The organism is Streptomyces sp. NPDC085937, from assembly GCF_044540535.1.
GTDB lineage: Bacteria > Actinomycetota > Actinomycetes > Streptomycetales > Streptomycetaceae > Streptomyces.
The window spans coordinates 57,672-103,215 of sequence record NZ_JBITSH010000021.1 but is presented as its reverse complement, the minus strand read 5'-3'; the positions used below and the strand labels follow the sequence as shown (position 1 = coordinate 103,215).

Genomic DNA, 45,544 nt, shown 5'->3' with positions numbered 1-45,544 from the left:
CCTGACGACGCCTCCGGTCGGGGCGGCGTCCTGACCGGCGGCCGTCGCGCCCACCACCGGAGCACGCGGGGCCGTGGCCCCCCCCCCCCCGCGGGGGGGGGGGGGGCGGGCGGGGGGGGGGGGGCGCCCGCGGGGGGGGGGGGGGGGGGGGGCGGCCCCGGCGGGGGGGGGGGGGGGGGGGGGCGGGGGGCGCCGGCCCCCCCCCCCCCCGGCCCCCGGGGGGCCCCCCCCCCCCGGGGGGGGGGGGGGGGCACGGCCCTGACGGATGTGTGAGCCCTACGGCTGGTCGGGACGGTCGCGGTCCATGCCGAGCCGGCGCTCTGCCTGCTGCTGCCCGGTGTCGATGTGCTGCTCGTGCTTGCCGCCGGTCCTCTCGTTCATCTTCTTCTCCGCGGCGTCCGACGCCTGGTGCGCCTTCTCACGCGCCGCCTTGTTGCCCTTGAACTTGTCGAGGATGCCCATCCAGAGCTCCTTCCGAGGTGACTCAAATCCGACAATACGCGCGAATCATCCATGGCGTCCAAGTGGGGCGCCCTGTGGTCTGGACCAGTCGCTCGTTACGGTGAGGTTCCGGATCGAACGCTCCTGGCGGGGCAGGGTTACAGCAGAACAAGGGAGGGGCGCGGTGACGCGACGCATGGGGTGGGGCAGCAGGGTCCGGCGTACGGGAGGGGTGGCGGCCGTCGCCGTGGTCCTCCTCGCGGGATGCGAGTCGATACCGGAGGTCGAGGTTCCGGCCGCCGGCGGCAGCGGAGGGGCGGCCCCCGACGGACACGCCGTCAGCCCCCTGGACAACCCCGACGGCACCCGGCCCGGTCTCGCCCCCTTGAGCGACGCGAAGGACCGCGCCGCGGCCGTCGCCGTCATCGACAAGGTCGCCACCAAGGGCCGCGGACCGAAGACGGGGTACGACCGCGACGAGTACGGCTACGCGTGGATGGACACGGCCGACGGTGTGCCGCTGGCGCGGAACGGTTGCGACACCCGTAACGACGTTCTCCAGAGGGACGGTCAGAAGGTCAGCTTCCGCTCCGGGTCCGACTGTGTCGTCGTCTCCCTGACGCTGGCCGACCCCTACACCGGCAAGAGCATCGAGTGGCGCAAGCAGAAGGCCGCCGAGGTGCAGATCGACCACGTGATCCCGCTGTCCTACAGCTGGCAGATGGGCGCCTCCCGCTGGTCCGGGTCCAAGCGCGAGCAGCTGGCCAACGACCCGCTCAACCTCCTCCCGGTCGACGGCGGCGCCAACTCGGCCAAGCGGGACTCGGGGCCGGCGTCCTGGCTGCCCCCGGCCAAGGGCATCCGCTGCGCCTACGCGGTCCGCTTCGCCCAGGTCGCCGTCAAGTACGAACTGCCGGTCACCACGGCGGACAAGGCGACCATGCGGGAGCAGTGCGGCGCCTGACCGACGCCTGACGGCACCCGGTGCGGCGGGCGGACGGCCCGTCGCGAGGACCGGTCGGCCCGGGGCGCCGAGGCGATGATCCCGCCCGCGGGCCTGCGGGCCGGGACCGGTTTGCCGCCGAAGTGCGGGGCGTGCCGCGGCCGGGGTCAGAACTGGCCGTTGCCCAGGAGTTCGCCGTCGGCGTCGTAGACCGTGACGAGGCCGTTCTCACTCTGCTTCCAGTCGGCGAAGGCGGAGGCGATGAGCTTGGCGGGGCCGGTGCCCTCGCCCATGATGCCGCCGGTGAAGTCGGTGTGGACGTCGGCGGTGTCGAGGATGTCGTTCTGGTCGTCGGCGCCCTGCACCTTGGTGACGTGGGAGACGGCCTCCTTCTCCTTGTCCGTCCCGTTCTCCTTCACGAACGCCTTGAACTGCTCGGCCTGCGTGGCCTTCTTCTCCGTCTCCTGGCCGGTGTCCGCCTTCGTGCCGGGCTCGGCGTCCGAGCCGGTGCCCGCCCCCGCGTCCTTCGCCCCGCCGGCCTGACGGTCCGCGGAGGCGGAGGTGTCCTTGCCGGTGGAGCCGCTGTCGCCGTCCCCCGCGTTCGCCGAGACGGCGCCGATGACGACGATCCCCACGACGGCGCCCAGCGCGATCTTGGTCTTCATGCCCATGACTGTGTCCCTCCCCAGGCAGGCGGCCGCCCCCGTTGACGGCGGCCGCTCGTTTGCGGAGTCAATCACAGCAGAGAGTGTGAACCGAGTCAACCAGTGAGTCTGCGAACGGTCTGTACACGCACGTGAATCCGTCGCGGCGAGGTGATCGGTATGCTTCGACGCCACAGAGGCAGCGAGGGGAAGCGGGGCGGTGTGCCGGGCATGCAGGACAACGCGACAGAGGTGACCGCGGCCGGGATCGCCCGGCTGGCGGGCGTGGGCCGGGCCGCCGTCAGCAACTGGCGCCGCCGCCACGCCGACTTCCCCCGTCCGGTCGGCGGCACGGAGACCAGCCCCGCGTTCGCGCTCACCGAGGTCGAGGACTGGTTGCGGCGGCACCGCAAGCTCGCCGAGGTCCCGCTGAAGGAGCGCGTCTGGCAGCAGCTCGTCGGCCATCCCGAGGGGCCGGTCACCGCGCTCCTCCACGTCGGCTGCGCCCTTCTGCTGATCCACGACCGGCCGCCCGTCTGGCTCGACATCAGCTCCGGCACCGACGAGCGGCTCGCCGCGCTGCTGCCCGCCGCGCTGGACGAGGTGCTCACACCGCGGGCCCTCGGGTCGCCGCGCGCGGGGCAACCGGACGGTTCACGCGTGAACACCCGGGACGCTGTGAACACCCCGGCCGCCACCCCGGCCGCCACCCCGGCCGCCATTCCGGCCACCTCGGCCCCCACCTCCGCCGCCCCGGCGGCCCCCGCAGCCTCCACCCCGGCCGTCCCCGCAGCCCCCGCCCCCACCCCCGCCGAGCCCCGCCCCGCCCTCGAACTCCCCACCGCCCCCCGCCTGCTGCCCTCCGTCCCCCTTCTGCGCGGTGTCGCCGAACTGGCCGCCGACACGGGCGCCCGGCACACCTTCGAGTTCCTGCTCGGCCGGCACCTCGACGCCAACCCGCGCCAGTACACGCTCACCCCGCCCGACCTCGCCGCGCTCATGGCCGCCCTCGCCGGCACGCCCGCCACCGTCCTGGACCCGGCCTGCGGCACCGGCGCCCTGCTCCGCGCCGTCGCCCCCCGCCCCGACCGGGTGCTGTACGCCCAGGACGGCGCCCCCGACCTCGCCGCCCTCACCGCCCTGCGGCTCGCCCTGCACACCCGCGCCCCCGTGCACGCCGCCGCCGGCGACACCCTGCGGGCCGACGCCCACCCGGGGCTGCGGGCCGACGCGGTGCTGTGCCACCCGCCGTTCAACGAGCGCAACTGGGGGCACGACGAACTCGCCTACGACCCCCGCTGGGAGTACGGCTTCCCCGCCCGCACCGAGTCCGAGCTGGCGTGGGTGCAGCATGCCCTCGCCCGGCTGCGGGAGGGCGGCACCGCCGTCCTGCTGATGCCGCCCGCCGCAGCGTCCCGCCGTTCCGGACGGCGGATCAGGGCCGACCTGCTGCGCCGGGGCGCGCTGCGCGCCGTCGTCGCCCTGCCGGCCGGCGCGGCACCCCCGTACAGCGTCCCGCTGCACCTGTGGGTACTGCGCCGCCCCGACCGGGCGCCCGCGCAGCCGGAGGTGCTGCTCGTCGACGCCGGACGGTTCACCGACGACGGGCGCGGCGGCCCCGACTGGCCCGGGGTGCGGGAAACGGTGCTCGACGCCTGGCGGGCCTTCGACGGCACCGGACGGATCGACGAACGGCCCGGCCTGACGCGCTCCGTGCCGGTCATCGAACTCCTCGACGACGACGTCGACCTCGCCCCGGCCCGCCACCTGCCGCCCCCGGCGGACACGGACGGCGCGGGCCGCCTGGCCGACGTACGGGGGCGGCTCGACGAGACGCTGCGGCTGACCTCCCGGCTGGCGCCGCCGCCCGCGGAGCCCACGCCGCCCGCCGCGTCCGGTCGGCTGCCGCTGACCACCGTCGGTGAACTGGCGCGCGCGGGCGCGCTGGTGATGCGCACCGGCGGCCACGGCGGCCCCGCGCGCGTGCCCGTGCTCACCGACCACGACGTGCTGGCCGGGACCGCCCCCTCCGGCACCCTCCCGGAGAGCGATGAGGAACCGGTGCTGACCGAGGCGGGCGACGTCGTCCTGCCCGTGCTCGGCGGAGGGGCCGTGGCCCGGGTGGTCGACGAGGCGGCCGCCGGCGCCGTCCTCGGCCGCAACCTCGTGCTGCTGCGCCCCGATCCGGCCGCGCTCGACGCGTGGTTCCTCGCCGGGTTCCTGCGCGGCACCGCCAACCACCGCCGGGCCAGCAGCTACGCGTCCACCGCCACCCGGCTCGACGTCCGGCGCCTCCAGCTGCCCCGCCTCGCGCCGGACGAACAGCGGCGCTACGGCGCCCGGTTCCGCGACCTCGACGCGTTCGAGCGGGCGCTCAGGGAGGCCGGGCGGCTCGGCGAGCAGCTCGTGCGTGGGATGTACGACGGCCTGACGGACGGGACGATCGCCCCCGACTGAAAGTCCCGTCGCGGCCTTACGCCCCGTCGCACGGGTCACCGGAACCCGCCGGTCCGCCCGCGGACGCCCTCCGCGCCCCGGCGCGCGCGGAGTTCGCGCCGGTCGTCGGCATGCTCCGGTACGACAACGGTTCGGTACATCCCGGGACCGGTTGTCGCCATCGGCCTATACGCTCGGACTCTCCACCGGAGTTCCCATCGGCTACACCCGTCCAGGAGCAGCATGTACGGCCACGGCGCGGCGCCGCCCACACCCAGCACGGGATCGGTCATCACGCAGCGTGTGCTGTACACGGCGGCCGGCGTCCTGTGCTGCGGCCTGCTGGCCTGCGTCCCGCTGTTCCGGGTCGCGGTGCTGCGCGGGCGGGTCTACGACTGGATAGCCGCCTGGGTGAGCATCCCGCTGTCCATCGCCTGCATGGCCGTGGTCGGCTCCCTCCCGGAGGACGACTGGCGGACCGACGCCGCTCTGGCCACCGTGATGATCCTGGGCGCCTGCGCCGGCGCCTACTACCTGACGGTGGACATCCGGCTGCCCCGGCAGCGGAACCTCCACACCGGCGCCCTACCCCTGTCGCCGCACGCCACCACGGTGCACGCCCCCGGCGTCCACGGCGCCTACGGCTTCCCGCAGCAGGCCACGCCGTACGCCCCCACCCCCGTGCCGCAGCCGCAGCCCCAGCCGCCGCACACACCGCATCCGCCGCACGGTCCGGTGCCGCCCGTACCCGCTCCCGTGCCCCCGCCGCAGGCGCAGCCGCCGCAGCGGCCCGCCCCCGCCCGGATCGACCAGGTGCGCGCCGAGCTCGACGAACTGAGCGACTACCTGCGCCGCCAGGACGGGCAGCAGGGCTCCGAGGGTGGCAGGTGAGCGTGACGACGGGACGTGTCGTCGCCGGCCGCTACGAACTGTCCACGCTCATCGGGCAGGGCGGCATGGGACAGGTCTGGACGGCCTACGACAAGCGGCTCGACCGGCGCGTGGCGGTGAAGCTCCTGCGCCCGGACAAGGTGGCCGGCCAGGAGGCCGACGAACTGCGCCGCCGCTTCGTGCGCGAGTGCCGGGTGACCGCCCAGGTCGACCACCCCGGCCTGGTCACCGTGCACGACGCGGGCAGCGAGGGCGAGGAGCTGTTCCTCGTCATGCAGTACGTCGACGGCGCCGACCTCGGCGACCACCTCGCCGAGCACGACCCCTACCCGTGGCAGTGGGCGGTCGCGGTCGCCGCGCAGCTGTGCGCGGTGCTCAGCGCCGTGCACGCGGTGCCGATCGTCCACCGCGACCTCAAGCCGCGCAACGTGATGGTGAAGCAGGACGGCACGGTCACCGTGCTCGACCTCGGTGTGGCCTCCGTGATGGACGCCGACACCACGCGCCTGACCCACACCGGCACCCCCATCGGCTCGCCCGCCTACATGGCGCCCGAGCAGGCGATGGGCGGCGCCGTCGGCCCGTACACCGACCTGTACGCGCTCGGTGTGCTGATGCACGAACTGCTCAGCGGGGACGTGCCGTTCGCCGGTTCGACCGCGCTCGGCGTGCTGCACCGGCACCTGTACGAGCCGCCGGTGCCGGTGCGCCGGCTCCGCCCCGAGGTGCCCGAGGCGCTGGAGGCCCTGGTGCTGCGGCTGCTCGCCAAGGACCCGCAGCACCGCCCGGACTCCGCGCAGGAGGTCTACGAGCACCTGGCGCTGCTGCTGCCCGCCCGGGGCACGCCCACCGGCGCCCCGCTCGACCCCACCCGCCCGTTCCTCCGACCGCACGCCCCCTGGCCGGACCGGGCACGGACCCCCGCGCCGCAGCCCGCGCCCGCCGCGCCGCCCTCGCCGGTCGCGGAGAAGGCCGACGTGGCCGCCGCCGTGGACGAGGTGAAGCGGCTGCTCGGCGAGGGCCGCATCACCCAGGCCGTCGACATCCTCGGCTCGATCCTGCCGGTCGCGGCCGACCAGCACGGCGAGCACTCCCCGGTGGTGCGCACCCTGCGCAAGCAGTACGCGGCCACGCTCCTCGACGACGGCCAGTACCGGCGCGCCCTGCCCGAACTGCGGCGCCTCGCCGACGAACGCGCCGCCGAGGCCGGCCAGGCCGACCCGCAGTCGCTGCGCTACCGCTACGAGGCCGCCCAGTGCCTGGAACAGCTCGGCGAACCGGCCGCGGCCCTCGCCGAGTACCGGGCGCTGCTGGCGTACTACGAGAACCAGTACGTGGCCGCCGGTGACCCGCAGCTGGCCCACGACGTGCGGCGCCGCATCGGCCATCTGCTGCTGGCCCTCGGCGACCGGGCCGCCGCCCACGACACGCTGGTGCGGCTGCTGCACGACGTGGAGCGCGCCCAGGGGCCGGGGCACCCGCTCGCCGCGGAGATCCGCCGGACGCTGCAGTGGCTGGGACAGGTGCGCGGCTAGGGCTTCTCCGGCGTGACCGACTGACAGGGCCCAGGAGGAGACGGGGAGGAGACGGCGGGCGCGGCGGTGCCGTAAGTCGCCGTGAATCGTTGGTCGAATGGGTTGGCCAGAGCTTGGCCGATGCCTACCATCGATCACCGCAAGACTTTGTGCACCGCCGCACAAGCTCTCCTCAGGAGGTTTCCTTGCACCGCCGCCGTCGCACCGCGCTCCTCCTCACCGCCGCGATCGCCGCAGCGGCACCCCTGCTCACCGCCTGCGGCAACGACGCGCACCCCGGCGCGGCCGCCGTGGTCGGCGGGGAGCGGATCACCGTCTCGCAGCTGGAGAACCGCGTCGACGAGGTACGCGCCGCCCAGCGGGCCGCCGTACCGGACGAGGCGCAGTACCAGCAGGCCATCGCGCGCACCGGCGGCCTGACCCGTGACACCCTGCACAGCATGGTGCTGGACCGGGTGCTGGAGCGCGCCGCGCGGGACGCGGGGGTGACGGTCTCGGACCGCGAGGTGCAGCAGCTGCGGTCCGACTTCGAGGAGCAGGCCGGCGGCGCGAAGGCACTGGAGACGGCCTGGCTCCAGCAGTACGGCGTGCCGCCGCAGCGCCTCGACGAGAACCTGCGCCTCCAGGTCACGGCGCAGAAGCTCGCCCAGCGGCTCGGCACCGACACCAGCCGCCCCGAGTTCTGGAAGGCGCTGTCCGACGCGAGCGAGGAGCTCGACGTCGACCTGAACCCGCGCTACGGCGAGTGGGACGCGCAGAAGAGCAGCCGGGTGGACGCGAAGACGCCGTGGATCAAGGACGTCACCGCGACCGACGGGCCGCCGCTGGCGCTGTGACGTGGGCTAGTTTCGAAGGGTGAACGCAACCAGCCCCGCACCCGCCCCCGAGGCCGACGCCGGCCGCGTCGTCCTGCTCACCACCAGCCACCGGGTCGCGCCCGGCCTGCTGTCCTGGCCCGCCTGGCAGGTCCTGCGCGCGGCCGACCGGGTGCTGTGCGCGGACGGCGCCCATCCGCAACTGCCGTATCTGCGGGAGGCCGGGATAGCCGTCGAGGAGGCCGCGCCCACCGCCGAGGAGGTCGTCGACGCGTGCGCCGGCGGCCGGACCGTGGTGGTCGTGGCGACCGGCGAGGGCGAGCCCGCGCTGACCGACGGACTGGCGCGGCTGGCCGGTGGCGGCCGGGTCCGGATGCCCGACCTGGAGCTGCTGCCCGCCTCCTACGACCTGCCGGGCGCCCGCCTGCTCGACCTGGTGCAGGTCATGGACCGCATCCGCGCGGAGTGCCCCTGGTCGTCGCGGCAGACCCACGAGGGCCTGGCGAAGTACGGCATCGAGGAGGCGTACGAGCTCGTCGAGGCCATCGAGCAGGGCGACCGCGAGGAGCTGCGGGAGGAACTGGGGGACGTGCTGCTCCAGGTCGTCTTCCACGCGCGGATCGCCGAGGAGCACCCGGACGAGCCGTTCTCCGTGGACGACGTGGCGGGCGGCATCGTCGCCAAGCTCATCCACCGGCATCCGCACGTGTTCGGTGAGGAGACGGCGCTGACGCCGGAGGACGTCAAGGCGCACTGGATGCGGACCAAGGCGGAGGAGAAGCGGCGGGAGTCCGTGACGGACGGCGTTCCGCTGGGGCAGCCGGCGCTCGCCCTCGCCACGAAGCTGGCGGGGCGGGTCCGCGGTGCGGACCTCTCCGTTCCCCTTCCCTCGGGGGAGGGGGTCGGGTACGAGTTGCTGGCGCTGGCGGCGCGGGCGGAGGCGGAGGGGGTGGACGCGGAGGCGGCGCTGCGGGCTGCCGCCCGGGTGTACCGGGACGCGATCCGCTCCGCGGAGAAGGGTGAGGGCGCCTGACCTCCCGCCCCGGGGGCTCCGCCCCCGAACCCCCGTTCGCGCAGTTCCCCGCGCCCCTGAAGGCGCGGGGAACTGCGCGGGCAACCCCCACGCACCCGCAGATGCCCGACGGGCGTGAAGTCGGGCCCGTCAGGGCCCTGAAGGCGCGGGGAACTGCGCGGGCAACCCCACCCACCCGCAGATGCCCGACGGGCGTGAAGTCGGGCCGTCAGGGCCCTGAAGGGGCGCGGGGAACTGCGCGACCAGCCCCACCCACCCGCACGTGACCCGGAGGGCGGCACCATCGGCCCGTTAGGGTCGCCCCATGCCTGACCAGTCACCCCCCTCACCCACCCCCGAGCTGTTCAGCTGGGAGTTCGCCGCCAACCCCTACCCCGCCTACGCCTGGCTCCGCGAACACGCCCCCGTACACAGGACGAAGCTCCCCAGCGGCGTGGAGGCCTGGCTGGTCACGCGGTACGCCGACGCCCGCCAGACCCTCGCCGACAACCGCCTGTCGAAGAACCCCGCGCACCACGACGAGCCCTCCCACGCCAAGGGCAAGACCGGTATCCCCGGCGAGCGGCAGGCCGACCTGATGACGCACCTGCTGAACATCGACCCGCCGGACCACACCCGCCTGCGCCGCCTGGTCAGCAAGGCGTTCACCCCCCGCCGGGTCGCGGAGTTCGCCCCCCGCGTGCAGGAGCTCACCGACGGCCTCATCGACCGCTTCACCGCCGGCGGCAGCGGCACCGCCGACCTGATCCACGACTTCGCCTTCCCGCTCCCCATCTACGCCATCTGCGACCTGCTCGGCGTCCCCCGCGAGGACCAGGACGACTTCCGGGACTGGGCGGGCATGATGATCCGTCACGGCGGCGGTCCGCGCGGCGGGGTCGCCCGGTCGGTGAAGAAGATGCGCGGCTACCTCGCCGAGCTGATCCACCGCAAGCGTGAGGCACTGCCCGCCGAGCCCGCGCCCGGCGAGGACCTCATCTCCGGCCTGATCCGCGCCTCCGACCATGGTGAGCACCTCACCGAGAACGAGGCCGCGGCGATGGCGTTCATCCTGTTGTTCGCCGGTTTCGAGACGACCGTGAACCTCATCGGCAACGGCACCTACGCCCTGCTCACCCACCCCGAGGAGCGGGAGCGCCTGCAGCGGGCGCTGGCCGCCGGGGACCACGGGCTGCTGGAGACCGGCGTGGAGGAACTGCTGCGCTACGACGGGCCGGTGGAGCTGGCCACCTGGCGGTTCGCCACCGAGCCGGTCGTCATCGGCGGGCAGCGCGTCGGGACGGGTGACCCGGTCCTCGTCGTCCTGGCCGCGGCCGACCGGGACCCGGAGCGGTTCGACGGCCCGGACACGCTGGACCTGGCCCGCCGCGACAACCAGCACCTGGGCTACGGGCACGGCATCCACTACTGCCTGGGCGCCCCGCTCGCGCGCCTGGAGGGCCAGACCGCCCTCGCCACCCTGCTGACCCGACTGCCGGACCTGAGGCTCGCGGCGGACACGGCCGAACTGCGCTGGCGCGGCGGCCTCATCATGCGGGGACTGCGCACGCTTCCGGTGGAATTCTCCCCTCCGCCCACGGGACAGGGGTGACCTCCCTGCCCGTGCCCGGAGGCCGGGGCACGGAAACATGACACACCCTCAAGTCTGTGATCTTCATGTGATCTGCACGGCATGAACTTGTGACAAGTGATCGTCTGCCTATACGTTCACCCATCAAGTACGGCGCGCCGTACGGATTCCCCTCACCGCGCGCCGGTCCTTGTTGTCGAGTGAAAGGTCTCCGCATGCTCTCCGGGAACGGCCGACACCGTCGCCCTCGCCAGGCTCCGGCTCTGCTCGTCGCGGCCGGAGTGACGGGCTCCGCCATCGCGATCCCGCTCCTCGGGGCAGGGGCCGCCAACGCGGCCGACGGTGACACCTGGGACCGGGTGGCCGAGTGCGAGAGCGGCGGCTCCTGGAGCCAGAACACCGGCAACGGGTACTACGGCGGCCTGCAGTTGACCCAGGACGACTGGGAGAACCACGGCGGACTGGAGTACGCGCCCAGCGCCGACCAGGCCAGCCGCGGCCAGCAGATAGCCGTGGCGGAGAGAATTCTCGCCGAGCAGGGGGTCGGCAAGTGGCGCGCCTGCGGCCTGCTCACGGGTCTGAGCCAGGACACGACGTCCCCGAACGTCGACACGGGCGTGGCGGGCGACGCGACCTCGGGCGCCTCCCGCGACACCGGTTCCACCGGCACGTCCGGTTCCACCGGCACGTCCGGTTCGCCGGAAAACCGCGATTCGTCCACTTCCCCCTCGCCGTCGGCCACGTCCGGAGCCTCGACCGAGGAGCGGGACGACGCGGACGGCAGGACGTCTCCGTCCGCCTCCACCGCCCCCGGCAGTGACGAGTCGGACAAGTCGGGTCAGACCAGCGGTTCTTCGGCCGTCACGGACGCCGAGGGTGAGGGTTCGGGCCGTCACCGCGGTTCCACCGCCGAGGAGCGCGAGCGCACGGACGGTGCGACCGCGTCGGCCGGCCGGCATGCCGCGCCCTCCGTCGAGGCCACCCCCGACGCGGGCGACGACCGCTACACCGTCGAGAACGGGGACAGCCTGACGTCCATCGCCGACTCCCTTGCGCTCACCGGTGGATGGACCGCCCTCTACGCCGAGAACCAGCAGGTGATCGGTGAGGACCCGAACCTCATCCTGCCCGGTCAGCGGCTTCTGGTGAGCGACGCGGTGGACGCGAACCGCTAGAAAGCGGACACCTGAAAAGCCCTCGGCGGAGCGCCAGTTGGCGTCAGGTTTCGGGCTGAATGTCCGTAATAAAGACTGTGAGAGATAGGTCTCAGAAGCCCTGATCGTCTTTGAAATTCCGCGAAGCGCGTGCCTACGGTCGTGACCGCTCGCCACCGCGGGCCCCGGCTGCCGCCACGCCGAATCCTGCCAGTGGCAGCACGGGAACAGTCGTCGCGTCATGCGCCGTAGGCAGGAGCGGGGGACCCAGGTAAGTGCCGTGTCCGGGCAGTGATGCCGGAGACGGCTTGGGGTGAAGCCGCGTTCCGTGAGGAACGCGGCCGGGCAACTCAACCGGCCCGAACCCGACAGCTCACCTCGCAGGCGTCGGTGAGGGGATCCATCCATGCTGTTTTCCAGCAAGGGCAAGCACCGTCGTCCGTCCAAGGCCACCCGTGCCATCGCCATCGCCGGTGTGACCGGTGCCGCCGTCGCCGCCCCGCTGATGGCGGCCGGCAACGCCTCCGCCGCCACCGCGTCCGAGTGGGACGCCGTCGCCCAGTGCGAGTCCGGCGGCAACTGGTCCATCAACACCGGCAACGGGTACTACGGCGGCCTGCAGTTCTCCGCCTCCACCTGGGCCGCGTACGGCGGCACGCAGTACGCCGGCAGCGCCGACCAGGCCAGCAAGGCCCAGCAGATCGAGATCGCCGAGAAGGTCCTCGCGGGCCAGGGCAAGGGCGCCTGGCCGGTCTGCGGCACCGGCCTGTCCAACGCCTCCTACAACGGCTCCTCCGCCGAGGGCTCCTCGCAGGACTCGGGCTCCACCGAGTCCCGCGAGAGCGAGCAGAAGGCCTCCCGCTCCGCCGAGCGCCCCGCCGCGCCGAAGCAGGCGGAGAAGAAGGCCGAGAAGAAGACCGTCACCACCCCGACCGGCAAGAAGGTCGAGAAGGGCGACGGCGAGTACAAGGTCGTCAAGGGTGACACCCTCAGCTCCATCGCCGCGGAGCACGACGTCAAGGGCGGCTGGGCGAAGCTGTTCAAGCTGAACGACGACATCGTCGACGACGCCGACCTCATCTACCCGGGCCAGCAGCTGCACCTGAAGTAAGGCGTAGCGGCAGGTCCCTCCCCGTCCCCACGGGCTCCCCGCCCCGGTGCGTTTCTTCCCCCGTACGCACCGGGGCGGGGTCATGTCCGGACGCATTACGGTCACGGTTTCCCGAACCGGCTTTGTTCCGTTCGGAAACAATTTACTCTCGGTTCTGTCCATGAGGCGGGCGGCGAGATGGCCGATCGCCCGGAGCCGGTTAGGCTCGGACTCGCAAGGCCCCCGTGGCCCTGCTCACCCGCGTCACATCCCAAGAAGGAGATGCTCGTGCCGTCCATCGACGTCGTCGTAGCCCGGGAAATCCTGGACTCCCGAGGCAACCCCACGGTCGAGGTCGAGGTCGGCCTCGACGACGGCAGCACGGGTCGTGCCGCCGTTCCGTCCGGCGCTTCCACCGGCGCCTTCGAGGCCATCGAACTCCGTGACGGCGATGCCGGCCGTTACCTGGGCAAGGGCGTCGAGAAGGCCGTGCTGGCCGTCATCGAGCAGATCGGCCCGGAGCTCGTCGGCTACGACGCCACCGAGCAGCGCCTGATCGACCAGGCGATGTTCGACCTGGACGCCACCGACAACAAGGGCTCGCTCGGCGCCAACGCCATCCTCGGCGTCTCGCTCGCCGTGGCCCACGCCGCCTCCGAGGCCAGCGACCTGCCGCTGTTCCGCTACCTGGGCGGCCCGAACGCGCACCTGCTGCCGGTGCCGATGATGAACATCCTGAACGGCGGCTCGCACGCCGACTCCAACGTGGACATCCAGGAGTTCATGATCGCCCCGATCGGCGCGGAGTCCTTCTCCGAGGCGCTTCGCTGGGGCGCCGAGGTCTACCACACCCTGAAGAAGGTCCTGAAGGGCAAGGGCCTGGCCACCGGCCTCGGCGACGAGGGCGGCTTCGCCCCGAACCTCGGCTCCAACCGCGAGGCCCTCGACCTCATCCTCGAGGCGATCAAGGAAGCCGGCTACACCCCCGGCGAGCAGATCGCCCTGGCCCTCGACGTGGCCGCCTCCGAGTTCTACAAGGACGGCGTCTACACCTTCGAGGGCAAGGAGCGCACGGCCGCCGAGATGACCGAGTACTACGCGGAGCTCGTCGACGCGTACCCGCTCGTGTCCATCGAGGACCCGCTGTTCGAGGACGACTGGGAGGGCTGGAAGATCATCACCGACAAGCTCGGTGACCAGGTCCAGCTCGTCGGTGACGACCTGTTCGTCACCAACCCCGAGCGCCTGGCCCGCGGCATCGAGGAGGGCGCCGCCAACGCCCTGCTGGTGAAGGTGAACCAGATCGGTTCGCTCACCGAGACCCTGGACGCCGTCGAGCTGGCCCAGCGCAACGGTTTCAAGTGCATGATGTCCCACCGCTCCGGCGAGACCGAGGACGTCACCATCGCCGACCTGGCCGTCGCCACCAACTGCGGCCAGATCAAGACCGGTGCCCCGGCCCGCTCCGAGCGCGTCGCCAAGTACAACCAGCTGCTGCGCATCGAGGAGATCCTCGACGACGCCGCGGTGTACGCCGGCCGCAGCGCGTTCCCGCGGTTCCGCTCCGCGAACCAGTAGGCGCTGTAAGGGCTGACCTCACCCTGCGCAGGAAGCGTCGTACGTACGTCCCCGTACCCGGTCCCGTACCGTGTGCGGGGACGTACGCGCGTATGAGACCGAACGAGAGGCGGGCACATGGCGGTGAAGGACCGGGACCGTTTCTCCACCGCGACCAGGATCCGGCTGATCGGTGAGCAGACCGCGGCCCGGGTCTACCGCTCGCAGACCAGGCGGCAGGCCCGCCGCTCGCGGCTGACCGGCCGCGCGGCCCTGCTCGTCCTGGTGATCTGCTCCCTGGTCGTGGCCCTCGCCTACCCGATGCGGCAGTACGTCTCCCAGCGCGCGGAGATCGCCGACCAGCAGAAGGAGCAGGACGAGACCCGTCAACGGGTCGAACGGCTGCGTGACCTGAAGGCCCGCTGGCAGGACGACGCCTACGCCGAGCAGGAGATCCGCAGGCGCCTGCACTACGTCATGCCGGGGGAGACCGGCTACATCGTCATCGACCCGGGCCCGGCCGAAAGTTCGCGCAGCGACCTGGAGGCCGCCGACCGCCCCTGGTACGCCAACGTCTGGGACGGCGTCGACAAGGCCGACGCCGCCGACCAGTGACCCGACGGAACACCGCAGAAAGACACGTATGGACACCCCTCCGCCCACGACCCCGCGCAGCGAACCCACCGACGCGGACGTCGATGCCTTCAAGCAGCAGCTCGGCCGGCCCCCGCGCGGGCTGCGCGCCATCGCGCACCGCTGTCCCTGCGGGCAGCCGGACGTCGTCGAGACCGCGCCGCGGCTGCCCGACGGCACGCCCTTCCCGACGCTGTACTACCTGACGTGCCCGCGGGCGAACTCCGCGATCGGCACGCTGGAGGCCAACGGCGTGATGAAGGAGATGACGGAGCGGCTGGGCGCCGACCCGGAGCTCGCGGCCGCCTACCGGGCGGCGCACGAGGACTACATCAGGCGCCGCGACCAGATCGAGGAGCTGAGGAACTTCCCCAGCGCGGGCGGCATGCCCGACCGCGTGAAGTGCCTGCACGTGCTGGTCGCGCACTCGCTCGCGGCCGGACCGGGGGTGAACCCGCTGGGCGACGAGGCGCTGGCGATGCTGCCCGAGTGGTGGCGCAAGGGGCCGTGCGTGACGTCGGCGGACGAGAAGGAGGACGGCCGGTGACCCGGGTGGCCGCGATCGACTGCGGGACGAACTCCATCCGTCTGCTGGTGGCCGACGCCGACCCCGCGACGGGCGAACTCACCGACCTGGAACGACGGATGACGATCGTGCGGCTCGGCCAGGGCGTCGACCGCACCGGCCGGCTGGCGCCCGAGGCGCTGGAGCGGACGTTCGCCGCGTGCCGCGAGTACGCGGAGGTCGTGGAGAAGCACGGGGCCTCGGAGCGCCTGCGCTTCGTCGCCACCTCGGCCTCCCGCGACGCCGAGAACCGCGACGACTTCGTGCGCGGGGTGGTGGACATCCTGGGCGTGGAGCCCGAGGTCATCACCGGCGACCAGGAGGCGGAGTTCTCCTTCACCGGCGCCACCAAGGAGCTGACCGCCCGGGACGACCTGCGCCGGCCGTTCCTGGTGGTGGACATCGGCGGCGGCTCCACCGAGTTCGTGGTCGGCGACGACCGTGTGCGCGCCGCCCGCTCCGTGGACGTCGGCTGCGTCCGGATGACGGAGCGGCACCTGGTGCGGGACGGGGCCGTGACGGACCCGCCCACCGATGAGCAGATCACGGCGATGCGGGTGGACATCGAGGCCGCCCTGGACCGGGCGGAGGAGGCGGTGCCGCTGCGCGAGGCCCGCACGCTGGTGGGCCTGGCGGGCTCGGTCACCACCGTCTCGGCGATCGCCCAGGACCTGCCGGAGTACGACTCGGCGGCCATCCACCACTCCCGGGTCTCCCGCGACCGGGTCCGGGAGATCACCGAGTGGCTGCTGCGGTCCACCCACGCCGAGCGCGCGGCGGTGCCGTCCATGCACCCGGGCCGGGTCGACGTGATCGCAGCGGGGGCCCTGGTGCTGCTGACGGTCATGGAGCGCACGGGCGCCGAGGAGGTCGTGGTCTCCGAGCACGACATCCTCGACGGGATCGCCTGGTCCGTGGCGTAGGCGGCGGGGTCCCGTCGTGGTCCGGGTCTCTTTTGCTACTGATCAGTAGCACTCCGCTGAGCAGTCGGGATAGCGTTTGAGCGGCGCTCCGGGGGGCTTATGGGCCCCTCGGGGCGGACCTCCCCGGGAAAGTTCGTGAAGTTCTTCACAAGGAATTGGCCCCGGTAGGGCGAAGAAGCGGGTCCGATTGACCCGTTCGGGCGCTCAACACCCCTTTGAACACGTTCAGAAGGGGTCGGAGGAGGGTCCGGGAGCACCGGTCGCACCGACCGGCCGGTAGGCCTCACAGCCCGTTCCGAACGACAGAGAGGCAGCTCACGCGGCATTGACAACGTCCCGTCAGGGGGACCGGTTCCCGATCGCCGCTGTGATCTCGATCAAGAAGCGCGGGATGGTAGCACAGGCCCTGTCCGAGCTTGTGAAGGGGCGCACGAGGTACCCCCCTGAGACGGGTGGATACTCGATGGCATGAGCACCACGGAGCGTCCCAGGATCCTCGTAGTAGGCGGTGGGTACGTAGGCCTGTACGCAGCTCGGCGCATCCAGAAGAAGATGCGTTACGGCGAGGCGACCGTCACCGTCGTCGACCCGCGGTCGTACATGACCTACCAGCCCTTCCTCCCCGAAGCCGCCGCCGGCAGCATCTCCCCGCGGCACGTCGTCGTCCCGTTGCGACGCGTGCTTCCCAAGGCGGAGGTCCTCACCGGCCGGGTCACGACCATCGACCAGGACCGCAAGGTCGCCACGATCGCCCCCCTGGTGGGCGAGGCGTACGAGCTGCCTTTCGACTACCTGGTGATCGCGCTCGGCGCGGTCTCCCGCACCTTCCCGATCCCCGGCCTCGCCGAGCAGGGCATCGGCATGAAGGGCGTCGAGGAGGCCATCGGCCTGCGCAACCACGTCCTCGAGCAGCTCGACAAGGCCGACTCCACCACGGACGAGGAGATCCGGCGCAAGGCGCTCACCTTCGTCTTCGTGGGCGGCGGCTTCGCCGGCGCGGAGACCATCGGTGAGGTCGAGGACATGGCCCGGGACGCGGCCAAGTACTACAAGACGGTGTCCCGCGAGGACATGCGCTTCATCCTGGTCGACGCCGCCGACAAGATCCTCCCCGAGGTCGGCCCCAAGCTCGGCGCGTACGGCAAGGAGCACCTCGAGAGCCGCGGCGTCGAGGTCTACCTGTCCACCTCCATGGACTCCTGCGTCGACGGCCACGTGGTGCTGAAGAACGGCCTCGAGGTCGACTCCAACACCATCGTGTGGACCGCGGGCGTCAAGCCGAACCCGGCGCTGTCCCGCTTCGGCCTGCCGCTCGGTCCGCGCGGCCACGTCGACACCGCGCCGACCCTCCAGGTCAAGGGCACCGACTACATCTGGGCCGCGGGCGACAACGCCCAGGTGCCGGACCTCGTCGGCCGCAAGGCCGGCAACGAGAACGCCTGGTGCCCGCCGAACGCCCAGCACGCGCTGCGCCAGGCCAAGGTGCTCGGCGACAACGTGATCTCCGGCATGCGGGGCTTCCCGCAGAAGGAGTACAGCCACGCCAACAAGGGCGCGGTGGCGGGTCTCGGCGTCCACAAGGGCGTCGCGATGATCGTCATGGGCAAGATGAAGATCAAGCTCAAGGGCCGGCTCGCCTGGTACATGCACCGTGGCTACCACGGCATGGCGATGCCCACCTGGAACCGCAAGATCCGCATCTTCGCCGACTGGACCCTCGGCATGTTCCTCAAGCGTGAGGTCGTGTCCCTGGGCGCGATCGAGTCCCCGCGCGAGGAGTTCTACGAGGCCGCCAAGCCCGCGCCGGCGCCCGCAGCCGCGCAGGAGCCGAAGAAGAAGACCGAGGCCAAGGCCTCCTGACCCCGGTCACCCCGTAGGGGCCGCCCGCCATCCGTGGTGCGGGCGGCCCCTTCGCCGTTCCCCGGGGGGTGCCTCCCAGCGGGTTGCGTTTCCGTGTTTTGCCCGAACATGACGCGCGCCGGGGACTGTCACGGCCGCGCCCAGGTGTTTACGTGGTGACGACATTCCGGGATCCGGTCACGGAGGTGTACCCCATGACAGACGCCGCCCCGCGGCTGAAAGGCATCCTCGAGCAGTTGCTCGGCGCACCCCTCCCCGTGCGCATCCGCGCCTGGGACGGCTCGCAGGCCGGCCCGCCGGACAGCCCCGCCCTGGTCGTGCGCAACCGCCGGGCCTTGCGCCACCTGCTGTTCAAGCCGGGCGAACTGGGCCTGGCCCGCGCCTGGGTGGCCGGTGACCTCACCATCGAGGGTGACCTCTACACCGCCCTGGACTCGCTGGCCGGTCTCATCTGGGAGCGCGGCGAGGACGCCCGCACCCTCGCCCAGTCGCTGCGCGACCCGGACTTCCGCTCCGCCGTGCGCCGGCTGTTCGCGATGGCCGGCCCGCCGCTGCCGCCCGCCCCGCCCCGCGAGGAGGTCCGCAGGCCCCGCCGCGGACTGCACACCAGGCGCAGCGACAAGCGCGCCATCAGCCACCACTACGACGTCGGCAACGACTTCTACGAGATCGTCCTCGGCCCGTCCATGGTGTACTCCTGCGCCTACTGGCCCGCCCCGCCCCCGGAGGGCACCCTCGAACAGGCCCAGCACGACAAGCTCGAACTGGTCGCCCGCAAGCTCGCCCTGCGCCCCGGGCAGCGGCTGCTGGACGTCGGCTGCGGCTGGGGCTCCATGGCGATCCACGCGGCCCGCGAGCACGGGGTGAGCGTCGTCGGCATCACCCTCTCCCAGGAACAGGCGGCCTACGCCCGCAAGCGCATCGCCGAGGAGGGGCTGACCGACCGCATCGAGATCCGCGTCCAGGACTACCGGGACGTCACGGACGGCCCCTTCGACGCCATCTCCTCGATCGGCATGGCCGAGCACGTCGGCTCCGAGCGGTACCTGGAGTACGCGACCCTGCTGCACCGGCTGCTGAAGCCGGGCGGCCGGCTGCTCAACCATCAGATCGCACGCCGCCCGCAGCACGACGAATCGTCGTACCAGGTGGACGATTTCATCGACGCCTACGTCTTCCCGGACGGCGAGCTCGCCCCGCTCGGCAGCACCGTCTCCCTGCTGGAGCGCGCCGGGTTCGAGGTGCGCGACGTGGAGTCGATCCGCGAGCACTACGCCCTCACCCTGCGCCGCTGGGTGGACAACCTCCAGGCCGACTGGACCCGTGCCGTGTCCCTCACCGGCCCGGGCCGGGCCCGCGTCTGGCAGCTGTACATGGCCGCCTCCGCGCTCGCCTTCGAACGCAACCGGATCGGCGTCAACCAGGTCGTCGCGGTGCGGACCCCCGAGTCCGGCGCCTCCGGGCTCCCGCTGCGGGCCCGGGTGTGGGGCGCTCCCGCCCCGGCCTGATCCGCACCACGACACGAAGGGCCGGGCTCCCCGTACGGGGGCCCGGCCCTCGGTGTGCCCCGTCGCGACGAGGTCACTCCGCCTTGATCGCGCTCAGCATGTTCAGCCGGGCGGCGTTGCGGGCCGGCCACAGGGCGGCCAGGACGCCCACCAGACCGGCCAGCACCACGAAGATCCCGATCCGGTCCCAGGGCAGGACCAGCGCGTACCCCGGGATCTCGTCGGCGACGGTCTCGCCGATCGCCCAGCCGAGGAACGTGCCGAGGCCGATACCGACCACCGCGCCGAACACCGAGATGACGACGGCCTCCAGCCGGACCATCCGCTTCACCCGGCGCCGGTCCAGACCGATCGCGCGCAGCATGCCGATCTCCTGCTGCCGTTCGAAGACGGACATCGCGAGGGTGTTGACGACGCCCAGCACCGCGATGATCAGCGCCATCGCCAGCAGCCCGTACATGACGTTCAGCAGGGTGTTGATGGCGCCGCCGAACTCGTCGCGGATGTCCTGCCGGTCCATCACGGTGATCGCGGGGTTGTCGCCGAGCGCGTCGACGAGGACCTTTTCGTTCGCCGCGGACTGGCCGCCGTCGACCTTCACGAAAATCTGCCGGATGTACGGCTTCGTCTCGTGCCCGCTCACCACGGCGGTGTCGAGGACGACGGGGGAGAGGAACTCGCTGTCCTTGTAGACGGCGCCGACCGTCAGCGTCGCCTTCTTCTCGTCGGCGAAGGTGAAGGGGATGCGGTCGCCGGGCTTCCAGCCCTTGCTCCTCGCCGTGGTCTCGGCGACCGCGATCTGCCCCTTGGCGAGCGTGCCGGCGTCGCCGCTGACGACGTCGACGTTCAGGACCTCCTGGATGTCGCCCGGGGTGACCGCGGAGGCGGAGACGTACTCGTCGCCGGCCTTGAGGTAGGCGTCCTGCTGCGGGGAGACCGCCGAGACGCCCTGGGCCTTCTCCAGCGCGGTCAGCGCGGACCGGTCGAGGTCGCCCCCGTTGGCCATCGAGACCATGTAGTCGGCCTTGATGTTGTCCGTGGTCATCTTGTCGATGGCGGTGCCGACCGTGACGCCGAGCACCGACAGGCCGGTCACCAGCGTCAGCCCGATCGCCAGCGCCGAGGCGGTGGCGCCGGTGCGGCGCGGGTTGCGGACCGCGTTCTGGCCGGCCAGCTTGCCGGCCACACCGAAGGGTCCGACGAGCAGCGGACGGACGAGTGCGATCACGGGCCGGGACAGCAGCGGGATCAGGATGATCACGCCGATCAGAGCGAGGAACGCCCCCGCGCCGATGTACATCCGGCCGTCGTCGCCGCCGGTCGAGGCGCCTGCCACGATCGCCGCCGCGCCGAGGGCGGTGACGGCCCCGCCGACGGAGTTGCGCAGCACCAGCGACTTGGTGGTGGCCACCGCGTGGACGCTGTTCATCGCCGCCACCGGCGGGATCTTCGCGGCCCTGCGGCCGGGCAGCCAGGCGGCGAACACGGTGATCAGCACACCCACCGCGAACGCCGAGACCACCGGGGTGGCGGAAAGGACCAGCGGGCCGTCAGGCATCTTCATGTCGAACGCCGCCATGCCGGAGCGCAGTCCGACGGCCAGACCGACGCCGAGGGCGAAGCCGACGGCCGAGGCCACCAGACCCACCACCGCGGCCTCGGCGAGCACCGAGCGGGTGATCTGCCTGCGGGACGCGCCGACCGCGCGCATCAGCGCGACCTCCTTGGTGCGCTGGGCGACCAGCATCGTGAACGTGTTGGAGATCAGGAAGACGCCCACGAAGAGCGCGATGCCCGCGAAGCCGAGCAGGACCTGCTTGAGGTTGCCCATGCCCTGTTCGATCTGGTCGGCCTGCTCGTCCGCGAGCGCCTGGCCGGTCCGCGCCTCCGCCGTGTCCGGCAGCAGCGGCTCGACCGCGGCGAGGATCTCCGCGTCGTCCGCGCCGGGGGCCGCGACGACGGTGACGTCCGCGAAGTAGCCCTGCTTCAGGTACTGCTTCTGGGCGACGGCGGTGTCGAAGAGGACGAGGCTGCCGCCGGCGTTGACGGCGCCGTCCTCGGTGGTGAACACCCCGCTGAGGGTGTACTCCTTCACCGGGCCGTTGGTGGCGACGCGCACCCGGTCGCCGACCTCGTACTCGCCCTTGGCCGCGGAATCCTCGTCCAACGCGATCTGGTCGTCCCTCACCGGGCCGGAGCCGTCGGTGAACGTGTACGCGGGGTCCTTGCCGTCCTCGCCGGGCGCGAAGTTCGAGCCCTTGTTCGACCATCCGACGCCGATCAGCTTCCCGTCGGGGCCGGCGACCCCGGCGAAGCCCTCGACGCGGCCGTAGACCCCGGCGACGCCGTCCACTGCGGAGATCCGGTCGAGGTCCTTGGCGGACAGGCCGGGCGCCTCCTCGGGATTGTCCGGGTCGGCGTAGGAGGTGACGGCGACGGCGACGTCGTCGTAGCTCTTCGCCGACTGGTTGCGGAAGGCGTTGGAGAGGGTGTCCGCGAAGACCAGGGTGCCCGACACGAACGCCACGCCCAGCATCACGGCGAGCACGGTCATCAGCAGCCTGGCCTTGTGCGCGAAGACGTTGCGCAAGGCGGTACGGAACATGGGTCTTCTCTGTCCAGACGGTACGAGGGAGGGGCGGGCGGGCGGCGGGCCCGGGGTCAGCTGGTGCGGCCCTTGGCGTCGAACTGCTTCATCCGGTCGAGCACCGAGTCGGCCGTCGGGCCGTACAGCTCGTCGACGATGCGGCCGTCGGCGAGGAAGACCACCCGGTCCGCGTAGGCGGCGGCGACCGGGTCGTGGGTCACCATGACCACCGTCTGGCCCAGCTCGCGTACGGAGTTGCGCAGGAAGCCGAGCACCTCGGCGCCGGAGCGGGAGTCGAGGTTGCCGGTCGGCTCGTCGCCGAAGACGATCTCGGGCCGGGACGCCAGCGCGCGGGCCACCGCGACCCGCTGCTGCTGGCCGCCGGAGAGCTGGGCGGGCCGGTGGCTCAGCCGGTCGGACAGGCCGACCATGCGGATCACGGTGTCCAGCCACTCCTTGTCGGGCTTGCGGCCCGCGATGTCCATGGGAAGCGTGATGTTCTCCAGGGCGTTGAGCGTCGGCAGCAGGTTGAACGCCTGGAAGATGAAGCCGATCTTGTCCCGGCGCAGCCGGGTGAGCTGCTTGTCCTTCAGCGCGCCCAGCTCGGTGTCGCCGATGCGCACGGAGCCGGAGGAGAAGGTGTCGAGCCCGGCGACGCAGTGCATCAGCGTGGACTTGCCGGAGCCCGAGGGGCCCATGATCGCGGTGAACTCGGCCTGCCGGAAGTCGACGGACACCCGGTCCAGGGCGACCACCTGGGTCTCACCCTGACCGTAGATCTTCGACAGCTCCGTGGCGCGCGCGGCCACGGTGGTGGTCCGGTCGGCGAGGGGGGCGGTGGTCACGGATGGGCTCCTGTCGGGACGACGTGTGCTGAGGGACGTGATCCATCGTTCCGTGGCTTTGCCGCCGTGTAGTCACCCGCTGCTCCGGTTCCGGGGGGCGACTCGGGAAGGACCGCCGGGCGCGGTGTCATACCTGGGGATGACGGACGGCCCCGACGGGAGAACGGGTGGGGCGCCCTTGTTCGGACGGTGAAATTCCGTCATTTCGCGTGCGGGAGGGGGTGCGACACGCAAGGCTGTGACGCATGTGCTGACGGTGCGTTCGCCGGTCTGATGCACCCTCAGGCGCCAATAAAATAAGACAAGATCGGCCCCACCCGCCGGTACCGGGGGGAGGGTCACCGATAGGCTCGGAACCGCGAAGCGGGGCCCACGGCCTGCCCGGATGGTGGAATGCAGACACGGCGAGCTTAAACCTCGCTGCCCCTGAGCGGGCGTGCCGGTTCAAGTCCGGCTCCGGGCACCACTACGCCTCCCTCCCTCTGCTCGACGCTCGCCCGCCGCAAGCCGGCGTGCGACCGTTGACACCCGGATGTGTACACCCGGAAACTCGCGTTCGGCCGCGGGCGAAGGGGGACGACCGATGCGTACCACCGTGGGGATCGTCGGGGCCGGTCCTGCCGGTCTGCTGCTCGCCCGGCTGCTGCGGCTCGCGGGCATCGACTGCGTCGTCCTGGAGTGCCGCGACCGCGCCTACGTGGAGCGGCGGCAGCGGGCCGGGGTGCTGGAGCACGGCACGACGGACGTGCTGCGCGCGGCCGGCGCCGGGGAGCGGCTGGACCGCGAGGGCCTGCGGCACGACGGCATCGAGCTGCGGTTCGGCCGGCGCCGCCACCGCGTCGACTTCCCGGGCCTCACCGGCGGCCGGTCCGTCACGGTGTACGCGCAGACCGAGGTGTGCAAGGACCTCATCGCCCTCGCCGTGGCCGACGGCAGTCCGCCGCTCTTCGGCAGCGAGGTACTGGCCGTGGAGGACGTGGACACCCCCGCCCCGCGCGTCCGTTTCCGGCGCGGGGGCCGCGAGGAGGTGCTGGAGTGCGACTGGGTGGCCGGCTGCGACGGTTTCCACGGCGTGACCCGCGCCGCCGTCCCCGCCGCCGTCTCCCGGGTCTTCGGGCGCGCCTACCCCTACGCCTGGCTCGGCGTCCTCGCCGACGTCCCGCCCTCCCACGACGAACTGGTCTACGCCCGCCACGACCGCGGCTTCGCCCTACTGTCCATGCGCTCCCCTTCCGTCTCCCGCCTCTACCTCCAGGTGCCGGAGGGCACGAAACCCGAGGAGTGGACGGACGAGGAGATCTGGGCCGAGCTGTCCCGCCGCCTGGAGACCGACGACGACTGGACCCTGCGGCGCGGCCCCGTCACCCGGAAGTCGGTCACCCCGATGCGCTCCTACGTCCACGAGCCCATGCGGTACGGCCGCCTCCTCCTCGCCGGGGACGCCGCCCACATCGTGCCGCCCACCGGCGCCAAGGGCCTGAACCTCGCCGTCGGTGACGTGGTGGTCCTCGCCCGGGCGCTGGAGCACGAGCGGCGGACCGGCTCCACCGAGCTGCTGGACGCCTACTCCGAGACCTGCCTGCGCCGCGTCTGGCAGGCCGAGCGGTTCTCCCACGACATGACCGCACTGCTGCACCGCGACCCCGGCGCCACCGCCTTCGACGACCGGCTGCAGCTCGCCCGGCTGGAGCGCGTCGCCACCTCCCGGGCCGCCGCGGCCGACCTCGCCGAGGCCTACACGGGATTCCCCCTGGGATGATCACTGTCTCCGCCAGGTTCCGGGCAGGTACCGGCTCGGTACCGGTCCACCGCTCGCGGTGAGGGGAATCACGAAGCCGCGTAGCGTGTTGCGCAGCACAACGAGGGAAAGATCCTCCCCAAGCATTAGGGTCATTCCTTTGCCTACCTATTACTCTTGAGCCAAGGCCGCATCGAGTGGCCATGGAGGAGTGAAATGAGGAGCAGTAACCCGGTCTTCTCGCGACGGGGGTTCGGCCGCGACAACGGCTACGCGGGCTTCAACACCGCGCCGCAGGCCGGGGGCCCCGCCGTCGCCACGCAGGCCAACCCGTACGCCCAGCCGACGGGCAACCCGTACGCGCAGAACCCGTACGCACAGCAGCAGCAGTTCGGCGCGCCGCCGCAGGCTCCGGCCGCCGCCGGCCGCATGACCATCGACGACGTCGTGCTGCGCACGGCGAGCACGCTCGGCGTACTCGTCGTCACGGCCGCGCTCGCCTGGGCCCTGCTGCCGGTCGACGACGCCAACATCAGCCGGGCCTACGGCATCGGCATCGGCGCCGCGCTGATCGGCATGGTCCTGGCGCTCGTGCAGTCCTTCAAGCGCAAGGCCTCGCCCGCGCTGATCCTGACGTACGCCGCGTTCGAGGGTGTGTTCCTCGGCGTCATCTCCAACATCGTCGACAACCGCATCGCCGACGGCGCGGCCATGCAGGCCGTGATCGGCACCATGGCGGTGTTCGCCGGTGTGCTGGTGGCCTACAAGGCCGGCTGGATCCGCGTCAACCGCCGCTTCTACGGCTTCGTGATGGCGGCCGCCCTCGGCTTCATCCTGCTGATGGCCGTGAACCTGCTGTTCGCGGTGTTCGGCGGCGGTGACGGCCTCGGCTTCCGCAGCGGCCCGCTCGGCATCGTCTTCGGTGTCATCGGCATCCTGCTGGGTGCCTGCTTCCTCGCCCTGGACTTCAAGCAGGTCGAGGACGGCATCGCCTACGGCGCCCCGCGTGAGGAGGCCTGGCTCGCGGCCTTCGGTCTCACCCTGACCCTGGTGTGGATCTACCTCGAGTTCCTGCGGCTCATCTCGATCCTCAACAGCGACTGACGCCCAGGCGTCCACCGCGCGTATGACCAAGGGCCCCGGTGCGAACCGGGGCCCTTCGTCATGCCGTCACGGCCCGGAGGCCGGTCAGAGCAGCCGGCGGGCGGCCCTCCTGAGGTCGTACTCGTGCACGATCGCCTTGGCGTGGCCGTACGCCAGGTCGTACTCGTGCCTCAGCCAGCTGACCTTCTCCTCGAACCGGACGAGCGCCGGGCCTTCTTCGACGGTGCGCAGCCAGTCGGAGATCTCACGACCGGTGCAGTGCGGGATGCGGGCGAGCATGTTGCGGTGGGTCTCTGCGGAGAAGACTTGGGACATCGGCGCCTCCGGACGCTGGGATACAAGCCGGTCCTTCAGGTCACCGTGCCCGAGCGCCCGCCTGTTGGCAACAGTCCCGCCGCGCCGCGTACGCTCGCCGCGTGGTTGATACGACACCCTTCACCCGAGCCGTGGATCAGTTCGCCGACCGTCTGCGGGCCGCGCCGCAGAGCCGGCTCCAGCGGAGCGCGGCAGCCGAGGCGCTCGCGCTGGCCAGGGAGTTGGCGCGGCGCACCCAGCTCGTGGAGGAGCCCGGCACCGCACCGCGAGAGATGCCCGACGCCGGGATGTTCGCCGCCGCCGACCAGATCACCGTCGCCGGACACGACCACGCCCTCGTACTGAAGGACGAGGACGAGGTGGCGGACGCGGCGAAGCTCGTGGAGGAGGCGCGCGAGCGCGCCGGGGTGTAGCGGGCGGGCCCGTAGGACCACAGGGACGCCCCGCGGACTACAGGGACGCGATGACGCGGTCCGCGAGGATGTAGACGTTGTCGTCGCCGCAGGCGAACGTGAGGGTGTAGGCGCCGGAGATGCCGGAGCCGCCCAGCAGGAACGGGGTCTCGCCCGCCCGCAGGGCCTCGGCCAGGCGCTCCGCGGTCTCGCGGTGACCCGGCGTCATGCAGAGCGTGGTGCCGTCGGCGAAGACGTACACGTCCAGCGTGCCCAGCGGGCCCGGGCGGACGTCGGACAGCTCGGTGCGCGCGTCGGCCAGCTCCTCCAGCACGGCCACGGTGCGCTCGTAGTCGCCCACCACCGGAGAGGGGTGGGGCACGAAGTCCGGGTGCGAGGGGTGGCGGCGGCGGGCCGCGGCCAGCTCGGGGGAGTCGCCGCCGTGCTCCTCGGTGTCGGCACCGGGCTCGGCGACCGGCTCCAGACCGGCGAAATCGGCCTGCCGGGGCAGGAACAGCTCACTGTCCGCCAGGCCCAGCAGGGACGGCGCGTCGGAGGCGTCACGCGTCTCCTGCGCGGCCCAGAAGGCCCGCGCCTCGGCCAGCTCGCGCTCCCGCTCCTCGGCGAGCGCCTCCGCGACCGCGGCGCGTATCTCGTCGGTGCCGGCCGAGCGGGCGGGCGGCACCTGCGCACGGCTCCCCGCCTGGCTCCTGGCCAGCTCGGTGTGCAGTGCCGCGACCTGCCGGCGCAGCACCAGAACGCTGCGCAGGACGGCGACGCCCACGGCGCCGGTGGCGGCCGTGGTGATCAACAGGGCGATCGGCATGGCGCTCACTGACGTACTCCCGGTTCACAGTCGACCCCCGACTTCCTACATCAGCTTGAAGGGTGGACTAACCATCTGTCAGTGCGTAACGTCACGAAACGGACAGCGAGTCGAGGTCGTCACCGGTAGGTGAACGACCGTGACCTGCGGGGATGACCCGGACAAGAGGCGTAGGTCACATCCTGGGGGAATTTGGATCACAAAACGGCCCGGCCCCCGGGGAATCGGGGAGCCGGGCCGAAGTCTCACGCACCGTGCCGCCACGGCTACCGAGCGGCCTCGGCGGTCAGCTCAGACGCTCGATGACCATCGCCATGCCCTGCCCGCCGCCGACGCACATGGTCTCCAGACCGAACTGCTTGTCGTGGAACTGCAGGGAGTTGATGAGCGTGCCGGTGATGCGGGCGCCGGTCATGCCGAAGGGGTGGCCGACGGCGATGGCGCCGCCGTTGACGTTCAGCTTCTCCAGCGGGATGCCCAGGTCCTGGTAGGACGGGATCACCTGGGCGGCGAACGCCTCGTTGATCTCGAACAGGTCGATGTCGTCGACGGTCAGACCGGCCCGCCCCAGGGCCTGCTTGCTCGCCTCGACCGGGCCGAGGCCCATGATCTCGGGGGAGAGGCCGGAGACGCCGGTGGACACGATCCGGGCCAGCGGGGTCAGACCCAGCTCGCGGGCCTTGGTGTCGCTCATGATGACGAGCGCGGCGGCGCCGTCGTTGAGCGGGCAGCAGTTGCCGGCGGTGACCAGGCCGTCGGGGCGGAAGACGGGCTTGAGGCCGGACACGCCCTCCAGGGTGACGCCGGCGCGCGGGCCGTCGTCCTTGGAGACCACCGTGCCGTCGGGCAGCGTCACCGGGGTGATCTCGCGCTCCCAGAAGCCGTTCTTGATGGCTTCCTCGGCCAGGTTCTGCGAGCGGACGCCGAACTCGTCCATCTCCTGGCGGGTGACGCCCTTCCAGCGGGCGAGGTTCTCCGCGGTCTGGCCCATCGCGATGTAGGGGTCGGGGACCAGGCCGTCCTCGCGCGGGTCGTGCCAGGTGGTGCCCTCCTGCTGGGCGACCTCGGCGGTGCGGGCCTCGGCCTCGGCGAAGAGCGGGTTGCGGGTGTCCGGCAGGCTGTCGGAGTTGCCCTTGGTGAAGCGGGAGACCGTCTCGACACCGGCCGAGATGAAGACGTCGCCCTCGCCCGCCTTGATCGCGTGCAGCGCCATGCGGGAGGTCTGCAGCGAGGAGGAGCAGTAGCGGGTGATCGTGCAGCCGGGGAGGTGGTCCATGCCCATCTGCACGGCGACGACCCGGCCGAGGTTGTTGCCCTGCTCGCCGCCGGGCAGGCCGCAGCCGAGCATCAGGTCGTCGATGTCCTTCGGGTCCAGCTCGGGGACCTTGGCGAGGGCGGCCTGGATGATCGTGGCGGTCAGGTCGTCCGGGCGCACGTCCTTGAGCGAGCCCTTGAAGGCGCGGCCGATGGGGGAGCGGGCGGCGGAAACGATCACGGCTTCGGGCATCACGGCTCCAGAGTGAAGAGGGTGCGGGCGGGGCGCTGGGCGGCGTCCGTTGGGAAGTTACCCGTACGTATGACCGGGGTCACGGGTGTCGGGGTGTGAGATGGGCCGCAACTTTCTAAGCGCTTGCTTTTTGGTGACCCGGGGGTGGGTCGGCCTCGGGGCGAATGCCCGCAGACGGCAGTGCCCGCCCAGCGGCCGTGGCTGAAGCGCCCCTCAGGGGCGCGGGGAACTGCGCGCTCAGCCACGGACCACCCGCACCCGACGATGCAGAGGTGCCGCCTACACCCGACGATGCAGAGGTGCCGCCTACACCCGGCGATGCACAGGTGCCGCCTGCGCCCACTCGTGCCGCCCTGGGTACCTCCCAGGCCTTCAAGGCACTGGGGGAGGCACGACTGCCGGCAACTGGGGCGGAACGCCCTCAAGGGGCGCGGGGAACTGCGCGACCAGTAACGGACCACCCGCACCCGGCGTCGCGGAGGAGCGAGGTGGGTCACGAGGACGGTTGCGTGGACGGTTCCGGTTCCGACTCCGTCACGCGCCGACGGCGGCGGCGCTTGAGGAGGGCCCAGGCGCCCCGGGGACCCGTCGGCATCGCCGCGGCGACCTCCGTACCCGCCTCCGACGCCGCCTCCGCCGCCGCCCGCGCCACCGGCAGGAACCCCTCGCGGCGAGCGGCGTCCGGGCGCTCCTCGTCCGCCGGCCACAGGCCGAGCGACGCGCACACCGTCGGCAGCACCGCCATCGCCGCCGTGGCGTACCCCTCCGCGGACGGGTGGTAGCTGTCAGGACCGAACAGCTCGCGCGGGTTCTCCGCGAACTCCGGGCCCAGCAGGTCGCCCAGCGACACCGTGCGCCCGCCCTGCTCGACCACCCCGATCGTCTGTGCCGCCGCGAGCTGCCGCGAGGCCCGGCGGGCCATCCAGCGCAGCGGCTGCCACACCGGCTCGATGGTGCCGAGATCCGGGCACGTGCCGACCACCACCTCCGCGCCGGCCGTCCGCAGCCGGCGCACCGCCGAGGCGAGGTGACGCACGGAACGGGTGGGCGGCATGCGGTGGGTGACGTCGTTGGCGCCGACCATGATCACGCAGATGTCCGGCACCCGGGACGGGTCCGCCAGCGCCCGGCTCACCTGCCGGTCCAGGTCGTCCGAGCGGGCCCCGGGCACCGCGACGGTGCTCAGCCCCACCGGACGCTCCGCGATCGCCGCGACCCCCGAGGCGATCAGCGCGCCCGGTGTCTGCCCGGCCCGGTGCACGCCCTGCCCGGCGGCCGTGGAGTCGCCCAGCATCGTCAGCCGCAGTGCCGGTTCGCCCGGCACGGTGTAGGAGGCGCCGTACAGTCCGTCCGCGTGGGGCACGTGGGGGCTCGTGCCGTTGCCCACCCGCCGCCGGGCCAGCTGCGCCTCCGCCAGCAGCAGCCCCACGGCGGCCGCACCGGCCAGACCGATCCCCCCGCCGCCGTACGCCGCACCGGCCGCGATCCGCCGGGCCACCCGCGCCCTCGACATGCCCGTCATGCCCGCCGTCACCTCCTCGTAGCCGTACACCCAGGTCTTGCCCCGTACGGACGGTGCTCCAATCCCGACAGGGAGTGAACGACCCGGCCGGGTCCGGTTCCGGGGAGGGCCTAGGCTGGCATCACCACCACGACCACCCCTTTTGCAGCATCCGGAGACAACGGTGCAATTCCACGACTCGATGATCAGCCTCGTCGGCAACACCCCGCTGGTGCGGCTCAACAGCGTGACCAAGGGCATCAGGGCCACCGTCCTGGCCAAGGTGGAGTACTTCAACCCGGGCGGTTCCGTGAAGGACCGCATCGCCCTGCGCATGATCGAGGCCGCGGAGCAGAGCGGGGAGCTGAAGCCGGGCGGCACCATCGTCGAGCCGACCAGCGGCAACACCGGCGTGGGGCTCGCCATCGTGGCCCAGCAGAAGGGCTACAAGTGCATCTTCGTCTGCCCGGACAAGGTGTCCACCGACAAGATCAACGTGCTGCGCGCGTACGGGGCCGAGGTCGTCGTGTGCCCGACCGCGGTGGACCCCGAGCACCCCGACTCCTACTACAACGTCTCCGACCGGCTGGTCCGTGAGACGCCGGGTGCCTGGAAGCCGGACCAGTACTCCAACCCGAACAACCCCCTCTCGCACTACCACTCCACGGGTCCCGAGCTGTGGGAGCAGACCGAGGGGAAGATCACGCACTTCGTGGCGGGCGTCGGCACCGGCGGCACCATCTCCGGCACCGGCCGCTACCTCAAGGAGGCCAGCGAGGGCCGCGTCAAGGTGATCGGCGCCGACCCCGAGGGCTCGGTCTACTCCGGCGGATCCGGCCGTCCGTACCTGGTGGAGGGCGTCGGCGAGGACTTCTGGCCGACCGCCTACGACCAGAACGTTGCGGACGAGATCGTCCCCGTGTCCGACAAGGACTCCTTCCAGATGACCCGCCGGCTCGCCAAGGAGGAGGGCCTGCTGGTCGGCGGCTCCTGCGGCATGGCGGTCGTGGCGGCGCTGGAGGTGGCCTCGCGGCTCGGCGAGGACGACGTCGTCGTCGTCCTGCTGCCGGACAGCGGCCGCGGCTACCTCAGCAAGATCTTCAACGACGAGTGGATGGCCGACTACGGCTTCCTGGAGGACTCCGGCCCCAGCGCCCGCGTCGCCGACGTCCTGGAGGACAAGGAGGGCGGCCACATCCCCTCCCTGGTCCACATGCACCCGGACGAGACCGTCGGCCAGGCCATCGAGGTGCTGCGCGAGTACGGCGTCTCGCAGATGCCTGTGGTCAAGCCGGGCGCCGGCCACCCGGACGTGATGGCCGCCGAGGTCGTCGGCTCGGTCGTCGAGCGGGAGCTGCTGGACCACCTGTTCAGCAAGAGCGCCTCGCTCGACGACCCGCTGGAGAAGCACATGAGCGCGCCGCTGCCGCAGGTCGGCTCCGGTGAGCCGGTCGCGGACCTGATGGCCGTGCTGGGCAAGGCGGACGCGGCGATCGTGCTGGTCGAGGGCAAGCCGACCGGGGTGGTCAGCCGTCAGGACCTGCTGTCCTTCCTCGCCAGGAACGGCGCGTGAGGTAGCCGTCCGCGGCGGGGTGGGGGCTTGGCGCGCGGTTCCCCGCGCCCCTTCGGGGCGCGGTCACCGCAGCTTCCTCAGGGGCGCGGGGAACCACGCGAGCAACCCACGAATACCCGCACCCGGGCGGTAGCCCTTCGCGGAAGTGGTACGAGCACGTCACGCCCGCGCAGCACTCGCTTAACACGGCTCGGGCACATTGGTGGATGTCGGCGGGACGGGAGCGGCTCCCCGTTCCGGCCGACGGCCACAAGGCGTCGAAGGACCTCCGGAGCGGCTCCCGGACCTCCATGGACGCCTGTGACGCGCACCGCGCCCAGCGCGCGGAGCGTCTTCGCGGGGACCGCCGTCGTCCCGCCCCCCGGCAACGGGGGTGCGGCGGTCCCCGCGCTAAGCCTTCTCCCTGAGTGCAGCCCGGTTTCCGGTGTGAAGCCCGACGGCCGCCTCACGCGGTCGTCGGGCTTCGTACGGCTCAGTCCTCCCAGGCGTCGTCGCCGCGCGCCGAGCGGCGGCGGCCGAACAGGGAGGGGTTGGTGCGGGCGGCCTGGACGACGTTCACGCCGACGATCCCCGCCCAGGCCACCAGCAGCCCGGGCAGATCGGCCACGCCCCCGCCGATCGCGGACAGCGGCACCGCCAGCACCAGCGACACGATGCCGAAGCCGAACCGCTCGCCCCAGGAGTCCGTCACCTGGGGCGAGCGCGCGTCCCGGGCGGTCGTCATCTGCTGCTCGGCCAGCTGCCGGCGTACCCGGCGCTCCACCGCGCCGTCGATGCGCTGGTCGACCTTCTCCAGGAACGAGTCCACCAGGGCGGACTCGTAGTCCTCGCCCAGTTCCCTGCGGGCCTGCAGGGAGGCGTCGAGTTCCTTCTTCAGCTCGGTGTCCCGCGCGTCCATTCCCGTCATGCCTCACAAGGTAGGCACGCGGGAGCCCGCCCGCACTACGGGTAACCCCCGTTCCCGCCCTCGGGCTGGCCGCTGTCTCAGCCCTCGCACATCTTCTCGTCGGCCCGGGACTGCGGGACGTCGACCTTCTTCGGAGTCGCGACGGGCACCCCGGCCCCCTTGAAGTCGGGGCCGAGGGTGAGAGTCATCGGCTCGGTCTCGCCGGCCTCCCCGGTGCCGGGCCTCAGCGCGGCGGCGGGCAGCCCCATCAGATCGGCGAGCTTGCGGGCCTGACCGGCCTGACCGGGCGCGTACACGAGCTGGGTGCGGGCGACCTTCGCGGGGGCGTTGCCCCGGTTCGACGACCGGGACACCCCCTCGCTGTTCTGCAGCCAGGCCACCGTGTCCTGGGCCGCGCCCTGCGGGCCGCCGCCGTTGAGGACGTCCACGCGCACGGCGGACGCCTCGGCCCGCGGACCCTGCAGCAGCGCCTGCTGCCTGTCCTTGGCCTTCTTCTGCTGCTTCTTCACCTCGGTGAACGACACGTCGTCCCGCAGCATGGAGAACACCTGCGGGACTTTGGCCGGGTCCGGGACGACGGTGACGGGCTGCGGCTCGTCCGGATTGTCGATCACCGGGAGCATCATCAGCGTGATGTTCTTCAGGTCGATCTTCCCCAGCTCCTTGGCGAGGGTCAGCAGCTTGGTGGGGCTCCCGATGCCCTTGTCCACGGTGAGGGACTTGGTGGCCGCGTCGGCGACGTCCAGCATCTTCGCCGGGTTGCCGAGGGTGTCCTCCTTGAGCCGGCGCAGCATCGACGCGACGAACTTCTGCTGCATCCCGATCCGGTCCAGGTCGCTCTCGTTCTTCAGGCCGTGCCGGTTGCGCAGGAACGACAGCGCCTGCTCGCCCTGGATGGTGCTCGGGCCGGCCGGGAGATCGAGCTTGGTGCCGCCGTCGAGGTCCTTGAGGGGCTTCTCCAGACACACCTCGACGCCACCGACCGCCGTGGACAGCGTCTTGACGGCGTTGAAGTCGAACATCATGAAGTGGTCCACGTCCAGGCCGGTCAGCTGCTCCACCGTGCGCATGGTGCAGCCGGGGTCGCGGCCCGCCACGCCGTAGGACTCGTTGAACCGGGTGGTCCCCTCGGAGCCGGGGATCGTCTTCGTCGAGCCGTCGGACTGCCGGGTGTCGCAGTCCGGTATCTCGGTCATCAGGTCCCGGGGGATGCTCACCACCGTCGCGTTGGAGCGGTCCTCGGCGACATGGAACAGCAGCGTGGTGTCGGCGTGACCGGTCACGTTGTCCCGGTCGCCGTAGGCCTCGTTGCCCTTGCCGGTACGGACGTCGTTGCCGATGACGAGGATGTTGGCCGGGCCGTCCGCGAGGGCCGTGTCGCTGCCCACGTCACCGATGTCGACGGTGTCGATGTTGCCGTAGAGGCGGTCGTACCAGTAGTACGCGAACGCCGAGCCGCCGACGAGGACCAGGCCCATGACGCCCCCGGTCCACAGCAGGGCCTTGCGCCTGCCGCTCCGGCGGGGCTGCTTGCGCTTGCGACGGCCGGCGTCGCGGCCGTCCTCCGGGCCGGGTCCGTCCTCCGGGTCCGGGGCGGGGCGGCGGTCGCGCCGGCCGGGATCGGGGGTGCGCGGGGAGGTGTCCGTGCCCGTGCCTGGGCGCGGGGCGCTGCGCTGCCGGGGGAACGCGGGCGTCGGCGGCGCGGATCCGTCCAGCCTCAGCTCGTAGTCGCCGGTCTGCGGATTGAGCACCCACTGGTCGGCGGGATCGGTCCCGTCCGTCTGCCCACGACTGTGCGCGTCCACGCCCCCACCCCGTCCTCCGTCATGCGCCCCGTGAGGCACCTGCGCACCAAAGCGCTTAATTGTTCGAGGAGTTACGCTAACCGGCCGACCGGGGAATCGCCGACGTCGTAGCAAAATCGTCGAGATCCGGATCTGTCCGCGAACCGGGCACAGGGTGCGATCCACGCCCAACGCGGCACCCGCCCGACGTGGCACCCGCCCGGCGCGGTGTGCCGTGCGCCTGTATAACGGCATGCAGAAGTCACGACGGATGAATGGGCCGCAGGGCCGAGGGGGAGTCAGGTCATGAGCGGCACCGAGAGCCCCGCGGCGCGTCTCCAGGCGCTCTTCGAGGGGCACCGGCTGACGCCGACCCAGCGGCGCATCGCGCACAGCATGGTGCGGCGCGCCGCCGACGTGCCGTTCCTGTCGAGTGTGGAGCTGGCCGAGCTGGCCGGGGTCAGCCAGCCGTCCGTGACCCGCTTCGCCGTCGCCCTCGGCTTCGACGGCTATCCCGCGCTGCGCCGGCACCTGCGCGAGGTCGCGCCCGCCGAACCCGCCCCGGAGACCGGCTCGTACAACGAGTACCAGCAGGCCGTCGAGGCCGAGATCGAGAACCTGCGCCATCTCGCGGAGGTGCTGGCCGATCCGGAGCCCGTGCGGCGGGCGGGGCGCGTGCTGGCCGGGAGCCGGCCGCTGCCCGTGCTCGGCCTGCGGGCCGCCGCCGCCCAGGCGCACGGCTTCGCCTACTTCGCCGCCAAGGTCCATCCCGACGTACGGCTGCTCAACGAGGGCGGCACGATGCTGTACGACCGGATCGACGCGGCGGCCCGGGCCGGGGCGCGGGCCCTGCTGTGCTTCGCGCTGCCCCGGCATCCGCGCGAGGTCCTCGACGCCCTCGGCCACGCCAAGGAGGCGGGGCTGAGCGTCGTCACCGTCGCCGACTCGCCGTTCGCGCCGGTCGCCAAGGTGTCCGACCTGCTGCTGCTGGCCGCCGTCGGCACCGGGCTGGTCTTCGACACCGCCTGCGCGCCGATGCTGCTGGGCCGGGTGCTGCTGGAGGCGATGTGCGACGACCTGCCGGACGCGCAGGCCCGGCTGGAGGAGTTCGACACCCGGGCGGCGGCGCGCGGGCTGTTCACCGAGTGACCGGGGCGCGGCGCCGGTCGCCGCGTCTTCTCAGACTCGTCTCAGCTTGTCCCGCTAGCGTCCGTCGCACGGGACTTCCCTCGACGCGCCTCGGCGGGTAGGGATGTCCACGGGTTGAGGACTTCCACGTATCGGATGACGGGAGGCTGGACGTGACGCGCGGAGGACAGGGGCTGGCCCGGGTGGCCGTCGTCGTGCGGGCCGGGGCGGCGCCGCTGTGGTGGCTGGGAATCGCCGCCGCCGGCATCGGGGTGTTCGTACCAGGACCGACCGGGCGCCGGATCGGGGTGCTCGGGGGAGCCGCGCTGTTCATCGTGGCCGCGGCCCTGGTGGCGTGGACCCGGCGGGGCCGCTACCGCGCGCTGGCCCGTTCGGCGGCCCGCGCGGGCCGGCACGACGTGCTGCAGGACCGTGCAGTGACCGTGCGCAACTGGCGCCGGGCGCACCGCTGGTGGCTGCTGCTCGCCTTCCTCGCCGCGCTCGGCTCGGCGTTCGCGGCACCGGCGGCCGCCGGTCTGCTGCTCGCCGGGTGCGGTGCGGGGCTGTGGCTGAAGGCGGCGTGGATCGGCCGGCTGGAACGGGACGACGACGTGCTGCTGTGGGTGCGTGTCGACTGGCTGCGCGCGGGGGCGGGACGGCCCGCCGGCCGGGCGGTCAAGGCCTACCGCAGCACGGGCATCGCGGCAGGCGACGCGGCCCCGGGCGGCGCCCGCCGCCGCCTCACGACAGCGGCGTAGGCGAAACCGGGGGCGGGGCAGCCGCACCCCGGATTCTCGCGGGCGCGCACGCGGTGCCGACGGGGGGGGCGGGCGGAGGTCCGCCCCCTTACCCGTCACGCCGGAGGTGTGGCTGCCAGGGTTGTCAGGGCGTCCGTGTGGGCCGCGCCTGATTCGGTGACGATCTCCTCGACCGGCTGGGCCGGGCGTACCGTCGCGAACGTGACGCCGCCCGCCCCGTCCGGGGCGAACCCGAGGACGGCGGGCCGGGGCAGCGAGTTGTACGCGTAGTGGTGCGCGAAGTAGTACGCACCCGTGTCCAGCGCCGCCGCGTAGTCCCCCTGCTCCAGCAGCGGCAGCTCCTGCCCCTGCGCCAGCAGGTCGCCCGCGAAGCAGGCGGGCCCCGCCACGTCCTGCACCACCGCCGGCCCCTCCTTGGGGCGCCCCTTCGGGTCGTACGCGGCGATCCGCAGCGGCCACGACCCCGGCGCGTACACCGTCCGCGTCGCCACCTGCACACCCGCGTGGGTCACCGCGACCGGCCGCCCGCCCGCGCTCTTGGCGTACTCCACGCGCGCGACCACCGTGCCGTGCTTGGCCAGCAGCGACCGGCCGAACTCGGTGACCAGCCCGTACCGCGCGTCGAACAGCCCCGGCACCGTCTCCTTCAGCAGCCGCGCGTACTCCGCGTAGGTCGGGCGGGTCTCCTCGGAGGCGAAGTTCACCGGCAGTCCGCCGCCGATGTCGAGGGTGTCGACCTGGCGCCGCCCCGCCCGCCGGTTGATCTCCTCCGCCAGCTCGTACGTCTCGGCGACCCCGCGCGCCATCATCGACAGGGCGATGCCCTGCGAGCCGGTGTGCGCGTGCAGCCGGGTCAGCCACGGCCGGTCCAGGTACGCCCGGACCACCCACTCGCGCGCCCCTTCGTCACGCAGCGCCACACCGAACTTCGAGGTCGCCGTGGCCGTCGACAGCGCCTCGATGGAACCGCCGCCCACCTGCGGGTTGACCCGGATACCCAGGGGGGAGCGGGGGTCCGCGCCGGCGACCAGGGCGTCGAGGCGCGCCAGCTCCTGCGGGTTGTCCGCGTTGACGGCGATGCCCAGCGCCAGCGCCTCCCGCAGCTCGGCGAGCGTCTTGGCCGGGGAGTCCAGGACCGTGCGCTCCGGCTGCACGCCCGCCGCGCGCGCCAGCGCCAGCTCACCCGGGCTGGCCACCTCCGCGCCGATGCCCTCCGCGCGCAGCAGCCGCAGCACCGGCACCAGCGGGCTCGCCTTCACCGCGAAGGCGTGCAGCACCGGCGTCCCCGGCGCGGTCACCTCCTCGAAGGCCGCCCGCAGCGCGGCCGCCGATTCCCGGATGCCGGTGACGTCCAGCAGCGCCACGAGCGGCACGTCGTCGTCGAGCAGCCCCTGCTCCACGGCCGCCCGCACCGCCGCGTGCCGCCGCCGGGCCGCCCCGCCCGTCACGTCGTCGGTGCCGTCGTTGGTCTGTTCGGTGTTCGCACGCATGCGTCCAGCCAAACATCCTCCGCCCCGGACCGACGACACACCCCCGGTATTGACTAGTTCTATTCATCTCGTGAGGATATGAATATCCGCAGACGTCGTCGGCACCCTGGAGGCACAAGATGTCCGGACCACGCCCCGTGCGAGCGCCGCGCGGCACCGAGCTGAGCGCCTTGGGCTGGCAGCAGGAGGCCGCCCTGCGGATGCTGCAGAACAACCTCGACCCGGAGGTCGCCGAGCACCCCGACAAGCTCGTCGTCTACGGCGGCACCGGCAAGGCGGCCCGCGACTGGCGGTCCTTCGACGCCATGGTCCGCACACTGAGGACCCTCAAGCAGGACGAGACGATGCTCGTCCAGTCCGGCCGCCCGGTCGGCGTCATGCAGACCCACGAGTGGGCGCCGCGCGTCCTCCTCGCCAACTCCAACCTCGTCGGCGACTGGGCGAACTGGGAGGAGTTCCGCCGCCTGGAGGCCCTCGGCCTCACCATGTACGGGCAGATGACCGCCGGCTCCTGGATCTACATCGGCACCCAGGGCATCCTCCAGGGCACCTACGAGACCTTCGCCGCCGTCGCCGCGAAGCGGTTCGGCGGCACCCTGGCCGGCACCATCACCCTCACCGCCGGACTCGGCGGCATGGGCGGCGCCCAGCCGCTCGCGGTCACCATGAACGACGGCGTCGCGATCTGCGTCGACTGCGACCCGCGCGCCATCGACCGCCGCATCGAGCACCGCTACCTCGACGTGAAGGCCGACTCCCTCGACCACGCGCTGCGGCTGGCCGTCGAGGCCCGCGACAAGCGCGAGCCGCTGTCCGTCGGCGTCCTCGGCAACGCCGCCGAGCTGGTCCCGCAACTGCTCGCCATGGGCGCGCCCATCGACATCGTTACCGACCAGACCTCCGCCCACGACCCGCTGGCCTACCTGCCCGCCGGGACCGCCTTCGAGGACATGGCCGACGCCGCCGCCAAGGACCCGGCCGGCTTCACCACGCGCGCCCGCGAGTCGATGGCCCGGCACGTCGAGGCGATGGTCGGCTTCCAGGACGCCGGCGCCGAGGTGTTCGACTACGGCAACTCCATCCGCGGCGAGGCCCAGCTCGCGGGCTACGACCGGGCGTTCGCCTTCCCCGGCTTCGTCCCCGCCTACATCCGCCCGCTGTTCTGCGAGGGCAAGGGCCCCTTCCGCTGGGCCGCGCTGTCCGGCGACCCCGCCGACATCGCCAGGACCGACAAGGCGATCCTCGACCTCTTCCCGGAGAACGAGTCCCTCGCCCGCTGGATCAAGCTGGCCGGGGAGCGGGTCCACTTCCAGGGCCTGCCCGCCCGCATCTGCTGGCTCGGCTACGGCGAGCGCGACAGGGCCGGCGAGCGCTTCAACGACATGGTGGCGAGCGGCGAGCTGTCCGCGCCGGTCGTCATCGGCCGGGACCACCTGGACTGCGGGTCCGTGGCCTCCCCCTACCGGGAGACCGAGGCCATGCTGGACGGGTCCGACGCCATCGCCGACTGGCCGCTGCTCAACGCCATGGTGAACGTGGCCTCGGGTGCCTCCTGGGTGTCCCTGCACCACGGCGGCGGCGTCGGCATGGGGCGGTCGATCCACGCCGGACAGGTGACCGTGGCCGACGGCACCGCGCTGGCCGGCGAGAAGATCCGGCGGGTGCTCACCAACGACCCCGGGATGGGCGTCATCCGTCACGTCGACGCGGGCTACGACATCGCGGAGTCGGTGGCGGACGAGCGCGGCGTGCGGGTGCCCATGAGCGAGGGCGACCCGGCATGACCGACCGCGCGCACGCCACCCCGCAGGCGCCCCCACGGCCCGCGTCCGAGGGCGACTCCTTCCACGAGATGTGGCGGCAGCTGCTGCCCGTCGGACGGAACTCGGCCTCCGGTGGCTACCGCAGGTTCGCCTGGACCGGCGCCGACGCCGACTGCCGGGACTGGTTCCGCGAGCAGGCCCGCCGCCGCGGCCTGGCCTACGAGGTGGACCGCAACGGCAACCAGTGGGCCTGGCTCGGCGACCCGGCCGCCGGGGACGCCGTGGTCACCGGGTCGCACCTGGACTCCGTGCCCGACGGCGGGGCCTTCGACGGTCCCCTCGGCGTGGTCTCCGCCTTCGCCGCCCTCGACGAACTGCGCCGCCGGGGCGTACGCCCGGTCAGGCCGCTCGGTGTCGTCAACTTCGGGGACGAGGAGGGCGCCCGCTTCGGGCTCGCCTGCGTCGGCTCCCGGCTCACCGCGGGCGCGCTCACCGTGGAGCAGGCCCACCGGCTCACCGACGCCGACGGCATCACCCTCCCGCAGGCCATGGAGGCCGCAGGGCACGACCCCGACGCCATCGGCCCCGACCCCGTACGGCTGTCCCGCATCGGGGCCTTCGTGGAACTCCACGTCGAGCAGGGCCGGGCGCTGGACCTGACCGGCGACCCGGTGGGCGTCGCGTCCGCCATCTGGCCGCACGGCCGCTGGCGGTTCGACTTCCGCGGCGAGGCCAACCACGCCGGCACCACCCGCCTCACCGACCGGCACGACCCGATGCTGCCGTACGCCGAGACCGTCCTCGCCGCCCGCCGTGAGGCCGAACGCGCGGGCGCCGTCGCCACCTTCGGCAAGCTCGCCGTCGAACCCAACGGCGTCAACGCCGTGCCCTCCCTGGTGCGCGGCTGGCTCGACTCCCGCGCCGCCGACCAGGAGCGGCTGGACCTCGTGGTCGGCGGGGTGGAACGGGCCGCCCGCGCGCACGCCGCCGCCCACGGCGTCCATCTCGACGTCGAACGCGAGTCCTTCACCCCCGTCGTCGAGTTCGACCACGCCCTGCGCGACGCACTCGCCCGCATCCTGGGCACCGCCGCCGGCCTGAAGGTGCCCGTCCTCGGCACCGGCGCCGGACACGACGCCGGAATCCTCTCGGGGCGCGTCCCGGCCGCCATGCTGTTCGTACGCAACCCCACCGGCGTCTCGCACTCCCCGGCCGAGTCCGCCACCGAGGACGACTGCGCGGCCGGGGTTCTCGCCCTCGCCGACGTACTGGAAGGACTGGCCGCCCCGTGACCGCCACCCCGCGGACGTACTGGCTGGAGCACGCCTGGCTCGGCACCCATGTCGAGCCGGGCGTCGCCGTCGACGTGACGGAAGGACGCATCGCCGCCGTCCGCACCGACACCCCCGCACCGCCGCCCGGCGCCGAGATCCTGCGCGGACTGACCCTCCCCGGACTGGCGAACGCCCACAGCCACGCCTTCCACCGCGCCCTGCGCTCCACCGTCCAGGTCGGCTCCGGCACCTTCTGGACCTGGCGCGAGATCATGTACGCCACGGCCGAGCGGCTCACCCCGGACCGCTACCACGCCCTCGCCCGGGCCGTGTACGCGGAGATGGCGCTGGCCGGCATCACCACCGTCGGCGAGTTCCACTACGTGCACCACGCGCCCGGCGGCACGCCCTACGCCGACCCCAACGCCATGGGGGAGGCGCTCCTCGCGGCCGCCGCCGAGGCCGGCATCCGCATCACCCTCCTCGACGCCGCCTACCTCTCCTCCGGCTTCGGCCGCCCGCCCACCGCGCACCAGCTCCGCTTCTCCGACGGCGACGCGGACGCCTGGGCCGCACGCTCCTCACTTCTCAAGGAGCGGGAGCACGCGCGGATCGGCGCGGCCGTGCACTCCGTACGGGCCGTGCCCGCCGAGCAGCTGTCGACCGTGGCGCGCTGGGCCGAGGAACGGCGGGCCCCGCTGCACGTGCACCTGTCCGAGCAGACCGCCGAGAACGACGCCTGCCGGGAGGCGCACGGCTGCACCCCCGCCCAACTGCTCGCCCTGCACGGTGTGCTGGGTCCGCGCACCACCGGCGTGCACAACACCCACCTCACCGCCGAGGACGTCTCACTGATCGGCGGCAGCGGCACCGGCACCTGCATGTGCCCCACCACCGAACGCGACCTCGCGGACGGCATCGGACCCGCCGTGGCCCTGCAGAACGAGGGTTCCCCGCTCAGCCTCGGCTCCGACAGCCATGCCGTCGTCGACCTGTTCGAGGAGGCGCGCGCGATGGAGCTGAACGAGCGTCTGCGCACCCGCACCCGGGGCCACTGGACGGCCGCGGCCCTGCTGCGCGCCGCCACCGCCGACGGGCACGCGGCGCTCGGCTGGGACGACACCGGCACCATCGAGGCCGGGGCGCGCGCCGACCTCACCACCGTCGCGCTTGACTCGGTCAGGACAGCGGGGCCGCTGCCCAGGCTGGGCGCCGAGACGGCCGTATTCGCGGCGACGGCCGCCGATGTGCGGCACACGCTCGTGGCGGGCCGGCACGTGGTGCGCGACGGGGCGCACACACTGGTCCCCGACGTGCCCGGAGCCCTCGCGCAGGCAGTCCAGGCACTGCGCGCCTGACGACCCATGAGGACACCATGAGCGCCACGGTCATCACCAACATCGCCACGCTGGTCACCAACGACCCCTCCCTCCACGGCTCGGACCCGCTCGGCCTGCTCCGCGACGCGGCCGTCGTCGTCGAGGACGACCGCGTCGTGTGGACCGGTGCTTCCAGCCAAGCACCCGCCACTGACAACCGGGTCGACGCCGGCGGCCGCGCGGTCCTGCCGGGATTCGTCGACTCGCACTCCCACCTGGTGTTCGCCGGGGACCGCACCGAGGAGTTCAACGCCCGCATGTCGGGCCGCCCGTACAGCGCCGGCGGCATCCGCACCACCGTCGCCGCGACCCGGGCGGCGGACGACGCGGAGCTGGAGGCCACCCTCACCCGCCACCTCGCGGAGGCGCTGCGCCAGGGCACCACGACCTTCGAGACCAAGTCCGGCTACGGCCTGACCGTCGAGGACGAGGCCCGCGCCCTGCGGCTGGCCGCCCGCCACACCGACGAGGTCACCTACCTCGGCGCGCACATCGTGGCCCCCGAGTACGCGGACGACCCGGCGGGTTACGTGACCCTGGTCACCGGGGAGATGCTGGACGCCTGCGCGCCGCACGCCCGCTGGATCGACGTCTTCTGCGAGAAGGGGGCCTTCGACGGCGACCAGGCCCGCGCGATCCTCACCGCCGGCAAGGCCAAGGGCCTGCACCCGCGGATCCACGCCAACCAGCTCTCGTACGGCCCCGGCGTGCGGCTGGCCGTCGAGCTGGACGCGGCCAGCGCCGACCACTGCACACACCTCACCGACGCGGACGTGGACGCGCTGGCGAGCGGCGCGACCGTCGCCACGCTGCTGCCCGGCGCCGAGTTCTCCACCCGGGCCGCCTGGCCGGACGCCCGGCGGCTGCTGGACGCGGGGGTCACCGTGGCGCTGTCCACCGACTGCAACCCCGGGTCGTCCTTCACCTCGTCGGTGCCGTTCTGCGTCGCGCTCGCCGTGCGGGACATGGGGATGACGCCCGACGAGGCCGTCTGGTCGGCCACGGCGGGCGGTGCGGCGGCCCTGCGGCGCACCGACGTCGGGCGCCTCGTCCCGGGCGCGTACGCGGACCTGGTCCTGCTCGACGCCCCCAGCCACGTCCACCTCGCCTACCGGCCGGGCGTCCCGCTCGTCACGGGCGTCTGGTGGCGGGGCGTACGGGTGGTCTGAGGGGGACTGAGGTCGTCCGACCCGGTTCTCCGGCCCGGTTCCGGGCCGCAGCGGCGTACGGATGTGTCAGGCGTCACAGCGCCGGACAGGGGGCGGCCCGGAAACGGGCCGCCCCCTGTCCGGGCGAGCGTCGGGCGGGGAGGGTCACTCCTCGACCGTGAGCCCCTTGCGCAGCTTCACCAGCGTCCGGGACAGCAGACGGGAGACGTGCATCTGGGAGATGCCGAGCTCCTCGCCGATCTCCGACTGGGTCATGCCCGCCACGAAGCGCAGCGAGAGGATCTTGCGGTCGCGCGAGGGGAGTTCGGCGATCAGCGGCTTCAAGGACTCGATGTACTCGATGCCTTCGAGTCCGTGGTCCTCGTAGCCGATCCGGTCCGCCAGCGCGCCCTCGGCGTCGTCCTCCTCGGGCTGGGCGTCCAGCGAGGAGGCGGTGTAGGCGTTGGACGCCGCCATGCCCTCGACGACCTCGTCGCTGGTGATGCCCAGACGGTCCGCCAGCTCGGCCACTGTCGGCGCGCGGTCGAGCTGCTGGGCGAGTTCGTCACCGGCCTTGGCCAGGTCGAGCCGCAGCTCCTGCAGCCGGCGCGGCACGCGCACGGACCACGAGGTGTCGCGGAAGAAGCGCTTGATCTCACCGATGATGGTCGGCATCGCGAAGGTGGGGAACTCCACACCGCGCGTGTGCTCGAAGCGGTCGATCGCCTTGATCAGGCCGACGGTGCCGACCTGGATGATGTCCTCCATGGGCTCGCTGCGCGAGCGGAACCGGGAGGCGGCGAACTTGACCAGGGCGAGGTTCAGTTCGACGAGTGTGTTGCGTACGTAGGAGTACTCGTGCGTGCCTTCGTCGAGCGACTCCAGGCGCTCGAAGAGGGTCTTGGACAGAGCCCGCGCGTCCACCGGGCCCACCTCGTCGTACGGGGGGATCTCCGGCAGTCCGGCGAGTAGGCCGTCCGCGACGACCTCCAGGTCGTCCTGCTCGATGGGATCCAGATGTTCCGGAGGGGGTGTCGACGTCGCTTGACGGGTAGGCGATGCGTCGAGCCGGGGTGACATGATGTCCTCCATCGTTCTCGGCATATGGCTGCCGAAGCCGATACGTGCACTGCGGTGTGCGGCGCCTCCAAAGCCGGCCGTGGTCGGGTACGGGTCTTTACTAGCCCTATCGGCTACTCGGAGCATGCCGCAAGTGCGTTCTGTTCGCTTATGTCCGTTTGTGCGTGATTGTTAGAGTGTCGATGCATGGCCGGAAGGCGTAATGTTCGAGGGCGTCAGGAACAGCCACGACCTCGGGAGAGAGAGACGGCATGGACCGCGGGACGGTCGGCAGCGCACAGTCGGGCCGGCTTCTGGTCGAGGTGCGAGAAGAGGGCCCCAGTGCCGTCGTGACCCCGGCGGGTGAGTTGGACCATCACACCGCCGATCTGTTGCGGGAGCCACTGGAGGACTGCCTCGCCAAGGGTTTCAAGCGGCTCGTCATCGACTGCTCCCGGCTGGAGTTCTGTGACTCCACGGGGCTGAACGTGCTGCTCGGTGCCCGGCTCAAGGCCGAGGCGGCCGGAGGTGGTGTGCATCTCGCCGGGATGCAGCCCGTTGTCGCGCGTGTGTTTGAAATTACGGGGGCGGACGCGGTGTTCGCCGTCCACGACACGCTCGAGGCGGCCCTGGCCGACGATTCGGCGTGACACGGGCGGGCAGGCCCGGCGGGGTGCTCGTGCGGTTCCCGTCGGCCGACGGGCTTCCCCGGCGCGTTTTTTCGTGCGAACACGGGGGTGTTCAGGCGGTCGGCTCGGGCAGGAGACACCCTGAACGTCCCGGACGCGGTGGTCGGGAGGGTGCCGAGAACCATTCGGGCCGTCCGCGCGTGACTGACCGAGTACGGAAGATTTTGCATTGTGAACTG

General features: G+C 72.4%; 38 protein-coding genes, 1 tRNA gene and 1 riboswitch. Of the genes, 27 read left to right on the top strand and 12 right to left on the bottom strand.

The window, feature by feature from the left end; genetic code table 11:
- Positions 1-276: 276 nt before the first annotated feature.
- On the bottom strand, positions 277-462 hold the full coding sequence (locus ACIF8S_RS31210; RefSeq protein WP_400003645.1) for an antitoxin: 186 nt from the start codon (positions 460-462) through the stop codon (positions 277-279).
- A 175-nt stretch (positions 463-637) separates the two neighbouring features.
- On the opposite strand from ACIF8S_RS31210, the gene ACIF8S_RS31205 reads away from it, so the two are divergent.
- On the top strand, positions 638-1,405 hold the full coding sequence (locus ACIF8S_RS31205) for an HNH endonuclease family protein (protein ID WP_400003654.1): 768 nt from the start codon (positions 638-640) through the stop codon (positions 1,403-1,405).
- A 146-nt stretch (positions 1,406-1,551) separates the two neighbouring features.
- Here ACIF8S_RS31205 and ACIF8S_RS31200 read toward each other — a convergent pair whose 3' ends face one another.
- Positions 1,552-2,055 carry a hypothetical protein gene (locus tag ACIF8S_RS31200; RefSeq protein WP_400003643.1) on the bottom strand — a complete coding sequence of 168 codons (504 nt, stop codon included), beginning with the start codon at positions 2,053-2,055 and terminating at the stop codon, positions 1,552-1,554.
- 204 nt (positions 2,056-2,259) lie between these two features.
- Here ACIF8S_RS31200 and ACIF8S_RS31195 point away from each other — a divergent pair, with 204 nt between their 5' ends.
- From ACIF8S_RS31195 to ACIF8S_RS31130, 14 genes are all read left to right on the top strand, one after another.
- The gene (locus ACIF8S_RS31195; RefSeq protein ID WP_400003652.1) at positions 2,260-4,485 is read left to right on the top strand and encodes an N-6 DNA methylase; all 2,226 of its coding nucleotides are present in this window, start codon (positions 2,260-2,262) and stop codon (positions 4,483-4,485) included.
- 222 nt (positions 4,486-4,707) lie between these two features.
- Entirely contained in the window at positions 4,708-5,355 is a 648-nt protein-coding gene (locus ACIF8S_RS31190; protein WP_400003641.1) for a hypothetical protein, read from the top strand.
- A 38-nt stretch (positions 5,356-5,393) separates the two neighbouring features.
- Complete coding sequence (locus tag ACIF8S_RS31185) at positions 5,394-6,890, top strand: protein kinase (protein ID WP_349791784.1); 1,497 nt, start codon at positions 5,394-5,396, stop codon at positions 6,888-6,890.
- 185 nt (positions 6,891-7,075) lie between these two features.
- Positions 7,076-7,726, top strand: a complete 651-nt coding sequence (locus ACIF8S_RS31180) for a SurA N-terminal domain-containing protein (protein WP_400003639.1) — start codon at positions 7,076-7,078, stop codon at positions 7,724-7,726.
- 19 nt (positions 7,727-7,745) lie between these two features.
- Positions 7,746-8,738: a nucleoside triphosphate pyrophosphohydrolase gene (locus ACIF8S_RS31175; RefSeq protein WP_400003637.1), complete on the top strand. Its 993-nt coding sequence runs from the start codon at positions 7,746-7,748 to the stop codon at positions 8,736-8,738.
- A gap of 304 nt (positions 8,739-9,042) precedes the next feature.
- Entirely contained in the window at positions 9,043-10,329 is a 1,287-nt protein-coding gene (locus tag ACIF8S_RS31170) for a cytochrome P450 (RefSeq protein ID WP_400003635.1), read from the top strand.
- A 194-nt stretch (positions 10,330-10,523) separates the two neighbouring features.
- Positions 10,524-11,483, top strand: a complete 960-nt coding sequence (locus ACIF8S_RS31165) for a transglycosylase family protein (RefSeq protein WP_400003633.1) — start codon at positions 10,524-10,526, stop codon at positions 11,481-11,483.
- Positions 11,484-11,696: 213 nt separating this feature from the next.
- A riboswitch (cyclic di-AMP (ydaO/yuaA leader) is annotated at positions 11,697-11,864 on the top strand.
- A 4-nt stretch (positions 11,865-11,868) separates the two neighbouring features.
- Complete coding sequence (locus tag ACIF8S_RS31160) at positions 11,869-12,573, top strand: transglycosylase family protein (protein ID WP_349791694.1); 705 nt, start codon at positions 11,869-11,871, stop codon at positions 12,571-12,573.
- A gap of 267 nt (positions 12,574-12,840) precedes the next feature.
- On the top strand, positions 12,841-14,130 hold the full coding sequence (gene eno / locus ACIF8S_RS31155) for a phosphopyruvate hydratase (RefSeq protein ID WP_400003631.1): 1,290 nt from the start codon (positions 12,841-12,843) through the stop codon (positions 14,128-14,130).
- Between the two features lie 117 nt (positions 14,131-14,247).
- Positions 14,248-14,724, top strand: coding sequence for a septum formation initiator family protein (locus ACIF8S_RS31150; RefSeq protein WP_400003629.1), 477 nt, complete (start codon positions 14,248-14,250; stop codon positions 14,722-14,724).
- A 28-nt stretch (positions 14,725-14,752) separates the two neighbouring features.
- The gene (locus ACIF8S_RS31145) at positions 14,753-15,289 is read left to right on the top strand and encodes a DUF501 domain-containing protein (RefSeq protein ID WP_400003627.1); all 537 of its coding nucleotides are present in this window, start codon (positions 14,753-14,755) and stop codon (positions 15,287-15,289) included.
- Positions 15,286-16,230: an exopolyphosphatase gene (locus ACIF8S_RS31140; RefSeq protein WP_400003625.1), complete on the top strand. Its 945-nt coding sequence runs from the start codon at positions 15,286-15,288 to the stop codon at positions 16,228-16,230. Before ACIF8S_RS31145 ends, ACIF8S_RS31140 begins: the two co-directional genes overlap by 4 nt.
- A 468-nt stretch (positions 16,231-16,698) precedes the next feature.
- On the top strand, positions 16,699-18,090 hold the full coding sequence (locus ACIF8S_RS31135) for an NAD(P)/FAD-dependent oxidoreductase (protein ID WP_349791702.1): 1,392 nt from the start codon (positions 16,699-16,701) through the stop codon (positions 18,088-18,090).
- Positions 18,091-18,284: 194 nt separating this feature from the next.
- On the top strand, positions 18,285-19,598 hold the full coding sequence (locus ACIF8S_RS31130; protein WP_400003623.1) for a class I SAM-dependent methyltransferase: 1,314 nt from the start codon (positions 18,285-18,287) through the stop codon (positions 19,596-19,598).
- Between the two features lie 73 nt (positions 19,599-19,671).
- On the opposite strand, the gene ACIF8S_RS31125 is transcribed toward ACIF8S_RS31130, so the two are convergent.
- Positions 19,672-22,203, bottom strand: coding sequence for an ABC transporter permease (locus ACIF8S_RS31125; protein ID WP_400003621.1), 2,532 nt, complete (start codon positions 22,201-22,203; stop codon positions 19,672-19,674).
- Positions 22,204-22,259: 56 nt separating this feature from the next.
- Positions 22,260-23,030 (bottom strand): ABC transporter ATP-binding protein, encoded by a 771-nt coding sequence (locus ACIF8S_RS31120; RefSeq protein WP_400003619.1) that lies wholly within the window; start codon positions 23,028-23,030, stop codon positions 22,260-22,262.
- 379 nt (positions 23,031-23,409) lie between these two features.
- Between ACIF8S_RS31120 and ACIF8S_RS31115 the strand changes: the two genes are divergently transcribed.
- From ACIF8S_RS31115 to ACIF8S_RS31105, 3 genes are all read left to right on the top strand, one after another.
- Positions 23,410-23,496, top strand: a tRNA-Leu gene (locus tag ACIF8S_RS31115).
- A 117-nt stretch (positions 23,497-23,613) separates the two neighbouring features.
- Positions 23,614-24,789 (top strand): 4-hydroxybenzoate 3-monooxygenase, encoded by a 1,176-nt coding sequence (locus ACIF8S_RS31110; protein ID WP_400003617.1) that lies wholly within the window; start codon positions 23,614-23,616, stop codon positions 24,787-24,789.
- A gap of 195 nt (positions 24,790-24,984) precedes the next feature.
- Positions 24,985-25,872 carry a Bax inhibitor-1/YccA family protein gene (locus ACIF8S_RS31105; RefSeq protein WP_400003615.1) on the top strand — a complete coding sequence of 296 codons (888 nt, stop codon included), beginning with the start codon at positions 24,985-24,987 and terminating at the stop codon, positions 25,870-25,872.
- An 84-nt stretch (positions 25,873-25,956) separates the two neighbouring features.
- On the opposite strand, the gene ACIF8S_RS31100 is transcribed toward ACIF8S_RS31105, so the two are convergent.
- A complete protein-coding gene (locus tag ACIF8S_RS31100; RefSeq protein WP_033276183.1) occupies positions 25,957-26,187 on the bottom strand; it encodes a DUF4287 domain-containing protein in 231 nt (76 codons plus the stop codon).
- 131 nt (positions 26,188-26,318) lie between these two features.
- On the opposite strand from ACIF8S_RS31100, the gene ACIF8S_RS31095 reads away from it, so the two are divergent.
- On the top strand, positions 26,319-26,600 hold the full coding sequence (locus ACIF8S_RS31095) for a hypothetical protein (RefSeq protein ID WP_400003649.1): 282 nt from the start codon (positions 26,319-26,321) through the stop codon (positions 26,598-26,600).
- 37 nt (positions 26,601-26,637) lie between these two features.
- Here ACIF8S_RS31095 and ACIF8S_RS31090 read toward each other — a convergent pair whose 3' ends face one another.
- From ACIF8S_RS31090 to ACIF8S_RS31080, 3 genes are all read right to left on the bottom strand, one after another.
- Complete coding sequence (locus tag ACIF8S_RS31090) at positions 26,638-27,414, bottom strand: hypothetical protein (RefSeq protein ID WP_400003614.1); 777 nt, start codon at positions 27,412-27,414, stop codon at positions 26,638-26,640.
- Positions 27,415-27,691: 277 nt separating this feature from the next.
- Positions 27,692-28,912, bottom strand: a complete 1,221-nt coding sequence (locus ACIF8S_RS31085) for an acetyl-CoA C-acetyltransferase (protein ID WP_349791714.1) — start codon at positions 28,910-28,912, stop codon at positions 27,692-27,694.
- A gap of 493 nt (positions 28,913-29,405) precedes the next feature.
- Positions 29,406-30,434, bottom strand: coding sequence for an SGNH/GDSL hydrolase family protein (locus tag ACIF8S_RS31080; protein ID WP_349791715.1), 1,029 nt, complete (start codon positions 30,432-30,434; stop codon positions 29,406-29,408).
- Between the two features lie 163 nt (positions 30,435-30,597).
- Here ACIF8S_RS31080 and ACIF8S_RS31075 point away from each other — a divergent pair, with 163 nt between their 5' ends.
- The gene (locus ACIF8S_RS31075; RefSeq protein ID WP_400003611.1) at positions 30,598-31,986 is read left to right on the top strand and encodes a cystathionine beta-synthase; all 1,389 of its coding nucleotides are present in this window, start codon (positions 30,598-30,600) and stop codon (positions 31,984-31,986) included.
- A 472-nt stretch (positions 31,987-32,458) separates the two neighbouring features.
- Here the strand turns inward: ACIF8S_RS31075 and ACIF8S_RS31070 are convergent, their stop codons facing one another.
- Positions 32,459-32,884 carry a hypothetical protein gene (locus ACIF8S_RS31070; protein WP_024886499.1) on the bottom strand — a complete coding sequence of 142 codons (426 nt, stop codon included), beginning with the start codon at positions 32,882-32,884 and terminating at the stop codon, positions 32,459-32,461.
- 86 nt (positions 32,885-32,970) lie between these two features.
- Positions 32,971-34,698, bottom strand: coding sequence for an LCP family protein (locus tag ACIF8S_RS31065; protein WP_400003609.1), 1,728 nt, complete (start codon positions 34,696-34,698; stop codon positions 32,971-32,973).
- Between the two features lie 285 nt (positions 34,699-34,983).
- Here ACIF8S_RS31065 and ACIF8S_RS31060 point away from each other — a divergent pair, with 285 nt between their 5' ends.
- Positions 34,984-35,826, top strand: a complete 843-nt coding sequence (locus ACIF8S_RS31060; RefSeq protein ID WP_400003607.1) for a MurR/RpiR family transcriptional regulator — start codon at positions 34,984-34,986, stop codon at positions 35,824-35,826.
- A 152-nt stretch (positions 35,827-35,978) separates the two neighbouring features.
- Complete coding sequence (locus ACIF8S_RS31055; RefSeq protein ID WP_400003605.1) at positions 35,979-36,563, top strand: hypothetical protein; 585 nt, start codon at positions 35,979-35,981, stop codon at positions 36,561-36,563.
- 95 nt (positions 36,564-36,658) lie between these two features.
- On the opposite strand, the gene ACIF8S_RS31050 is transcribed toward ACIF8S_RS31055, so the two are convergent.
- Positions 36,659-38,053: a diaminopimelate decarboxylase gene (locus tag ACIF8S_RS31050; RefSeq protein ID WP_400003603.1), complete on the bottom strand. Its 1,395-nt coding sequence runs from the start codon at positions 38,051-38,053 to the stop codon at positions 36,659-36,661.
- 119 nt (positions 38,054-38,172) lie between these two features.
- Between ACIF8S_RS31050 and hutU the strand changes: the two genes are divergently transcribed.
- The 4 genes from hutU to hutI are packed head-to-tail and all read left to right on the top strand — an operon-like array spanning position 38,173 to position 43,638.
- Entirely contained in the window at positions 38,173-39,837 is a 1,665-nt protein-coding gene (hutU, locus tag ACIF8S_RS31045) for a urocanate hydratase (protein ID WP_400003601.1), read from the top strand.
- A complete protein-coding gene (locus ACIF8S_RS31040) occupies positions 39,834-41,108 on the top strand; it encodes an allantoate amidohydrolase (protein WP_400003599.1) in 1,275 nt (424 codons plus the stop codon). Before hutU ends, ACIF8S_RS31040 begins: the two co-directional genes overlap by 4 nt.
- Positions 41,105-42,448, top strand: a complete 1,344-nt coding sequence (locus ACIF8S_RS31035) for a formimidoylglutamate deiminase (RefSeq protein WP_400003597.1) — start codon at positions 41,105-41,107, stop codon at positions 42,446-42,448. Before ACIF8S_RS31040 ends, ACIF8S_RS31035 begins: the two co-directional genes overlap by 4 nt.
- Before the next feature lie 17 nt (positions 42,449-42,465).
- Positions 42,466-43,638, top strand: a complete 1,173-nt coding sequence (hutI, locus tag ACIF8S_RS31030) for an imidazolonepropionase (RefSeq protein ID WP_400003596.1) — start codon at positions 42,466-42,468, stop codon at positions 43,636-43,638.
- Between the two features lie 144 nt (positions 43,639-43,782).
- Here the strand turns inward: hutI and ACIF8S_RS31025 are convergent, their stop codons facing one another.
- Positions 43,783-44,697, bottom strand: coding sequence for an RNA polymerase sigma factor SigF (locus ACIF8S_RS31025; protein ID WP_400003647.1), 915 nt, complete (start codon positions 44,695-44,697; stop codon positions 43,783-43,785).
- 251 nt (positions 44,698-44,948) lie between these two features.
- Between ACIF8S_RS31025 and ACIF8S_RS31020 the strand changes: the two genes are divergently transcribed.
- Positions 44,949-45,326, top strand: a complete 378-nt coding sequence (locus ACIF8S_RS31020) for an STAS domain-containing protein (RefSeq protein ID WP_024886489.1) — start codon at positions 44,949-44,951, stop codon at positions 45,324-45,326.
- Positions 45,327-45,544: the final 218 nt, after the last annotated feature.

What these genes read in the sequence shown, in the direction of transcription:
- ACIF8S_RS31210 (WP_400003645.1), bottom strand. Translation starts at nt 462, where the DNA reads ATGGGCATCCTCGACAAGTTCAAGGGCAACAAGGCGGCGCGTGAGAAG.
- ACIF8S_RS31205 (WP_400003654.1), top strand. Translation starts at nt 638, where the DNA reads ATGGGGTGGGGCAGCAGGGTCCGGCGTACGGGAGGGGTGGCGGCCGTC.
- ACIF8S_RS31200 (WP_400003643.1), bottom strand. Translation starts at nt 2,055, where the DNA reads ATGGGCATGAAGACCAAGATCGCGCTGGGCGCCGTCGTGGGGATCGTC.
- ACIF8S_RS31195 (WP_400003652.1), top strand. Translation starts at nt 2,260, where the DNA reads ATGCAGGACAACGCGACAGAGGTGACCGCGGCCGGGATCGCCCGGCTG.
- ACIF8S_RS31190 (WP_400003641.1), top strand. Translation starts at nt 4,708, where the DNA reads ATGTACGGCCACGGCGCGGCGCCGCCCACACCCAGCACGGGATCGGTC.
- ACIF8S_RS31170 (WP_400003635.1), top strand. Translation starts at nt 9,043, where the DNA reads ATGCCTGACCAGTCACCCCCCTCACCCACCCCCGAGCTGTTCAGCTGG.
- ACIF8S_RS31165 (WP_400003633.1), top strand. Translation starts at nt 10,524, where the DNA reads ATGCTCTCCGGGAACGGCCGACACCGTCGCCCTCGCCAGGCTCCGGCT.
- ACIF8S_RS31160 (WP_349791694.1), top strand. Translation starts at nt 11,869, where the DNA reads ATGCTGTTTTCCAGCAAGGGCAAGCACCGTCGTCCGTCCAAGGCCACC.
- ACIF8S_RS31150 (WP_400003629.1), top strand. Translation starts at nt 14,248, where the DNA reads ATGGCGGTGAAGGACCGGGACCGTTTCTCCACCGCGACCAGGATCCGG.
- ACIF8S_RS31145 (WP_400003627.1), top strand. Translation starts at nt 14,753, where the DNA reads ATGGACACCCCTCCGCCCACGACCCCGCGCAGCGAACCCACCGACGCG.
- ACIF8S_RS31135 (WP_349791702.1), top strand. Translation starts at nt 16,699, where the DNA reads ATGAGCACCACGGAGCGTCCCAGGATCCTCGTAGTAGGCGGTGGGTAC.
- ACIF8S_RS31130 (WP_400003623.1), top strand. Translation starts at nt 18,285, where the DNA reads ATGACAGACGCCGCCCCGCGGCTGAAAGGCATCCTCGAGCAGTTGCTC.
- ACIF8S_RS31125 (WP_400003621.1), bottom strand. Translation starts at nt 22,203, where the DNA reads ATGTTCCGTACCGCCTTGCGCAACGTCTTCGCGCACAAGGCCAGGCTG.
- ACIF8S_RS31110 (WP_400003617.1), top strand. Translation starts at nt 23,614, where the DNA reads ATGCGTACCACCGTGGGGATCGTCGGGGCCGGTCCTGCCGGTCTGCTG.
- ACIF8S_RS31105 (WP_400003615.1), top strand. Translation starts at nt 24,985, where the DNA reads ATGAGGAGCAGTAACCCGGTCTTCTCGCGACGGGGGTTCGGCCGCGAC.
- ACIF8S_RS31100 (WP_033276183.1), bottom strand. Translation starts at nt 26,187, where the DNA reads ATGTCCCAAGTCTTCTCCGCAGAGACCCACCGCAACATGCTCGCCCGC.
- ACIF8S_RS31085 (WP_349791714.1), bottom strand. Translation starts at nt 28,912, where the DNA reads ATGCCCGAAGCCGTGATCGTTTCCGCCGCCCGCTCCCCCATCGGCCGC.
- ACIF8S_RS31080 (WP_349791715.1), bottom strand. Translation starts at nt 30,434, where the DNA reads ATGACGGGCATGTCGAGGGCGCGGGTGGCCCGGCGGATCGCGGCCGGT.
- ACIF8S_RS31070 (WP_024886499.1), bottom strand. Translation starts at nt 32,884, where the DNA reads ATGGACGCGCGGGACACCGAGCTGAAGAAGGAACTCGACGCCTCCCTG.
- ACIF8S_RS31060 (WP_400003607.1), top strand. Translation starts at nt 34,984, where the DNA reads ATGAGCGGCACCGAGAGCCCCGCGGCGCGTCTCCAGGCGCTCTTCGAG.
- ACIF8S_RS31050 (WP_400003603.1), bottom strand. Translation starts at nt 38,053, where the DNA reads ATGCGTGCGAACACCGAACAGACCAACGACGGCACCGACGACGTGACG.
- hutU (WP_400003601.1), top strand. Translation starts at nt 38,173, where the DNA reads ATGTCCGGACCACGCCCCGTGCGAGCGCCGCGCGGCACCGAGCTGAGC.
- ACIF8S_RS31040 (WP_400003599.1), top strand. Translation starts at nt 39,834, where the DNA reads ATGACCGACCGCGCGCACGCCACCCCGCAGGCGCCCCCACGGCCCGCG.
- hutI (WP_400003596.1), top strand. Translation starts at nt 42,466, where the DNA reads ATGAGCGCCACGGTCATCACCAACATCGCCACGCTGGTCACCAACGAC.
- ACIF8S_RS31025 (WP_400003647.1), bottom strand. Translation starts at nt 44,697, where the DNA reads ATGTCACCCCGGCTCGACGCATCGCCTACCCGTCAAGCGACGTCGACA.
- ACIF8S_RS31020 (WP_024886489.1), top strand. Translation starts at nt 44,949, where the DNA reads ATGGACCGCGGGACGGTCGGCAGCGCACAGTCGGGCCGGCTTCTGGTC.